General features: G+C 47.8%; 54 protein-coding genes (1 of these 54 only partly in view). 21 read left to right on the top strand and 33 right to left on the bottom strand.

All coding sequences use genetic code 11. From position 1 onward, the window contains the following. Positions 1-508: 508 nt before the first annotated feature. The 6 genes from L4C36_RS07910 to L4C36_RS07885 all read right to left on the bottom strand — a co-directional run bounded on the left by L4C36_RS07910 (position 509) and on the right by L4C36_RS07885 (position 6063). Entirely contained in the window at positions 509-1960 is a 1452-nt protein-coding gene (locus tag L4C36_RS07910) for a bifunctional 2-methylcitrate dehydratase/aconitate hydratase (protein WP_428477254.1), read from the bottom strand. Further along, positions 1957-2895 carry a methylisocitrate lyase gene (gene prpB / locus L4C36_RS07905; protein WP_428477253.1) on the bottom strand — a complete coding sequence of 313 codons (939 nt, stop codon included), beginning with the start codon at positions 2893-2895 and terminating at the stop codon, positions 1957-1959. The genes L4C36_RS07910 and prpB overlap by 4 nt, the downstream gene beginning before the upstream one ends. Before the next feature lie 177 nt (positions 2896-3072). Next, entirely contained in the window at positions 3073-4026 is a 954-nt protein-coding gene (locus L4C36_RS07900; protein WP_428477252.1) for a DMT family transporter, read from the bottom strand. A gap of 308 nt (positions 4027-4334) precedes the next feature. Next, the gene (locus L4C36_RS07895; RefSeq protein WP_428477251.1) at positions 4335-4781 is read right to left on the bottom strand and encodes a hypothetical protein; all 447 of its coding nucleotides are present in this window, start codon (positions 4779-4781) and stop codon (positions 4335-4337) included. A gap of 295 nt (positions 4782-5076) precedes the next feature. Next, positions 5077-5616: a 3'-5' exonuclease gene (locus tag L4C36_RS07890; protein ID WP_428477250.1), complete on the bottom strand. Its 540-nt coding sequence runs from the start codon at positions 5614-5616 to the stop codon at positions 5077-5079. Positions 5617-5760: 144 nt separating this feature from the next. Beyond that, the gene (locus L4C36_RS07885) at positions 5761-6063 is read right to left on the bottom strand and encodes a DUF1330 domain-containing protein (RefSeq protein WP_428477249.1); all 303 of its coding nucleotides are present in this window, start codon (positions 6061-6063) and stop codon (positions 5761-5763) included. Between the two features lie 132 nt (positions 6064-6195). On the opposite strand from L4C36_RS07885, the gene L4C36_RS07880 reads away from it, so the two are divergent. Continuing rightward, complete coding sequence (locus tag L4C36_RS07880; RefSeq protein WP_428477248.1) at positions 6196-6861, top strand: CatA-like O-acetyltransferase; 666 nt, start codon at positions 6196-6198, stop codon at positions 6859-6861. 32 nt (positions 6862-6893) lie between these two features. Here L4C36_RS07880 and L4C36_RS07875 read toward each other — a convergent pair whose 3' ends face one another. Further along, positions 6894-7757: a mechanosensitive ion channel family protein gene (locus L4C36_RS07875; RefSeq protein ID WP_428477259.1), complete on the bottom strand. Its 864-nt coding sequence runs from the start codon at positions 7755-7757 to the stop codon at positions 6894-6896. A 292-nt stretch (positions 7758-8049) separates the two neighbouring features. Between L4C36_RS07875 and L4C36_RS07870 the strand changes: the two genes are divergently transcribed. Continuing rightward, positions 8050-8862 (top strand): AraC family transcriptional regulator, encoded by an 813-nt coding sequence (locus tag L4C36_RS07870; protein ID WP_428477258.1) that lies wholly within the window; start codon positions 8050-8052, stop codon positions 8860-8862. Positions 8863-8895: 33 nt separating this feature from the next. Here the strand turns inward: L4C36_RS07870 and L4C36_RS07865 are convergent, their stop codons facing one another. After that, complete coding sequence (locus L4C36_RS07865; protein WP_428477247.1) at positions 8896-9486, bottom strand: sugar O-acetyltransferase; 591 nt, start codon at positions 9484-9486, stop codon at positions 8896-8898. A 542-nt stretch (positions 9487-10028) separates the two neighbouring features. On the opposite strand from L4C36_RS07865, the gene L4C36_RS07860 reads away from it, so the two are divergent. The 3 genes from L4C36_RS07860 (at position 10029) to L4C36_RS07850 (ending at position 15829) form a co-directional block, all read left to right on the top strand. Beyond that, positions 10029-11348, top strand: coding sequence for an SLC5/6 family protein (locus L4C36_RS07860; RefSeq protein WP_428477257.1), 1320 nt, complete (start codon positions 10029-10031; stop codon positions 11346-11348). A 769-nt stretch (positions 11349-12117) separates the two neighbouring features. Beyond that, positions 12118-13899 (top strand): chitinase, encoded by a 1782-nt coding sequence (locus L4C36_RS07855; RefSeq protein ID WP_428477246.1) that lies wholly within the window; start codon positions 12118-12120, stop codon positions 13897-13899. 280 nt (positions 13900-14179) lie between these two features. Next, positions 14180-15829, top strand: coding sequence for a glycosyl hydrolase family 18 protein (locus L4C36_RS07850; RefSeq protein WP_428477245.1), 1650 nt, complete (start codon positions 14180-14182; stop codon positions 15827-15829). Between the two features lie 119 nt (positions 15830-15948). Here L4C36_RS07850 and L4C36_RS07845 read toward each other — a convergent pair whose 3' ends face one another. Next, the gene (locus L4C36_RS07845; protein WP_428477244.1) at positions 15949-21255 is read right to left on the bottom strand and encodes an SslE/AcfD family lipoprotein zinc metalloprotease; all 5307 of its coding nucleotides are present in this window, start codon (positions 21253-21255) and stop codon (positions 15949-15951) included. A 544-nt stretch (positions 21256-21799) separates the two neighbouring features. On the opposite strand from L4C36_RS07845, the gene L4C36_RS07840 reads away from it, so the two are divergent. From L4C36_RS07840 to L4C36_RS07830, 3 genes are all read left to right on the top strand, one after another. Next, the gene (locus L4C36_RS07840) at positions 21800-22033 is read left to right on the top strand and encodes a glutaredoxin family protein (protein WP_428477243.1); all 234 of its coding nucleotides are present in this window, start codon (positions 21800-21802) and stop codon (positions 22031-22033) included. A gap of 66 nt (positions 22034-22099) precedes the next feature. Next, entirely contained in the window at positions 22100-22666 is a 567-nt protein-coding gene (locus tag L4C36_RS07835) for a sugar O-acetyltransferase (RefSeq protein WP_428477242.1), read from the top strand. A 150-nt stretch (positions 22667-22816) separates the two neighbouring features. Continuing rightward, positions 22817-24127 (top strand): DASH family cryptochrome, encoded by a 1311-nt coding sequence (locus tag L4C36_RS07830; protein WP_428477241.1) that lies wholly within the window; start codon positions 22817-22819, stop codon positions 24125-24127. 613 nt (positions 24128-24740) lie between these two features. Here the strand turns inward: L4C36_RS07830 and L4C36_RS07825 are convergent. Then, on the bottom strand, positions 24741-25772 hold the full coding sequence (locus tag L4C36_RS07825; RefSeq protein ID WP_428477240.1) for a GlxA family transcriptional regulator: 1032 nt from the start codon (positions 25770-25772) through the stop codon (positions 24741-24743). Positions 25773-25905: 133 nt separating this feature from the next. Here L4C36_RS07825 and L4C36_RS07820 point away from each other — a divergent pair, with 133 nt between their 5' ends. From L4C36_RS07820 to L4C36_RS07785, 8 genes are all read left to right on the top strand, one after another. Further along, the gene (locus L4C36_RS07820; protein ID WP_428477239.1) at positions 25906-26517 is read left to right on the top strand and encodes a LysE family translocator; all 612 of its coding nucleotides are present in this window, start codon (positions 25906-25908) and stop codon (positions 26515-26517) included. A gap of 364 nt (positions 26518-26881) precedes the next feature. Beyond that, positions 26882-27739, top strand: a complete 858-nt coding sequence (locus L4C36_RS07815; protein WP_428477238.1) for a hypothetical protein — start codon at positions 26882-26884, stop codon at positions 27737-27739. A gap of 540 nt (positions 27740-28279) precedes the next feature. Continuing rightward, positions 28280-30712 (top strand): DMSO/selenate family reductase complex A subunit, encoded by a 2433-nt coding sequence (locus L4C36_RS07810; protein ID WP_428477237.1) that lies wholly within the window; start codon positions 28280-28282, stop codon positions 30710-30712. 12 nt (positions 30713-30724) lie between these two features. After that, complete coding sequence (locus L4C36_RS07805; protein WP_428477236.1) at positions 30725-31351, top strand: DMSO/selenate family reductase complex B subunit; 627 nt, start codon at positions 30725-30727, stop codon at positions 31349-31351. Further along, complete coding sequence (locus L4C36_RS07800; RefSeq protein WP_428477235.1) at positions 31348-32193, top strand: dimethyl sulfoxide reductase anchor subunit family protein; 846 nt, start codon at positions 31348-31350, stop codon at positions 32191-32193. Before L4C36_RS07805 ends, L4C36_RS07800 begins: the two co-directional genes overlap by 4 nt. A 99-nt stretch (positions 32194-32292) precedes the next feature. Then, positions 32293-32946, top strand: coding sequence for a TorD/DmsD family molecular chaperone (locus L4C36_RS07795; RefSeq protein ID WP_428477234.1), 654 nt, complete (start codon positions 32293-32295; stop codon positions 32944-32946). Positions 32947-32949: 3 nt separating this feature from the next. Further along, complete coding sequence (locus L4C36_RS07790) at positions 32950-33540, top strand: 4Fe-4S binding protein (RefSeq protein WP_428477233.1); 591 nt, start codon at positions 32950-32952, stop codon at positions 33538-33540. Positions 33541-33797: 257 nt separating this feature from the next. Then, a complete protein-coding gene (locus tag L4C36_RS07785) occupies positions 33798-34346 on the top strand; it encodes an outer membrane beta-barrel protein (protein ID WP_428477232.1) in 549 nt (182 codons plus the stop codon). A gap of 65 nt (positions 34347-34411) precedes the next feature. On the opposite strand, the gene L4C36_RS07780 is transcribed toward L4C36_RS07785, so the two are convergent. The 5 genes from L4C36_RS07780 to L4C36_RS07760 all read right to left on the bottom strand — a co-directional run bounded on the left by L4C36_RS07780 (position 34412) and on the right by L4C36_RS07760 (position 36458). After that, a complete protein-coding gene (locus tag L4C36_RS07780) occupies positions 34412-34816 on the bottom strand; it encodes a hypothetical protein (protein ID WP_428477231.1) in 405 nt (134 codons plus the stop codon). Continuing rightward, the gene (gene yidD / locus L4C36_RS07775; RefSeq protein WP_428477230.1) at positions 34816-35040 is read right to left on the bottom strand and encodes a membrane protein insertion efficiency factor YidD; all 225 of its coding nucleotides are present in this window, start codon (positions 35038-35040) and stop codon (positions 34816-34818) included. Before yidD ends, L4C36_RS07780 begins: the two co-directional genes overlap by 1 nt. A 2-nt stretch (positions 35041-35042) precedes the next feature. Next, a complete protein-coding gene (locus L4C36_RS07770; RefSeq protein ID WP_428477229.1) occupies positions 35043-35258 on the bottom strand; it encodes a DUF4177 domain-containing protein in 216 nt (71 codons plus the stop codon). A gap of 125 nt (positions 35259-35383) precedes the next feature. Then, positions 35384-35668, bottom strand: coding sequence for a hypothetical protein (locus tag L4C36_RS07765; protein ID WP_428477228.1), 285 nt, complete (start codon positions 35666-35668; stop codon positions 35384-35386). A gap of 253 nt (positions 35669-35921) precedes the next feature. Then, complete coding sequence (locus L4C36_RS07760; RefSeq protein WP_428477227.1) at positions 35922-36458, bottom strand: YqgE/AlgH family protein; 537 nt, start codon at positions 36456-36458, stop codon at positions 35922-35924. A 310-nt stretch (positions 36459-36768) separates the two neighbouring features. On the opposite strand from L4C36_RS07760, the gene L4C36_RS07755 reads away from it, so the two are divergent. Then, positions 36769-37200: an EamA family transporter gene (locus L4C36_RS07755; RefSeq protein WP_428477226.1), complete on the top strand. Its 432-nt coding sequence runs from the start codon at positions 36769-36771 to the stop codon at positions 37198-37200. A gap of 97 nt (positions 37201-37297) precedes the next feature. Here the strand turns inward: L4C36_RS07755 and L4C36_RS07750 are convergent, their stop codons facing one another. The 7 genes from L4C36_RS07750 to L4C36_RS07720 all read right to left on the bottom strand — a co-directional run bounded on the left by L4C36_RS07750 (position 37298) and on the right by L4C36_RS07720 (position 42213). After that, positions 37298-37594: a hypothetical protein gene (locus L4C36_RS07750; RefSeq protein ID WP_428477225.1), complete on the bottom strand. Its 297-nt coding sequence runs from the start codon at positions 37592-37594 to the stop codon at positions 37298-37300. Between the two features lie 249 nt (positions 37595-37843). Further along, positions 37844-38296, bottom strand: a complete 453-nt coding sequence (locus tag L4C36_RS07745; RefSeq protein ID WP_428477224.1) for a hypothetical protein — start codon at positions 38294-38296, stop codon at positions 37844-37846. Positions 38297-38350: 54 nt separating this feature from the next. Beyond that, the gene (gene rhlP / locus L4C36_RS07740) at positions 38351-39166 is read right to left on the bottom strand and encodes a rhombotarget lipoprotein (protein WP_428477223.1); all 816 of its coding nucleotides are present in this window, start codon (positions 39164-39166) and stop codon (positions 38351-38353) included. 197 nt (positions 39167-39363) lie between these two features. Further along, complete coding sequence (locus L4C36_RS07735; RefSeq protein ID WP_428477222.1) at positions 39364-39810, bottom strand: GNAT family N-acetyltransferase; 447 nt, start codon at positions 39808-39810, stop codon at positions 39364-39366. Between the two features lie 107 nt (positions 39811-39917). Further along, positions 39918-40409 (bottom strand): 2TM domain-containing protein, encoded by a 492-nt coding sequence (locus L4C36_RS07730; RefSeq protein ID WP_428477221.1) that lies wholly within the window; start codon positions 40407-40409, stop codon positions 39918-39920. 455 nt (positions 40410-40864) lie between these two features. Further along, positions 40865-41008, bottom strand: a complete 144-nt coding sequence (locus L4C36_RS07725; protein ID WP_428477220.1) for a hypothetical protein — start codon at positions 41006-41008, stop codon at positions 40865-40867. Next, positions 41005-42213, bottom strand: coding sequence for an FMN-binding protein (locus L4C36_RS07720; RefSeq protein ID WP_428477219.1), 1209 nt, complete (start codon positions 42211-42213; stop codon positions 41005-41007). The genes L4C36_RS07725 and L4C36_RS07720 overlap by 4 nt, the downstream gene beginning before the upstream one ends. A gap of 238 nt (positions 42214-42451) precedes the next feature. On the opposite strand from L4C36_RS07720, the gene L4C36_RS07715 reads away from it, so the two are divergent. From L4C36_RS07715 to L4C36_RS07705, 3 genes are all read left to right on the top strand, one after another. Continuing rightward, on the top strand, positions 42452-43357 hold the full coding sequence (locus L4C36_RS07715) for a LysR family transcriptional regulator (protein WP_428477218.1): 906 nt from the start codon (positions 42452-42454) through the stop codon (positions 43355-43357). Positions 43358-43439: 82 nt separating this feature from the next. After that, positions 43440-44864: a reductive dehalogenase gene (locus L4C36_RS07710; RefSeq protein WP_428477217.1), complete on the top strand. Its 1425-nt coding sequence runs from the start codon at positions 43440-43442 to the stop codon at positions 44862-44864. 1 nt (position 44865) lies between these two features. Further along, the gene (locus L4C36_RS07705; RefSeq protein WP_428477216.1) at positions 44866-45153 is read left to right on the top strand and encodes a tetrachloroethene dehalogenase; all 288 of its coding nucleotides are present in this window, start codon (positions 44866-44868) and stop codon (positions 45151-45153) included. A gap of 99 nt (positions 45154-45252) precedes the next feature. Here L4C36_RS07705 and L4C36_RS07700 read toward each other — a convergent pair whose 3' ends face one another. The 4 genes from L4C36_RS07700 to L4C36_RS07685 all read right to left on the bottom strand — a co-directional run bounded on the left by L4C36_RS07700 (position 45253) and on the right by L4C36_RS07685 (position 48103). Next, a complete protein-coding gene (locus tag L4C36_RS07700) occupies positions 45253-45753 on the bottom strand; it encodes an opioid growth factor receptor-related protein (protein ID WP_428477215.1) in 501 nt (166 codons plus the stop codon). A 208-nt stretch (positions 45754-45961) separates the two neighbouring features. Beyond that, positions 45962-46345 (bottom strand): ribosomal maturation YjgA family protein, encoded by a 384-nt coding sequence (locus L4C36_RS07695; protein ID WP_428477214.1) that lies wholly within the window; start codon positions 46343-46345, stop codon positions 45962-45964. 140 nt (positions 46346-46485) lie between these two features. Next, entirely contained in the window at positions 46486-47289 is an 804-nt protein-coding gene (locus L4C36_RS07690; protein ID WP_428477213.1) for a sulfite exporter TauE/SafE family protein, read from the bottom strand. Positions 47290-47452: 163 nt separating this feature from the next. Next, positions 47453-48103, bottom strand: coding sequence for a LysE family translocator (locus L4C36_RS07685; protein ID WP_428477212.1), 651 nt, complete (start codon positions 48101-48103; stop codon positions 47453-47455). 316 nt (positions 48104-48419) lie between these two features. On the opposite strand from L4C36_RS07685, the gene L4C36_RS07680 reads away from it, so the two are divergent. After that, a complete protein-coding gene (locus tag L4C36_RS07680) occupies positions 48420-48668 on the top strand; it encodes a DUF3297 family protein (RefSeq protein WP_428477211.1) in 249 nt (82 codons plus the stop codon). A 114-nt stretch (positions 48669-48782) separates the two neighbouring features. On the opposite strand, the gene L4C36_RS07675 is transcribed toward L4C36_RS07680, so the two are convergent. The 7 genes from L4C36_RS07675 to L4C36_RS07645 all read right to left on the bottom strand — a co-directional run. Continuing rightward, positions 48783-49514 carry a hypothetical protein gene (locus tag L4C36_RS07675; RefSeq protein ID WP_428477210.1) on the bottom strand — a complete coding sequence of 244 codons (732 nt, stop codon included), beginning with the start codon at positions 49512-49514 and terminating at the stop codon, positions 48783-48785. A gap of 495 nt (positions 49515-50009) precedes the next feature. Beyond that, complete coding sequence (locus tag L4C36_RS07670; RefSeq protein WP_428477209.1) at positions 50010-50459, bottom strand: hypothetical protein; 450 nt, start codon at positions 50457-50459, stop codon at positions 50010-50012. A 219-nt stretch (positions 50460-50678) separates the two neighbouring features. After that, positions 50679-51104 (bottom strand): hypothetical protein, encoded by a 426-nt coding sequence (locus L4C36_RS07665; RefSeq protein ID WP_428477208.1) that lies wholly within the window; start codon positions 51102-51104, stop codon positions 50679-50681. Positions 51105-52149: 1045 nt separating this feature from the next. After that, positions 52150-52440: a YkgJ family cysteine cluster protein gene (locus L4C36_RS07660; RefSeq protein ID WP_428477207.1), complete on the bottom strand. Its 291-nt coding sequence runs from the start codon at positions 52438-52440 to the stop codon at positions 52150-52152. A gap of 159 nt (positions 52441-52599) precedes the next feature. Next, complete coding sequence (locus tag L4C36_RS07655; protein ID WP_428477206.1) at positions 52600-53166, bottom strand: condensin complex protein MksE; 567 nt, start codon at positions 53164-53166, stop codon at positions 52600-52602. Continuing rightward, positions 53166-54572 carry a hypothetical protein gene (locus tag L4C36_RS07650; protein ID WP_428477205.1) on the bottom strand — a complete coding sequence of 469 codons (1407 nt, stop codon included), beginning with the start codon at positions 54570-54572 and terminating at the stop codon, positions 53166-53168. The genes L4C36_RS07655 and L4C36_RS07650 overlap by 1 nt, the downstream gene beginning before the upstream one ends. Then, positions 54565-56138 carry the 3' portion of a coiled-coil domain-containing protein gene (locus L4C36_RS07645; RefSeq protein WP_428477204.1) on the bottom strand. The gene runs 1366 nt beyond the window's last position, so only the last 1574 of its 2940 coding nucleotides appear in the window; its start codon lies off the right edge, out of view; it ends in the stop codon at positions 54565-54567. Before L4C36_RS07645 ends, L4C36_RS07650 begins: the two co-directional genes overlap by 8 nt.

Below are 56138 nucleotides of genomic sequence, written 5' to 3'. Positions count from 1 at the left end.
CTACAAAATTATGCAAGATTTATATATCACCGCCATCAAAATAATAAACAGAATGCATAATATTTGTGTCAAAATTGATAAAAACACACCCAATAGAATGACAGCGATCACATAAGCGAGCTTTTTCGCTCCTATGCATCACACTAGCCATTTTATATTTTGACACGATTCGTTATATTTCACGCCAAGCTTCGGTGCAAGCTTATATAAAAGGCAATATATGCCCACAAAATTATACTCTAAGGGTATATTCTAGGTTGAGTTAGGGACAGGACAATGAGTCAGGACGCGAAGCTAGTCAGAAAACGACTAAAAACACAGACGCAATCTGTATTAAGTAAAGCGAAAGATTCATTTTTGCAAAACTACAAGAAAGCCGCTTAGCGGCTTTTTTAGTTTCAGCGTGGATAGATTACGCCTGTTTATTACCATGGCCAACCCTACAGCAACTCCTCCCCTTGCATACATGCGTAAAACACCTAACTACCAAACACCAGATACCAAACACCTAGCTCATGACCCACAGTGCCATAAAAGCATCCACAGGCATCGTTTCGAGTCTCTCTTGATCACTGCAAACATTCAAAATAGCCTGACACCGTGCAACAGGAAACCGCGTTTGCACATTTTGCTCAAACTTATGAACAAGTAACGGCATGCCCTCATCACGGCGACGACGATGACCGATTGGATACAAGACCTCAACGTTATCGCTGGCACTCCCATCGGTAAAAAACACCTGCACCGCATTGGCTATTGCCCGTTTATTAGGATCCAAATAGTCTGCACTGTACTGCGCCGCTTCTTTAATCACCATTTTATCCCGTAACTGATCAATTCTGGCATCAGTCTGATGGCAACAATCTTCATAATGGTCGGCCGTGAGATCGCCGTACAATAGACCAATCGCAATCATGTACTGCAAGCAATGATCCCGATCGGCGGGGTTCGCTAATGCCCCAACCTTCGAGATGATCCGAATCGCTGACTCATGGGTCGTCACCTCTATTCGCGCAATATCCTCCAGCCGATCAATAATGGTCGAATGTAAGGCGACGGCACATTCCACCGCGGTTTGGGCATGAAACTCGGCGGGATAGGCAATTTTAAACAACACATTCTCCATCACGTAACTGCCTAGCGACTGCGGTAACGTCAGTTTGTCTCCCTGAAAAAGCACATCTTGAAAGCCCCATGTCGGTGCCGTTAACACCGACGGTAATCCCATTTCCCCTTTCATGGTTATCATCGCCAATCGCACGGCACGTGACGTTGCATCCCCTGCTGCCCACGATTTTCGCGAACCCGTATTGGGCGCATGCCGATATGTCCGTAATGCGCCACCATCTGCCCACGCTTGTGATAGCGCCGCTACGATTTGATCACGATCCCCCCCCAGCATGTGAGTGGTCACCGCCGTTGAAGCGACGCGCACCAGCAAGACATGATCCAACCCCACCCGATTAAAGCTGTTGCTCAGTGCCAGCACGCCTTGAATTTCATGGGCCTTAATCATGGCAGTGAACACATCACGCATGCACAAGGGGGGCTTTCCTTGTGCCACTGCAACGCGGCTCAAGTAATCTGCCGTTGCCAAAATCGCTCCCAGATTATCTGAAGGATGGCCCCATTCTGCGGCGAGCCAGGTATCGTTGAAATCTAACCAGCGGATCATGCAACCTATATTGAATGCGGCGGCGATAGGATCCAACTCATACGCGGTACCGGGCACGCGTGCACCATTCATCACCGTTGTGCCGGGCACCACCGGCCCAAGATGTTTACAGCATTCGGGAAAACGCAATGCCAACATCCCGCAGCCCAAGGTATCCATCAGGCAATAGCGGGCAGTTTCAAAGGCAAGAGGGGAATCAATATCGGTGTTAACAACATAATCTGCGATAGCCACCAATAGGGTATCGGGATCGGGGCGATCATTCCTGTCCACATTCTGGTTCATTCTGACCTTCCTTTTCGCGGTGATGGTGCATCCGTGTCCATGGCATTAGCGTTAATCTCATTGGATGCGGTTATTGTTCCCGTATCAACTCCCTGCTCATACGCGTGATACCCCAAATACTGATATAACGCCTCGCGGGTTTGCATGGTATCCACCACTTGGCGCTGATGACCATCTTGTAATACGTGGGTATACACATTAAGGGCGGCTTGGTTCATGGCACGAAACGCTGACAACGGATACAGCACCATGTCGACACCGTGATCAGCGAGCTCGGCGGTGGAAAATAACGGGGTTTGACCAAACTCGGTAATGTTGGCCAGCACGGGGACATTGACCGCACGGGCGAACTGTTGGTATTGCGTCAACGTATAGATCGCTTCAGGAAAAATCATGTCAGCGCCAGCTTCGACATAAGCACATGCCCGCGCAATGGCAGCCTCCATACCTTCGACAGCCAGAGCATCCGTCCGCGCCATAATGACAAAATCGGGGTCGGTACGGGCGTTAACCGCAGCTTTGATGCGACCGACCATTTCTGAGAGGGAAACAATGGCTTTATTCGGGCGGTGGCCACAGCGTTTTTGATCAATTTGATCTTCAATGTGCACCGCTGCAACGCCGCAGCGTTCCATTTCCTTGATAGTGCGTGCAATATTCAATGCCCCGCCAAACCCGGTATCAATATCGACCAATACCGGCAAGGTTGACGCCGATGTAATACGCCGCACATCGACCAACACATCCGATAGTGCCGTCATACCAAGATCCGGCAAACCATACGACGCATTTGCGACCCCTGCGCCCGATACATATAAAGCCTGATGACCGATTTGCTCAGCCATCATGGCGCAGTAGGCATTAACGGCTCCCACAATCTGTAACGGATGATGGGTGGCGAGCGCGTGTTTAAATCGTTGTCCGGGACTGTTCATAACCCCTCCCTGTTCGTGGTGTAAAATTAACCACATACACAGAAAAATAGTCACCTTCACGCATATTGACAACTTTATAACAACACCATCGCATTATGCCGGACAAACAAAAACGGCAACCTTTCGGCTGCCGTTATGCTTTTTATTCTTGAGTACCGTAAACGGGTTAGCCCACCATCACGATGACGCTTTCATTTCATTCACCGCAGGCGATACACTGTCGACTACTGTTTCGCCTTGCGTCTCCGCAGACACTGAGACGGGTGCTGGTACTTTTGGTTTTCGCTGCGCCAATACGACCCCTGTCAGTACCATCATGCCACCGACATAATGGTACTGGGCAAGTTGTTCGCCCAGCGCAACACTCGCGATGATCGCCGTTAATACGGGCATTAAGTTCATGAACATCGCCGTACGATCGGCGCCCAGTACTTCAATGCCTTTCATCCAGCACCAAGGTGCAATCACCGATGCTGGGATCGCGGCATACATGATCAATGGGAGCGATTCACCGGTAATCGCCATGCGCTCACTGCTCAGCAGCATCGGTGTCAGCATAGTCACAGCCAGCACCCCCTGCACGTACACCGATTGCCAGTTTGTTAGCGGCATTTTCCAACGCTTAAGCAGCACACAATACAAGGCATAAACAAACGCCGCCAGCAGCACCAAACCATCACCTTGTGAAATGCCCTGCTGCGCCAAATTCATGATATTGCCTTTGCTGAGCATCAGCACCAAACCAGCCAATGACAGCACCGCGCCCACAACACCGACAATGCGCATGCGTTGTCCCAACAACGGCACACTCATGAACATGCTGATCAACGGCACCAACGACACAATCAACGCCATGTTGGTCGCCGTGGTGGTGGCCGCCGCAAAGTAGCCTAACGATTGGTTAAGCACCATGCCGAGTAGCGCTAAAAACGCCAATTTGGTCAGATACGGTTTAATGATGTCACGGTTACGCCAGACCGACGGCAAGACAAACGGCGTTAATACCACCATGGCGAAAAACCAGCGGTAAAAGGAAATGGCGCCAGGATCAATCACGCTGACGGACAACTTATTGACGATGGCATTCCCTGACCAGATGATCACGGTCAGTAAAGGAAATAGATAAAACATGGTGTGCCTTTTATAAAATACTCGTGATGAAGGACTCATCGAGCACATATTGTTACACGTCAGATTAGAAATAAATATCTCTAAAAAGACATCATAACGCTATGGTCAGACACAGGCTGTTGATAGGTCGGCTCGCGCAGCGCTTAGCCGCTTTTAAGTACGTCAACCAACCAACTTAAACAATTGATAAATAATGCAAAAATAAATCACAACGATGTTCTCTCACCACTCTTTCTTATTGGGAAAGAGTGATGCACCTCACAGGAAAACGATTGTTTTATACTCGTAACACCACGCAGAGGATAATGCTACACCGTCGCTTCAACACCAAGTGACTCGGCAGCAGGTAACCAATAGAACAGATTTTCAAACACCTCACTTGGGCTCGGTTTTTTGCTGCTACCGATCATACTCGCATAGTGATCAATCAGATGATCCACTTTCGCTAACGGATAATAAGGTTCATCAATCCGACGCCATACTGGCGAATGATCAATATAAAAGTGCACCGCATTCACCGCTTCATCGAACCCGTCATGGGTCGAAATTTGCCTTGGGCCATCCCAAGAAAAACTGTCGAGCACATACACCCCAATGACACCCGATTCTTCGTAACACAGTTCATCAATAAACGGGACGTTCCACCAGCGTTTCAGCTCTGCTTTATTGCGATACTCATTTAATTTTTCCTCACAAGGAAAGGCTTCCTTGTTATCCCGAGTGCGTACCGGAATACGACATGTTGTGAAATACATAGCCAACCAAATGCATAATAATATTTTTATCGCGCCATACTAGTGAGCCTTATGCGTATGTCAATGCGTGAGACACAGAACTGTGTACATGCCTTCCATAATTAAGTAACAATTTGAAACACTTTTATTGCATGCAAGGGGCGTGTTTTGAGTAGGCAGAGTAAAAGCAGGTAAATGGGACGAAAAAAAGGCGTTCTAAATAACGAAGGAAATATAACGGAGCTAAGGCATGAAGGCCGCTTGCCTTTTATAGAGGAAACAAAGGCAAGCAAGAAAATGGATTTTGGTAGGTACGTTATTCTGGGATGAACATAGTTTTGGCAAGGCGTGCGAGGTTATACGCATCGTCATAGCCCGAATGCTGACGCCCTTTCCATTCAACACCCGCAATTTCCATTGCGGCACGTTGTCCACAACGGCGGTTTGGCACATGACGCTGCAAACGGAACAAAGTCGCCATGTTTAAGTATTCATTGAAAGGAACATTTAGCCCTTTCGCTTTGCATTCTTTGCGTAAGATCAGATCATCACGGCCCCACGCGGCATAAATCTTATGACGGCCGCCAAACTTCTGCTCAATCGATTTAAGGATCACTTCCAACGGCTTGCCATTTTTCTCGATCACTTCTGGTTTAATGCCTGTCAGCTCCGTACAAAATGGGGAGACCTCGTCATGCTCAGGTTTCACAAAATGCTGTGCACGTCGGACAATTTCACCGTTTGTCAGATCAAGTTCTGCCACACCAATCTCAATGATCTCTCCGGTTCTTGACTCTCGGCCATCATTCCAACAGCACATTTCGAGGTCAAAACAGACAATACGATTAAAATTCATTTCACTTCCAGACATCACACTAAAACTGGCACGAAGGATAGCACTAAGGGGGTGTTATCGGCAAAAATTGATCCCGATAAAATGGCGCAACGCCTTGTTTAACCCTGTCTGGCGATATTCCCCTTCGTTCATCGAATATCAACGTTACGCATTATCGTCTTTCCCTTCCACTAAAAAATGATGGCTGTCGGAACCTTCTGTGCGTGCTTGCAGGTACGGGGAATAATCGGGATCGGCCATGAAGTCTAACGCCGCCGCTTTCGATGGCCATTCAATGATCACCTGTAACACTGCATTCTCTCCTTCCCCTTCTAAGCGATCAAAACTACGGGTACGGGCCAAATATTTACCGCCGTATTTCGCCACGGCTTTATTGGCATTTTCCACATAATCGGTCATCCAATCATGGGAGGTCGGTGTCACACTAATAATGGAGTAATATGCCATACCTATACCTTTCGTCGGTCATTGAACAAACGTTCTTTCAATAATATGCCGGATAGCAAAAATGTGTGAACCACAGTACAGCATTGTTTTTCTAACCACGTATTATCAGCCGTGATTTTTCTTTGAAAGGGTATGACAATAACCATGCAACAGCCTGTTTTTATTCCAATTGATTACGATACATGGTCACGAAAAGAGACCTTTGAACTGTTTTCCACCGCGCGTAAATGCACCTTTGATATTGCCGCTAACATCACGGTCACAGCACTCAAGGCCTACAGCCATCAGCAACAGGTGCCATTCTCTACATTAATGACATTTTGCATCAGTCAGGTTATTAACAGTCACCCCAATTTTCGTACCGAAGTGAATGCCGAAGGCACATTAGGCTACTGGGATACCCTGCATCCGCTGTATACCATCCCAACGCAAGATGAAGAACGCTTTACGCATGTCATGACACCGTTTACATCCGATTTCGCCGCTTTCTCCTCTCACATGCAGCAAGATACCGCGCACTATGTCACGACCACGACGCTCTACCCGCAAGCGCCATTGYCTGCCAATATTTTTGCGATCACCACCCTGCCATGGGTCGCGTTTACCAGCATCAGCTATAACGTGTACGGTGACGGTAACTACATGATCCCGTTTGTAACGGTAGGGAAATATCAAGATATGAATGGGCAGCTTCAACTGCCCGTGAGTGTGCAATTCCATCACGCGACTTGCGATGGTTTTCATGCGGGATTGTTCTTTGAACGGCTACAGGCGGCTATCGACCAATTTGCGGCTTAACCGCCATTAAAGAACATCTGTTGATGGTACCCTTACCTGTAAGGCACGGCCGGCATGCTGGTGTCGAGTTTATTATCGGTGAATGTTTCATGGTAAATCTGCATGAAATCTTCACGAATACGCTGTTCTAAATGGGTGGCCATTTCCGTTGGACAGAACAACATCACATGCACTAGCTGCTCTCCGGTCGGGGTCGTCGAAATGTGCACATGGGGCTCAGAACCGGGTAAATCCACACCTGCATGTTTTTCAATCACGCTGTTATAACGACGGGCGACATCAATAAACTCTTCACAATGTCCTTCGATTTGCTCAATCATTTCTGGCACGATCAAGAACAGGTTCACAAAATCCCTGACGGTGATCGAGAAGCTGTGGTAGACATACCGCTTCATGAAATTGAGGTTTTTAACCGGATAGGTGAAGAACATGCTGTTGGGCAACGTCACGGTTTTACCGGTGAAATGGTATTGGCCGTGGTAAAGGTCGATTTCCTGAATCACCGTGGCCATCATGTTGTGCTCGATCACTTCACCGCACACTTTGCCCACTTCGATCCAGTCACCGATACGAAACGAGCGTGCACTGGCGCGCTGTATCGACCCGGTAAAGCAGAGGATGATTTCTTTCGACGCCACCACAATCGCCACCGCAATGGCCGTTAATGACAGCGCAAATTCACTGATCTCCGATTGCCAGAGAATAAACAGGGTGATCACGATAAGGCCAAACGTGCCATTTTTGGTACGTGACATCCATTTACGCTGATGTTCAGAGATAAACGCCACATCACCGCGTATCTGTGACAAGGCCACACGCCGCAGCAGTAGCACGAACGCCATAAACAATAGGCTTAATATCACTTTATGTGCCATCAGAAAGTTGATGACAATCATTACCTCTTTCACACTTTATCCCTTCTTTACCGCTTAACGGCACCGACTGTCGATGTCGGCACCGTTAATACATCTCTCAGTATTGAAGCATAACGTTCCCATACATCTGGCGAGAGATCCACCCAGCACCCCGAATTAATACTCTTTTTCACCTAATGGAATGAAAAATAGACATAATAACCTCGCAGGTTCCGCATTATTGCTTGCCAATACCTACCCTGCCCATTACCGTATTTACATACCTGCCAAAGTGCTAAACGATGCCATGAAAAGCTGTGATAAAAATTCTGCGATGAACACGCGCTACCAACCGCTGTTTGATAATGATAATCCGCCGAGTGAGATCTTTTTTGGTCACGAGGTCTTTTTACCCAATACCACCACGCCTAATCACAGTCATCCGTGGGGGCAATTACAGGTCATCAATGGCGGGATATTAGAACTAAAAGCAGAAAAGAAGCGTTTTTTATCACCGTCGCAATACGCAGTCTGGGTGCCCGCGGGGGTGCGGCACGAAAGCTACATTCGCCGTAGCCTCAATTATTGCTCCATGAACATTATCGATGCGCTGGCCAAGCCTTTACCGGACTACACCTGCTTGCTCGAAGTCAGCCCGATCATGGAAGCCATCATCAACGACTTCAAGGCCCGTTGCATTGCCGTGCCGGAAACAGAACAAGATAAGCGATTAGCTAACGTGCTGTTAGATCAGGTCTACCAAGCCAAAGAACACGAACAGTTTTTGCCATCCAGTAATGACAAGTTGCTCAAGCCGATTTTGCAGGCCATGGATAATCATCCCACCAGTGACAAATCACTGAAGGCGTGGGCCGAGGAGTTGCACACGACAGAGCGCACCTTGGCGCGCCACTGTCAGGATAAATTGGGGATGAGCTTTACCGAATGGCGACAGCGACGTAAATTTTTGTATTCGCTGCATTTGCTGCGTAAAGGCTCGTCAGTGAAAGAAATCGCGCTAACCTTGGGGTATCACCAAGCCTCACCGTTTATTGCCTTATTCAAACGCCATGCCGCCTGTACCCCAGAGCAGTATCGCCAGCGTTTCTATCCCCGTAGTGATCCTCACGCTGGCGAGCCAAGATAAGCGAACTCTATCGATTGGTCCTGTCATGGCCAATTATAAACAGGACGACAGTGCTTCTTTGTCTTCATCTACCGCAATGGTGCGAATCGGCACAGCAGGCGAACCCACGCACACGGTATTGGCAGGCAGATCTTTCACCACCACGCTGCCCGCACCCACCACCACATTGTCGCCAATCGTCACGCCCGGACACACGGTCACATTGGCACCCAACCAAACGTTATGGCCAATAGTAATGGCATGAGCAAACTCCATCCCCGTTGTACGCGCAATCGGATCCAACGGGTGCCCCGGTGTCGCAATCACCACACTCGGTGCCAACAGGCAGTTATCACCAATCGTTACCGGGGCACAATCAAGAATGGTGCAACCGTGGTTGGCATAAAACCCCTTACCCACTTTCAGGTTATAACCAAAATCGCAATTAAATGGTGACTCAATCCACGCATCGGTGTCTTGTTGCAGTAACTGATTAATAATAGCCTGACGTGCCGGTTTATCTGTCGGGCAGGTCTGGTTTAACGCAAAGCACAATTTCTTCGCTTGTTGGCGATCCTGCGTCAACGTTGCATCCCATGTTTCATACATCTCGCCCGCCAACATTTTTTCTTTTTCTGTTTTCACTGTGTCTGTCCTAACAACGTGCTAATGCCACGTACACTGATTAATTCGCCCATTATCAGGATCAATGCCTTGAAAAGAGATCGCTTTTTCGCGTCTCTCGCCGCTAAAACAGCAAAAGGTTAACGGGATCACATTCGGTGAGCTTCCAAACTACAGAGAAGATAGCAAGGCAAAATAGTGCTTATGCTGTTTTCTTCTCTCTGTCTGTTTCTCAGCGCACAAAGCGGATGTTTTTACTATTGTGTGATCATTGTCATTACGCCAAGTAACTGATTTTTTATTCTAAGTTTGAGCTAGATCTTAGGATTATCATTTCAAAAATGACAAAAATCAAAGTGGAGAATTTCATTTCTGCATTCCCCCAAATTAAGCAAAAAGTTCCTCATTATTCCCTGTTTTACAGGAAACTTAGAAAGCTTTTCCCTTCTTGATCGCACTAATATGCCTGCGAAGAAAATAATGATAAAACGTCTCCAATTCCTTTGTCGCACTACAAAAAAGGCCAATTGGGGAATATAACCCTACACGGAGCAGCTATGAGCATGCATACAGACGCCATTAATGGTTCACCAAAAAATGTACCCCCTCACGTCAAAGCCGGCATGTCTGAGACGGAATGGAAAAAAGCAATTAAGTTCGACAATGTGGATGTGGGCTGGATCGTGATGAGTATCGGTATGGCCATTGGTGCCGGTATCGTATTCCTTCCTGTTCAAGTGGGTATCATGGGCCTGTGGGTGTTCTTGCTCTCTTCCGTGATTGGCTATCCGGCAATGTACTTATTCCAAAAGCTGTTTATTAACACTTTGGCGGAATCAAAAGAATGTAAAGACTACCCGGCGATCATTTCGGGTTACTTAGGTAAAAACTGGGGTGTCGCACTGGGCGTGCTGTACTTCATCATGCTGGTTATTTGGGTACTGGTGTACTCACTGGCGGTCACCAACGACAGTTCTTCATACTTGCATTCGTTCGGTGTGACGGAAGGCCACTTGAATGAAAACATGTTCTACGGCCTGGCCTTGATCTGTGTGTTGTCTTTCATTGGCAGCAAAGGCGAGAAACTGCTGTTTAAACTGTCTGGCTTTATGGCGGTAACGGTGCTGTCGCTGGTTGCGGTCATGGGCTTGCTGCTTGTCGGCCGTTGGGACATGGCGAACATCCCTGAAGTGGGCAGCTTCCTGCCAATGCTGAAAGATGCCATTATCACGCTACCCTTTACGCTGACGTCTATTCTGTTTATTCAATCTCTCAGCCCAATGGTCATTTCTTACCGCTCACACGAGACATCGATTGAAGTTGCACGCTACAAAGCCAACCGTGCAATGAAAGTGGCGTTCTCTATCCTGTTTGTGGTGGTGTTCTTCTTCGCGGTTTCCTTTACGTTCGCGATTAGCCAAGAGCAAGCGGTAGACGCAATGAACCGTAACGTGTCTGCACTGGCCATCATTGCACACTACTACGCGGGCAGCTGGGCGACGGTAACGGGTATCGTGATCAACATCTTCGCGGTTGTGACGTCGTTCTTCGGGGTATTCCTAGCCTTCCGTGAAGCGTGTAAAGGCTTGGCAATGAACCTACTTCAGCGTAAATACAAAGCAGAAGAGATCAATGAAGACTTGGTAAGCAAAGGCGTGGTGGCCTTCATCATCCTACTGGCTTGGTCTGCGATTGCACTGAATGCCCCTATTCTGTCATTCACGTCTATCTGTAGCCCAGTGTTCGGTATGGTGGGTTGTTTGATTCCGGCTTACCTAGTACACAAAGTACCTGAACTGCACCAGTACAAAGGTATGGCGACGAATTTGATCATCGCTACCGGTATCTTGCTGTGTATCTCACCACTGCTTGCTTTCATCTAAGCATGATCTGAATAAGCGTCATGAACAAGGCTCACCCTGTGTGGGCCTTGTTGTTTCTGCGCCGACTTATCCCTCACAATCATAACCCGTCTCTTTTGAACCATCAGTTAGCGGTTTTCTCCCCTCTTCTTTTTATGCGCTGACATGCCAATCGCGTAGACCATTTTTACTATAACGCCCGTCCCTGTCTGGAAATTATTGCGTCACTTCACAGTTCGCTTCCGCCGTGAATGTGACCCCGTTAACACTGTTATTTTCACCGTTTTTACGCCCGTCTCTTCATCTCAATATCGGCTCGTGAGTCTCTTTTCAAATTTTCATGTTCGTTGCTTTCATCTATCAACAACAAAAAGACGTCGCTCGCACTTATACATTTTGACGTAAAAAAGCCGCACACAAAACACACCACTCACAACGATTGTTTTTCAGTTAAAGTCACCACAGTGAAGCAAGATCACACAAACAGACAAAACTAAACACCTAATTTACCTTAAAATCCAGACGTTAAAACCAAGACAATCAAGTGCATGGCGAATTAAGCCTTGTTATATATTGAGAGAGTTACGTACTACCTGTGCTATGAAAAAACGGACTCGGACCTTTGTATGCATGTTGGTTCACTTCCGCCCCATTCATCCAAGGCGTTATGTTTGGCGTTACGCATGATTGGGCAGAAGGCATATAGACCCGCAAGCGATCATACAGGTTGATAACTCGGCCCAAGGGAATAGCACAAAAACGACATGCACTTTTTTAAAGGAATATTTACATGTTGAAAATGAAACATTTAGCTGTACTCGTGGGCTGTACGCTTGCGACAAGCAGCTTTGCGATGAACATTCAACCTGACCCGGAAAATCCAGGCGGTTTCGTGATTCCTCGCGCAGACATTGAAGCGGCAGAAAAAGCCAAAACCAATGACCCAATGTACGCCGTTTGGGCGAAGGCATTGGAAACCCTAGACAATGCTAAGGTAGAAGCGATCCTGCCTGGTCTTGCTTCTAACCCAGTGAACGTTATTCGTGCTGAAAAAGTTTTCCCTGAAACAGAGTGGGATTTCTTAACCGGCATGGCCGCGCCAGAATACACCTACACCCGTTTCCTACGTGCGATTGGTAAATTCCCTGCGTTCTGTGGCGATTACACTGACGGCCGTGATTCGGATGCGATTTGTAAAAAATCCATCATCACGGCGTTTGCGCACTTTGCGCAAGAAACCGGTGGCCACATTGCTATCGACAATACATGGGACAACCCTGAAGGCCTAGAAGAGTGGCAGCAGGCGTTGGTTCACGTACGTGAAATGGGTTGGGCAGAAGGCCAACCAGGTTACACCACAGGTTGTGGTGGTAACGATTGGCAAAACCGTAAATGGCCATGTGCCGACGGGCAGGGTTACTTCGGTCGTGGTGCAAAACAGCTTTCTTACCACTTTAACTACGGCGCGTTCTCTGAAGCTATGTACGCCGGTGATGCCACCGTCCTACTGAATAATCCTGCCCTTGTTGCGGACTCTTGGTTGAACCTTGCTTCTGCTATTTGGTTCTTCCTCACCCCGCAGGCACCAAAACCGGCGATGCTGCACGTTATCGACCGTACTTGGACACCGTCTCAGCGTGAGAAAGATGCGGGCATTGGTTACGGCTTCGGTACCACGATCAACGTGATCAACGGCGGTATTGAGTGTGGTGAGCAGAATAAAGACAAAGGTCAACCTGTTAACCGTATCCGTTACTGGGAAGGTTTACAGAATCACTACCAAATTCCTGTGGAAGCCGACGAAGTCAATACCTGTTGGCAGCAGCTGCCATACGGGAGCTTGAACCTAAACGGCGCAACCGATGTGCTGTACACCAACTGGGAAGCAGACTACAAATACCACTCTGATCGTCCTGGCGGCGTGTCGTTTGAGTGTAAGCTAGTCGGTTACCAAACCGCTTACTCTGCCCTTGCTAAAGGCGATTACGAAAAGTGTGTCACTGACGTATACGACGCACAAATCAGCTGGCCTGACGTGCGCGTGATCGACGGCCCAATCGATCCAGGTCCGGGCCCTGGCCCTGGTCCAAACCCTGATCCTGACCCTGAACCAGGCGACTTCCCTGCATGGGAAGCCACTAAAGTGTACACCGGTGGCGATAAAGTGAGCCACAAAGGCGCGAACTACGAAGCCAAGTGGTGGACACAAGGTGACGACCCAACAAAAGCGGGCCCATGGAAACAAATCGGTGGCACAACCCCACCAATCGATCCACCGGTCGATCCTGAGCCACCAATCGATCCACCGGTCGATCCTGAGCCACCGATCGATCCACCAGTAGACCCTGAGCCGCCAATCGATCCACCGGTTGATCCAGAGCCACCAGTTGATCCACCGGTAGACCCTGAGCCACCTGTAGGTGTGACTGAGTGGGTTGCTGGCCAAACTAAAGTCAGCAACGGTGACATGGTCACTAACGGTGGCAAGTGCTTCGTTGCGAAGAACAACCCTGGTGTTTGGGAGTCTCCAACCGCGAGCAACTGGTTCTGGGATGAAGTGCCTTGTAGCTAATAAATACTGATTCACGTATTTATTTTTAACTAAGGGATGCTGTTGCATCCCTTTTTTATATAAAACAGACAGCAAACCATTTTATTTATAGATTATCACGATACAGTCGACTTCTATTCCCCACCGATGTCGATCACTGTTTCAGGTAATATCAATAGCATTGTCATGGTTATTATAAAGGTGGCTCGCACAATTCCCTCCCTCTGCCATAACACGTCTTGAGAATCATTTTTCACCCTTTTATACCTTGATGGTTACTTTTAAATCAAAGGAGCTGAAAGTGAACAACCCTCTACCCTCATTAAAAAAAACCACCCTTGCCGCGGCGCTACCCTTACTGCTCACTGTCGGTATTGGCGCAAGCACCGCCAACGCCATGCCACCGTTATTGCATGACTACTTCACTGGTCAGCACGGCAATTATGAGCAAACCAGTGGCAAAGTCGTCGCGACTTATATTGCAAACTGGGGCAATCCAGACAATATTGATAACGTCAATGGCGATAACCTTACTCACATTCTATACGCCTTCTTAGATATTTGTGGCCCCAATGAGCGCCCTAGCATGGCACAGATCTGTGCCGACAAACCGGATTACACACTGGCTGAGAACGCGACCTCTATCGATAAAACCTTTGCGGCTAAATTTGCCGAACTCAAGGTCAAATATCCACACGTGAAAGTCTTACCGTCCGTCGGTGGCTGGGGCGGTGAAGGGCCGTTTGCGCCGATGGCCATGAATCCAGAAAACCGCCAATTCTTCGTGAACGCCGTCGTGGAGTACGTGAAACACAACCCGAGCTTCGATGGGATCGATATTGACTGGGAGTGGCCGCGTGACACCGCAGAAGGTGATGCCTACGCCGACTTAATGATCGACCTACGTGCGGGGTTAGATGCGCTGTCAAAAGAAACCGGCCGTGACTATTTAGTCACCTCAGCCATTGCGACGGCAGAGAGCTATGTAAATAAAGTCGATTACAAACGGGCTGAACCCGCCATGGATCTCATCTTCCTGATGACCTATGACTTCTACGGCGGTTGGTCAATGGACAACGTAGGTCACCACACCTCGCTGCAGCCCCATGAAGCGAACCTCGCTAATGGCTACGGTTATGGCGGTGCAGTTGCCGTACAAAACATGCTAAACATTGGCATGCCTGCTGACAAACTGGTGTTAGGGATGGCGAAATATGCACGAGGATGGGATGGTGTCACACCAAGCAACCTCGGCACGCCATTAGGTGGCACGGCAACCGGTAAGTTCCCGAAACCGGTACAGCCGTGGGATGAAGCGGGTGTCGCCACTTACTCGCGTTTAGTCGCAGACATCATCGGACCAGATGGCGTCGGGATTGATGGCTTTGACGTGCGCTACGACCCAAGCTGTGACTGTCACTATGCATGGCGGGAAAGCGACGGGGCACTTGTGGGGTTTGACCACCCGAAGGATGTGGAGAACAAAGCCCGTTTTGCCGTTAGCAATAAGCTGGCCGGGGTCTTCTCATGGGAATACGGCCAAGACAACGGCGATTTGCTTAACGCAATGAACTACGGCATCGGTAATCTTGATAATGATCTCCCGACTGGGCCTGATGCGTGGCTCGCTAGCAAAGTATATGTAAAAGGCGATGTCGTCTCATTCAACGGCGAGATCTACGTAGCGAAGTGGTGGACCAAAGATGAAGAACCGGGTAACCCTTATGGCGCATGGGAAAAAGAACTCCCTTGGTTTGATAACGAATGGTCACCAACCCAAGTCTATCAAGCTGGAGATTCCGTTTTGTACTATGGCATGATTTACCAAGCGAAATGGTGGACACTGAACAATGAGCCTGGGGATAAATTTGGCCCATGGGAAGAACTGGCTCCGCCTCCACCGTGCGGTGTGGTAGCCCCAGCCGAACGCTGCGCCCCACCAGCAATGTAAGGCACTGGCGACGAGTAATTAACGATCGTAAATGGCATGCTTAGGTATGCCGTTTTTTGGTTTTTATAAAAAAACGGGTTTCCAAAGAAACCCGTTTAATATCTAATTGATCTTAAGCCTTATTTTGACTGCCAATATAGGCTATCAACAGTCTCAGGACCAGAGTCAGGTTTTGGTAGTCTCATGCTATTAAGCATATCGAATCCATGCCCACTATTTACAACTCCTCCCATGTATGTCTTTACGCCTTCAGCACTGGTAGAGCTAGACTCTCCGACGTTCCATTGTGCAAAAAAGTCTCGTAAATCATAACCCGATACATGCGAAGCACACACCATCAACAAATCACCATCAGATAGACCTGTTTCTGAAGAAGAGCAGTAGTTGATGCCCGTATCACCTTGCTTATCACCACGCGCTTTACGGTGCATCAGTTTGAACATGTTCCAACCTTCATCAGCACTGTACATGGTGGGCTTCTTATCGACAGCTTTATACCAGTCATCAATCTTGAAGTGGGTTTCTGCCCACACTTTCAACTGACCAAACATCACCAAACGTAGACCCGCATCACCGTGTGCCCACGCATGGCCATTATTGCTGCTTAGCCAAAACGGTGCTTTCTGGATATCAATTTTGATACGATCCATTTCCGGTACAGTCTCTGCATCACCATAACGACCAGCCAATTCCTGCATATACAGGGCAAGGATATTGTTCGTTACTTCGGTTGAACCAGCGACACTGAATGGTGCTGCCGCCAAGTTATGACCCACTTCATGCCATAGCAACCAATCATTCAACGCATTGGTTGGAATCGTAGTGCCATTTGCATTAAACGAACTGTTCATCACCGGATAACCAGAGTGCGCAGCACCGATAGATATCTGTACATCGTTCACGAAACGGTGACGGAACGCTTTCAATTCCTCGTAAGTAAAGCGACGGTGTGAACCACTTGCTGTGACTTCATCACGCCCATAAAAATCACTCGCCGCATCCGCAAAGCGATTCATTTCTTGGCTGAACTTAGCCAAATCAGCCGTTCTCACGTTGTTGATCGCAGTGGTATAAATAAACGTACCCGTATCTACCTCAGCAATCGGCGCTGTCGCTTCTGTCGGTGAATGGATCCACGCCCCATCTTTCCACCATGCTGCACGCTCAACACCAGTGAAGTTGAACGTCACTTGCGAGTTATCACCTTCTGCCACTGCATGTGGCTTCACTGTGATCAAGCCGCCATATGGCACTTTGAACGAAGTAGAACGACCATCATGAGCAAAGCTCATCTGCATACGCGGCGGGCGGTTCAAACGGGTTTCATGCTGCGGCTTACCGGTCAGGTCATCAGCCATCATGACTGTGATCGTCGCTCTCACACCACCTGTGACGGTCACTTCTTGTAGTTGTGGCGCCCAAAGGCCGGTTGACTGGTTATTGCCAGCAGAGAACGTAACTGCATTGCCAGCTGTTTCAATGGCAGCCGAACCAGATGTACCTACACCAGCACTTTGACCCGGATACTTTGTGGTATCCACCACAATTTCATGATCCCAGAACGAACGGCCCAACATGATACGTGTCAGCGGTTTTTCCATGTAGTTCAACGGGTAGCTTGGGTTCATTTGCCCCACCAGCTCTCCTTCACCATGGATCATACCATTCGCGACTAACGTATTTCGCAAATCAACCGGACACTCTGTTCCACCTTTATGCTCGTTATTGGTGTAACAGTTGAGCATATTCACAACCGTTTCAAATCCCAGCTCATCTTGTGGCTGTGCTGAGTTGTAATAGTACTCGTTGTCGTTCCATAGCCAAACAGACAGGTTGTCATACGTCTGGTTCAGTTCAACGGTTGATAGTCGCGTACCTTGCTTACCTTTGGTGCGGTAATAAATCTCATGCTCCAGCAATGCTGTGACGTTTGTACCAAGGTTAGCGGCTTTCACCATGCTGGTGACCACATCTGGGCTCATTTCATAACGGTCAAAATCAGCACGCCAGTAGTTACCACGAACAACGACACCGTCACCTTTACGAACTTCGATACAGTTAAATTCGTACTCATAACTGTGCGTACACACCGGTGTTCCAGGGAATGCAGCTTGAAGCTCTTTGATTTTTGCTAGCTTATCCGTTTCACTTTTTACAAAGTGATGCGCATATTTACTATCAATAATCTGCTGACCATTATTATCGAGAACCGGATTACGTTCTGCATCCACACGCGGCCATTCATATTTTGGAATTTCCAGATCAGGCATGTCCACAGGGGGGGCCCACTGAACAATCCCTTTTCCATCTTCGCCAGCAACCACTGTAAATGGTGGTTTACCGTTCACATCTGGGAAGCGCTCCAACACCACCAAATCGTACTGACTGTTCACATGCAGGTTCGGGTACATGGTCTGGCAATAGTAAGAAGACCCACAGAACGCCTGATTTGTTGGCGTGACATTACTGCCACCCAATGAGACACCCACCGCATCCGCTAAACGACCAATTGGCTCAGGATTCGTTGCCCCATCGATCGCATCCATGAACAAGACGTTACCGCCTTCATTGATGTACTGAATCAATGCCGTAATATCGTCTTGTGTCAGGGCTGGATTGTCCAAATCAGCGATATAACGCACGGACATACCATCACCCAGTGTTTTCGGGGTGTATGCCTGCAAGATCAAGATTGGCGTGTCTGTCGGTGAAATACCGGTAAAACCCCCTTTACTTAACGTTCTGACCTGATGGAATTCGTATTCAGGACTGATAAAGAAATCATACTGGCGACCGTGAGAGATATTGCTATGAGAGGCAGCCGCCTTCTCAATATTTGTCGCAACAGCAAACGTTCCGTCAGCCATTTGAGGCGCAAACCACGCAAACATATTATCAAAGAAGCGCTTCATGCTTCCTTTATCGTTACGTGCATCACCTGACAAATCAGATGTCGTCGTACATTCCGTGACATCGCTATTAATGCGCAAATGTTCATTTGCCCAATAGTTTTCAGGGCACGACAAGATGCTTGGGTACATACTGTTGCCCATGAAGACAACCTTACCTTTGCCCAAAAGACCCGCTGTTACAAATGGGAAACCATACGTTGCATTGTCTTTGGAAACCGTCGGGATCTCCGTCATCTCGATGCCAGGGAACATTGCTAAATATGGCTTGCCTTCACGTGTCCATGCTTGCTTTTCGCCAAATGGCAATTCACGGTTGATATCCGCTCGCGGCATCATGAGAGGAAACGCATCGTTAGACATGTTTAATGCACGCATACCACGTGTATAACCCGTTGCGCCGTAGAAACTACTGTTATCATTAAAGACATGGAAACTGGTCACGCCCTTAAAAATTGCATTCAAAGACTGTGTCACGTAGCCCGTATCATTCATGCTGAATACACTCTGTGCAGCACGTAGGCGGGTAGCTAGCGGGGCCAGTTCGGCATCAATGATAGCCGTTAATCCCTGATCAAATTGAGCCTCAAACTCATCCGGTAATAAGAACTCTGTCCCTTCCAACTTACCGCCGTTTGGTAAATTCAGGTTGATCAATTCATTGATGACGTTAGGGTACAGTGAAAAAGTATTCTTCACTTTGTCACTGATCGCCAATGCACTGCCTGTCTGTGTACCGTAACGCTGCAATAAGGCTTGAATGTTTGCCTTCGTGACAGGGTTATCGGTAACGTCTGTCAGTTTATAGTCAATCTTATTGCCCGTAACGCTACCGAAATCAAATGTATCGATACCGAAGGCAATTTTATCGCCCCATAGGTATTCAAATTCACCGTCAGCATTCGTCACACCCACCGCATTCGATGAGAAGTAACTGATCCCACTTAACGGAGTACCGTTGGCATCTGTCAGCACGCTGACCGTTAACACTTTTGACTCTGCACTTGGCTTATACGCTAGGCTCTCTTCCGCCGCAGAAGATACAAAACCACTGTTCAGATCATTACTGCCACCAGAAACCGCAGGCACAATGCTGCTATCAACATGTGAACTTGGTGCTTTACCGACTTCATCTGTTGCTTCTTCTTCTTTCGCCTTCAGGAATTGCTCAACCGCAGAGTTATCATCTAGCTGCATGTAGATATCGGTAACATCTAGCTCATTAAACGTATCCAAACAAATGGCTTTTTCATCGTCACAACTGCTAATGCTTGACAGTACTTTAGCTGCGTTATCGCCTTTCTGACCTTTAAGATCAAACGAAGCCGGTCTAATTTCGTCTTTAAACTCTTCGTCATAATTTGGGAACGGCGCGGTAAAGTCACCCAACACAATCCCACCAAAATCACAGGTAAATGGCTGGCCTTGCTTAACTTGGAACTTGCCGTTATTTAGTGCTTCACCATTACAGCTGACATCACCGCTAATCGCCTTACCGGAGGCCAAGAATGATCCTTCGTAAGTTTGAATAGGGAATACAGGCAGCATTGGCGGTAATACCGTCACACTCACTGGTGCCGTTATCTCGAATGACCCATCAGATACAACAACCATAAAGGTAAAATCGCCAACATGGTCTTCCGTTGGTTTCAGGCTTAGTTTTCCACTCGCATCAATCGTTGCCCAATCAGGCTGATTACGCAGTGAATAGGTTAATTTATCACCGTCTTTATCCGTCGCTGTAACCTGCTGTTCTGTCGTCGTACCACCGGTTAACGTCACTTCCGGAATCGCGGTGATCACTGGGGCATTGTTTACCGCATCCGGGTCGACTGGGATCATCGCTTGTTCGACTGTCACTTTAACGGCCGCTGTTCTCACAAATGAGCCGTCAGACACAGAGACATCAAACGTTACAGTTCCTGTATCCAATGTTGTTGGCGCTAGAGTCAATTCACCTTGCGCATCAATGCTTGCCCATTGAGGAGGATTATTCAATGAATACGCTAATACATCGCCATCTTTGTCTGTCGCAGTAACTTGTACCTGTACCGTTGTTCCACCAAGAATAGAAACATCAGCAATAGCCGCGATCACAGGCGCATGGTTCACTAAATCAGGATTCACGGGAATCATAGATGTAGAAACCTTCACGACCACATTCGCTTTTGACGTGGTTTTACCGTCAGAGACAGTCACGGTAAATGTGTGGTTACCGCCATCTTTATCTTTGTCTTTTGGCGAAATGACTAGCAAACCGCTTTGGTCAATGGAAACCCAACCAGGATTACCCACCAATGCATAACGTAGCGCATCTCCGTCTTTATCAGAGGCACGTACTTGCACTTCTTTTGTTTTACCGACAAGAAGTTGAATTTCGGCAACCGATGAAATGGATGGTGCTGTATTCGCCTCAGGCACAACCGGCACGTCAGGCCCCATAGGGTGATTGTGTTCGTCCTTACAGCCTGTAAGAGCTAACGCGACTAGCGTCGTCAGTAATAATTTTTTATGCATATTGAGCGTTTCGTTATATTTATGTAGAAATAGACTCAAAGTGATGGGAAACACATCTCATGCGTTTTATGCGCACGTCACTTCAAGCCCTAAAAACGGGTTATATAGCGGCAGTATACATGCGAATAAACAGTATAAAAATCAGGCGACAAACAGCCAAAACACCCCATAAAAGCATCCAACATACTCAAAAATCACCCGTCAACGGTTTTACTATTCCCTGTCAGAAACTCGACGCTCACCTTCAACAAATAACACGTAAAATCATACTCTTATTTTGTAGGAATTTTCCCACTTTGACTTATGACAAGATTCCGACAGTTATTGATAAAAAAACACAATCGTTACCATGAAAAATGATCATAATGGTGTGCGAATGTCGCAATAAAATGATCTCTAACACACGCGCTATGTGTCCCTGCAATGACACAAAATGCAGAGTACCGATTGCATTTCTGATCAAAGCCGCTCACAGTGAGGTTCTGTTAGCCACTGGCTAACCCGTTATGCTCAATAAATACGCCTAACATAAAGATGTTTACCCATGAAACGTATCACCCTATTCACCCAGAAAAACTGCCCGCATTGCAAAGATGCCGAACGCTACATGACAGCCAAAGGCTATCCGTTCCGTCGCGTGGATGTCGCTTCCCCTAATGGCCGCAAGGAGTTAAATCAGACCGGTGCGCGCTCAGTCCCAGTACTGAAAGTGGGGGATCGTGTGTTGATTGGCTGGAACATGAAGCAGTTTGAGACGCAGCTTCACGCCAAAGACTGAAAAACTAACGATAAACCTCACGACATGATTAATGTTCATCACGTGAATGCAGTATGAGATCGTGCTATGACTGAATTTGAAAAAATGATGAATGGGCTAAATTTCGAGGGCGAAGATGCCGAAATTCAAGCCATTCGCGCGAAAGCTTACCCGTTAAAAGTCGCCATTAACCAACACCCTGGCGATGCGCCACGCGAATTAGTCGAACAACTTCTTGGCTCTTTCGGTGAAGATAGCCACATTTTACCGCCGTTCTTGTGTGAGTTCGGCAAAACGATCCACATTGGCTCACACACGTTTATCAACATGGGGGCGACCCTACTGGATAACGCGGAGATCCGCATTGGCAACCACGTATTGGTAGGGCCAAATGTACAGTTTTATACCCCAACGCACTCGCTGGACTATCGCAGCCGTGAACGCTGGGAAACCTTTTGTAAGCCGATTGTGGTTGAAGACAATGTATGGATTGGTGGCCATGTGGTGATCTGCCAAGGGGTGACCATTGGCGCACGTTCGGTGGTGGCAGCTAACAGCACCGTCACACACGATGTTCCCCCCGACACCTTGGTCGGCGGGTCACCGGCGAAAATCATCCGGCACTTAACGCCTGAGGGTGATGTGACGCCCTAGCACCTGACGGCGAATCCTCATCGTAGCCATACAATCCTTATCCCCTTTCACAAAACGCGCAGTCTCTGCGCGTTTTTAACGCTAAGTCACGCTTTCATTGTCAATCTTTCCTATAGTTAAGCTACGGCATTCATAGATGAAGGACGCACAATGGCCACAGGTTTGTTTCTTTTCCAACATGATCTTCGCCTTCACGACAACACTGCACTCATGCTAGCTGCCTCCGAAATGGATCACCTGATTTGTGTCTATTGTTTACCGTGTGAACGGGCTAACAGTCTCCCTTATTGCATCAATACACTCGGCCAACCCCGTATGCAGTTTCTTCTGCAGTCATTGCAAGATCTGTCTGAGCAACTGGCGCAGCGCAAACAATACCTGCATATTTTGCTTGAGCACCCGCTCAATATTCTCCCTGCGTTGATCACCCAACATAATATTGCGGCTATCTATAGCAGTGAAAGTGCCGGAATCTATGAACAACGGGTGTGGCAAACGCTGAAAGGGCGCTATCCCTATTTGCCATTCAAACAAGTAGCAACCCATACGCTGTTTGACCGCACTGAATTGCCTTTTTCACTGCATGATTTACCGGTCACGTTTTCTCAGTTTCGTAAGCAGGTGGAAGATTTACCGATAGAACCCTCAAGCGAGCCGCTGTCTTCTCTGCCACCGCGGCCTCATCATAGCCATCAATTTGATGTGTTGTCGCCGATCTTAAAATCGACGACTGCCAACGACTTTACCGGCGGTGAAACCGCCGCCCAACAACAAGTGACGGCCTATTTTGCCTCTTCGCACCCTCGTCGCTACAAAGAAACCCGTAACGCGCTGGATGGATGGGATAACTCAACCAAGTTTTCCCCCTGGTTGGCATTAGGTTGCCTTTCACCTCGCTATATCCTTGATCATCTTGCCACCTTCGAGCAGGACGTGGGAGCGAATGATTCAACGGGCTGGATAAAATTTGAATTACTCTGGCGTGAATATTTTCAGTGGTATGCCCATTGCCACGGTACGAAGCTGTTCGCATTTAAAGGACTGAAAAATCACGGTCCTCACACTGCCTTTTATCCGGAACGGTTTCGTCGCTGGTGTGAGGGAAACACCCCTTACCCCTTGGTGAATGCACTAATGAATCAACTAAAACAAACGGGCTATATGTCTAACCGTGGACGACAAATCGTCGCCAGCTGCCTCGTGAATGAACTCAGTGTCGATTGGCGTTATGGCGCGGGCTACTTTGAACAACACTTGCTGGATTACGATACCGCATCAAACTGGGGCAATTGGCAATACCTTGCTGGCGTCGGTGCGGATCCTGTTCCTCAGCGTCACTTCAATCTGCAAAAGCAGACAGAGCAGTTCGACCCTAAAGGGGATTTTATTCGGAAATGGGGCGGGAATAACCATGATGGTAATTTAGATTCCGTGGACGCGGCTGACTGGCCTATTTGGTAACCTATCGTAACCACAGCAATGGCTTCATGCTCGAAATAATGAAGTCATTGCCAAACACAGATAATATCCGCAGTATTAACAGGGGCAAATGAACCGATCCCTAACTAATGATCGCGCTCGATTGGCTCTCGACAAAAAATGAGCTGATAGTATTAACCTTCATTCCGTGTAAATAATAGAAACATCAGTTTTACGGCATTTTCTCCTTCTATCACATTGTTCTATTCTTCCCCCTAATATTCACCGTTTATATTTGCCTATATTGCCCCCCATGACTATACATACACAATGCCTGATTGCCCGTCGGTCTATATGTGTATGATTTTGTAAACCTCCCCTACAAGCACATCGCGCATCCAAGCACCACTGACGACATCAGCAGCCCTTTGCATGAAAAATGCTCATTAAGGAATCCACCATGAAGTGCTGCAAACACATTGAAGCGTACAGAGTGAAACGAAATTTCATTCAAAAACTGTTTTACTCCTCTATTTATCGCTGTCGAATCTGCAAAACAAAAACGCGCATTAACCGCAGTAAATAAATCATAAAATTAAAAACACAATGAAAAAATAGCGATAAATACTTTGATATCATCACTCAGCCTTATATATTATTTGGAATAATCAGCGATATATTGCCGAGGCGTAAAACCGACTTGTTGCTTAAAGACTTTGCAGAAATAATTGACATCCGAAAAGCCGACCTCTTCTGCAATATCATTCAGCCTATGCGAAGAATGACGTAAGCGCCAACGCGCGTGATCCATGCGCATTGCCAGCCAATACTGACTGACCGTGATAGAAAATTCCGTCATAAACAGCCGATCTAACTGACGTCGACAGACCCCTAATTCTGCAGCAAGCTGAGCGGCCGTTTGTTTCTGATGTAAATAATGGTGCATCAACACAATCGCTCGCTGCACATGTCGGCTGCTGTCTGAACGCGCCGCCATCACATCATCAAACGATTGAATCGCGTGTTGTGAAGGGCGAACAGTATCCACCAGCATATCTGCCAAGCCTTTCACCGCCTTATTATAGCCACAATGACGAGACACTAACGCTACCGCCAGTTCAATCGTGGCTGCACCACCGACACAGCTTATCCGCTTACCATCAATGCAAAAGAGCTGTTCCGGTTGTACGGTGACATCAGGGAAAGCCTGTTCAAATTCTGGAACATGCCGCCAATGCACTGCCACCTTACGTTGCTGCAACAAGCCAAGAGCAGCAAACAAAAACGTCGCATTATCCACACTGACCAACGTCAAGCCCTTTGCGGCGGCGCGACGCAAAAACGCTTTATAGGTGGGCGCTTGTGCGATACACGCTTGCGCACTGCGGCCACCAAATACCACCACGTAGTCATAGTGTTCCAATGTGACCTCATCCAGCCCTGCCGGCACATCAATTGTCACACCACTACTGGAAAGTAACGCCCCGGCTTTTTCACCCGCGATAGTCCAACTGCAATATTTTTGCTGGCTGTGATCTTCTTCATCAGCAGAGAAACGTAATTTATCGAGAAACCCACCCAACGGCAGCAAATTGAACTGCGGCATCGGTAGCAACAGAAAACGCACATCTGGCTGAACGCTTGACGTTAACGCTGAGGCCGCGGTAGAGGTTAAGGAAACAGTCATGACAGAAGACTCGACACTAGCAGGAAATGTCCAGATTTTACCAAACTTGGTCCAAATTAGATCTCAGAATTATCCCCTGTGCGCCCTATACTTCCTGCCAATTCAACTTCCTCTTTTTATTAAGGCTTCTTCAATGTCTCTTGAAGCTTGGTTTCTTTACCTTTTTGCGGTGACTGGCTTGGCATGTGCACCGGGACCCAATGGCATGCTGGCACTCAGTCATGGGGCGATGTATGGACGTAAGAAAGTACTCGCCACCATCTGTGGCGGTGTCTCTGGGTTTATCTTGGTGATTGCCCTGTCCATGTTTGGCATCGGCTCACTCATGATGGCCTCATCCCATATGCTGACAGTATTCAAATGGCTCGGGGGTGCATACCTGATTTACTTAGGCATTCAGCTTTGGCGCTCACCAGGAATTCAGCTTAATCAGGATGCCCATGTCGACGATAAAGGCAACACTGCACGGTATCGTCAAGGTATGCTAGCCGCCATTTCCAATCCCAAAGTGTTACTGTTCTTTGGTGCATTCTTGCCGCAGTTCATGAACACAGAACAACCGCTATGGCTACAGTTCGTGATTCTAGCGGGGACATTTGCGGCCGTGGAATTTTGTGTGGAGTTCATGGTGGCGTGCATTGCACACCAACTGCGCCCTTGGCTAGAAAAAAGTGGCCAACGCTTTAACCGTGGTTGTGGCGCTGTCTTTGCGCTACTGGGTGCCAGTCTGCCATTAAGTCAGTAGTCAGCTAATAGTCATCAAGACTGACGCCATATCACGTTTACCTTCTTTGTGCGGGTCCGCAATACGGAACTTACGGAAATGGAACCTGCGGGTCCGCACATCACTCTCCTCTATTTGTTCCAATATGATGAAGCGTGATTAAAATATCACCGCCAAAGCGCGATCTCTCCCCCAATCTGATGATCTCACACGTGCCGTGTCTCATCAGGCATACCTGCAGACTAGACGAAACCCGATATACTTATACCCATCTTGATTTTTGAACCCCATCCCCGTCTCAAATACGCATTAAGGAAGATATCACTAGCAACGGCAGCTAGTCGTAGATTGAGTACTATGCAAAGACGTGATAACTAGGTGTAATATGTCTCAGTCTCTCATTGTCAAATACACGCTCTCAGCCCTTTTTACCCCCCTGCTCTTTGGCTGTAGCAGCACCCCCGATGAACCTCGGCGTGCTGGGGATTACAGCATGCTCGACTCCACCCAAAGCTTTATCGACCTCAATGACACTCGCCGTAATGGGGCGATTGTCGATAAAGGCACGTTTTACCCCAAAGATACTTACGCCTTTGCTTACCGGTATTGCTCAACGGGGGAAGACAATGCTCAGCGTGACATCGCGGAATACCACACCTTGGCCAAACGGGTGTGTGATGCCAACAACGGTAGCTTGATCCACCAAAAAACCGCCACATGGTGTGTCGCCAATCCCAACACCGTCAATGAAATGCCCTTGTTCTCGGCACGTATATCCAGCACGGATTTGTGGGCAGACTTGTGTTTAGACGGCCCCTTTGTCACGCTGCGATTGAATGAAAACGCCTATACGCTTGATAGCGAATGGCGAGAAGCGGCACAAATTCTGGGTTATCAACCGTATACCGCCCATAGACAATTGGTGCCAAACACTACCGTCGATACGCCGTTGCATAACACCCCACAGCCCGCGGCTGCGCCTAAACCGTGGAGCAATGAGAGCCAATATATTTACTCCAATATTGGCACCACGGTGTGCTATTACGATCAAAGCAAAACCAACGCACTTGGCTATACCTACCGCGGACAGGTTTTCAGCGTAAAAGAGGGTTTGGTGAAAGTGCTGACCCGCGAAAAGATCAAAGGGGACATTCGTACCGCCCCTGTTTGGGAACAAATAAACTGGCATGACAAAGCCTTTATTACCGCCCCAGCCAGCGCATGGTTTGTCTGCGAAAGTTAGTCTGCGGTATCAAAGAAATATAGCATTTCTGTTAAAACACTCAGTAGAAGACATAAAAAAGCTAGCGCCACAGGCGCTAGCTTTTTTGATCACCCGCCGCCCTTTTCATCAGTCAACAAAATGTAAGAAAACACAGCTTCAAAATGAAAAGATATGAACAGACCGACGTAGGCGCTGCGTCCCCCTTCCTCTCAATCATGCAGCATTTATTCATTTCTTGTATTGAGATATCTTTTAAACCACCAACCCTGTCACATTTAGACAAAAAGTGACATTGCTCACAATAGAACCACCCTGAAACACGAAGACACAGCTGTGATTGAATGTTTCACATCATGAAGATTAATGAACAACTTGTTTTTGATTGCGTCACAAAACGATCGCCAAAAATGCTTTTAATCATTTAATTTCGTTTCCTCGCCCATTACATTCCCTCTTAGAATAGGTTTGTTGAAAACTGTCATTTTATGACTTTTTTTACACCCTCTTTGTGAGCATAAAAAATCAAAAATATAAATATTCATTCATTATGGGAATCCTATGAAAAGCTGGATTAACGAAGCAATCTTGTCGCCAATGAAGCGCCGAACCTTCATGAAATGGGGTGCGGCTGTCGGCGGCACAACGGCCGCAGTTGGCATGGGACTACCTTTAAAAGCCGCTGCAGCAGAGACCGTTGCCACCCAAGACGGTGAGACGAAAACCGTTTGGTCTGCCTGTATGGTGAACTGTGGTAGCCGTTGTGCGCTACGCGTTCACACCAAAGACGGTGTGATCACACAAATTGAAACCGACAACCGTGGTGATGACAGTGAGTTTGGTTCACACCAAGCACGTGCCTGTCTGCGTGGCCGCTCCATTAAGCACCGCGTTTACAACCCTGACCGTCTGAAGTACCCAATGAAGCGTGTGGGCGAACGTGGCGAAGGCCGCTTCGAGCGCATCAGCTGGGATGAAGCAATGGATTTGATGGCGGACAAGCTAAAGTACACCATCAAAGAATACGGTAATGAGTCGATCTTCATTACTTACGGTTCGGGGACACAAGGTTACCGTACTGACGGCAAAGACTGCTTCAAGCGCCTGTTCAATATGATGGGTGGCTTCCTCGATTACTACGGTAACTACAGCTGGGGTCAGATCCAATTTGCCCTGCCGTTTACCTACGGCAATAAAAAAGCCGCAGCTAATGGCTCTTACACCTCTGAAATTGAAAATGCGAAATTGTTGGTGATGTTCGGGTACAACCCGGCAGAAACCCGCATGAGCGGCGGCGGTGAAATCCACGAGCACGTTAACGCGCAGCGTAAGAATAACGTACGTACCATTATTATCGACCCGCGTTACACCGACACCATGTTGGGTAAAGAAGATGAATGGCTGCCGATCCGTCCGGGCACCGATGCGGCTCTGGTTGAAGGTATTGCGCACGTACTGATCACGGAAAACCTGGTTGACCAAGCCTTCCTGGACAAATACTGCCAAGGCTATGATGAAAAAACCCTTCCGGCTAGCGCACCGAAAAACGGTCACTACAAGGCACACATTCTCGGTCAAGGCCCTGACGGTATTGAGAAAACCCCTGAGTGGGCGGCCGATATCACCGGTATTCCAGCGAAGAAAATCATGCAGCTTGCACGTGAAATTGGTACAGCGAAACCGTGCTTTATCACGCAAGGTACCGGTATTCAACGTCAAGCAAACGGCGAGCAGGCTTCGCGTGCCATCGTGATGCTACCAATCCTGACCGGTAACATTGGTCTGCCGGGCACGAACACCGGTGATATGCCAGCCAACTTCGGCTACCCTGCGCCAGTGATCCCATCAGGCACGAATCCTGTAAAAATCAAAGTCCCGTTCTTTAAGTGGAGCGATGCGATTTGGCGCCATAAAGAAATGACGGACAAAACGGATGGTATTCAAGGTGATGAGCGTATGCGTACGCCAATTAAATTCATCTTGGCTTACTCCGGCAACGTGTTGATGAATCAGCATTCAGATCTGAACCGTCAAGCAGAAATCATCAAAGATGAGTCACTGGCTGAATTCATCGTGGTCTGTGACAACCACATGACCGCGTCAGCCCGTTACGCTGACCTGCTACTGCCAGATGTCACCACCATTGAGAACAACGAAGTGAGCTCTGACGGTTACGCATCAGGCTCAATGGCTGGCTTGTGGCCGCTGGTACGTGCTATCGAACCGCTGTACGAAACCCGCAGCGCATACCAAATGTGTGCGGAACTGTCTAAGCGCTTTGACCTATACGATGCGTACACAGAAGGCCGTAGCCGTGATCAGTGGCTGGAGTACTTGTACACCGAGCGCATGAAGAAAGATCCAAACATTCCTTCGCTGGACGATCTGCGTAAAAACGGCCCTTACACCATTGTGGCACCGAAAGAAGGCCGCATCGCGCTGGAAGATTTCCGTAAAGACCCAGAAGCCAACCCAGTCGGCACGCCTTCTGGCCGTATCGAGATTTATTCGACCAAGCTGGAAACCATCGCCAAAGAGTGGGATATCAAAGACGGTGACGTGATCACGCCGCTGCCACAGTACGTGACGACATGGGAAAGCCATTTGGACCCGAAAACAGAGCAGTTCCCGCTGCAACTGTTCGGTTACCACACCAAAGGCCGTACGCACTCAACGTATCACAACATTCCATGGCTACGTGAAGTGGTGTTCGACGGTATTTGGATGAACCCGATGGATGCGGCGAAACGCAACCTGAAGAGCGGTGATTTCGTGAAGGTCTTCAACGACCGTGGTGAAATCCGCGTGGCAATTAAAGTCACTCCGCGCATCATGCCGGGCGTAACAGCACTGGGCCAAGGTGCTTGGTATAGCCCTGATAAGAAAGGCGTAGACCAAGGCGGTTGTATCAACTCGCTAACGTCACAACGTGCAACGCCGTTATCGAAAGGTAACGCACAGCACACCATTCTTGTTGAAGTTGCTAAAGCGTAAGGAAAATAACAAATGACTCAATACGGTTTCCACGTTGATACCAGTAAATGTACGGGTTGCAAAACGTGTCAGGTGTCTTGTAAAGACAAAAGCGATCTCCCTGTTGGCGTAAACTGGCGTCGTGTCTACGAATACGCTGGCGGTGACTGGATGCAACATGAAGACGGTACGTTCTCTAACGACGTATTCGCGTACTACATGTCAATCAGCTGTAACCATTGTAGCAATCCAGCGTGTACCAAAGCGTGCCCAACCGGTGCGATGCACAAGCGCGAAGAAGACGGCCTTGTGGTCGTGAACGAAGACGTGTGTGTGGGTTGTCGCTACTGTGAAATGGCGTGTCCTTACGGCGCACCACAGTACAACCCAGAAAAGAAGCACATGACCAAGTGTGATGGCTGTTACGAGCGTATCGGCACCGGTCAGGATCCTGTGTGTGTGGAATCATGTCCTCTTCGTGCGATTGATTTCGGTCCAATCGAAGAACTACGTGCAAAATTTGGTGACCGTGCGGATATCGCGCCATTGCCGGATCCACGTTTAACCAGCCCTAACCTTATTATCAGCACTTGCTCTAACAGCAAGCTGACTGGCGATAAGAAAGGATCGATCCAGAACCCAACGGAGGTGGGTGCATGAGCCAGTTATCATTAGTCTTCTTTACCGTACTAGCACAAAGTGCTGTCGGTATGTTCATCGCACTTGGCCTGATTGAGCTGTTCTTCAAACCCAACAACAAAGCGATGACGCGCAGCTTCATGGCGGTATTTGTACTGCTTGGTGTCGGTGCTATCGCATCGGTAACACACCTTGGTCAGCCGTTCCGTATGTTCAACGTAATGTTTGGTCTGGCACACGGCAGTGCGCTAAGCCTTGAAATCGTTGGCCTGAGCCTGTTCGGCGGCGCTGCTGTTGCGTACGCCGGTATGCGTTTGCTGGACATCATGCCAGCCATTCGTAAAGTCCTGCTACCTGTGACCATGGCGCTGGGTATTGTCTTCATCATGGCGATTGCGAACGTGTACACGCTAGTGACCGTCCCAACGTGGAATACCCCGTTCACCGCATTCCAGTTCCTGATGACCGCCGGTGTGGTTGGCCCTATCGCAGCTGCTATCATGCTGCGTGCACAATCCACCAGCATGGGCGAGGTAGCCGCAAACGCTGATCGCGCGCTGGCAATGGGTGCGGCGATCTTCGGTACCGCAACCCTAATGGGTTACGCAGCATACTTGGTATGGCTGGGCCAGTTGAACATTCAACTTAACCCGTTTGAGGTGGTGGATTACTCTTTCCGCCTCGCGATGATGCGTGTAGGTCTGTTGATGTTGGGTCTACTGGTATGGCTTGTGGCGGCAATGAAAGGTTGTAACAAAGCCATCCACGTAGCAATTGCGAGCTTTGTGCTGGTACTGGTTTCAGAGTTCATGGGCCGCGCGTTCTTCTACGATGTGTACATCAGCGCAAGCGCAGGCATGTAATCATCACTCGTACGGATAAGTACGCGGTTATTTATCCGTACCTGCAGGAAGGCTGAGCGATTAGCCTTCCTTTTTCGCATTACGAATTTCGAGTTTTTTATGACAGAGCAACAATTTCACACTCTAGCCGGTTTATCGCTAGTGAGCCGTTTCTTCTATCAGGCGTTTCACCAAGCCCCTAGCGCGGATTTCATCGACCCGATTTACCAAGAATCGTTGATTGCGCAGTGGCCGTTGGATGTGGATAACGATTCTCTGGCACAAGGCTTAGCTCTACTTGGCACCCAGCCCAACATGGCAGCGATCCAGCAGGATTTTGCCGATCTGTTCATCGGTCCTAACGCATTAAAAGCGGCACCGTGGGCATCCGTGTACCTGACAGAAGAACAAACCTTGTTTGGTGCACCGACAGCCGCCATTAAACAATTCTATCTACAATTTGGTGTAGAAATAGATACAGGCGAGCACGAGCCTGATGATCACATCGGCCTGATTTTCTGCTTTATTGCACATCTATGTGAAATGGCGCTGCAACAAGACATTGCTGACGATCAACCGTCACCGATTTTGTGCGCGTTAGAGAAGTTTTTGACCGAGCACGTATTACCGTGGGCACCGCGTATGCTGCACATCATGCGTGATGAAGCGACCACTGACTTTTACAAAGGCATGAGTTTGGCAGCAGAAGGTACCCTGCGCCAGTTAGCGCAACTGACCAAAGCCGATTACCGTATCGTACGTTTGTACCGCTAAACCATGACGGAAAAAAACGAAAAATACTATCAAGCTGTCATGGAGCATAAGCAGATCAGCCGTCGAGGATTATTCCGCGGCTTACTGTCTGGTGCCAAGAAAACCCACCAGCAGGCCGTGGTAGAACCGTTCACTCGTCTGGTCGCTCGCCCACCGACAGCGGTGGATGAAACCTTATTGATCACACTGTGTGACGGCTGCGGGGCATGTGAAAAAGCGTGTCCGCAACATGTGATCAGCATGATCAATGGCAAACCAGAACTGCATCTGGACTGTAATTACTGCACCGACTGCGGGGAATGCCAACGCGCTTGCCCAACCTTGGCATTGAGCAACACCTGTCACTCAACAGGGATGATCCCGGTATTCAGCGGATCATGCCGTCGCATGCTCTACGGCTACTGCGACATGTGCGCCGCGGACTGCCCGCAACAGGCGATAGATCTGAATGAAAAACGCCCAGAAGTGATCAAAGACAAATGCAACGGCTGCGGCCAATGCCGAACCGCCTGCCCAATGGGCGCGATCAGCTTTGCACTGTCGCCTGTGACGCCGAAAGTTCAGCAAGCGCCCGTGAAAGACACCTCGGAATAATGACTATGACAGGCATACTTCACAAATACTGCCTGTCAGTCACCCAACGCCCCCCCCTTACCCCACTCTAAAGAATTTTAAACTTATCAAATAAAATCAACATTTTGACGAGAATTACAAACAATATAATTGCTATGTAAATAGTGAAAAAGCTCAACTTTTACTATGTTCCTCCGCCGCTGGCGCTCAATAGGTAATATTGCCAAGTCAGCAGCATGTTCCAACAACATCAATAAAACGATTATTTTGAGCTTTTTATGAAAAAACACATTATTGCTTTAGCTACGATTTGCGCAATGTCTGCTTCTACTCATCTTTATGCAGCAGAAAATACATCTGGGTTTGGTATCAGTGGTGGTATCTCTATGCTTGGTGGCGACAGTGCTGATGTGTTGGATGCAATGTATGACCAAGAAACAACAGGCGTTGTGCTAGGTGCGACATACACTTGGGGCAATGGCATGTTCATTTTCGCCGACTACATTCCCACCGTTGGTGAAGGCAGTGGCTCTAACCCATACTTAGGTCTAAATGCTGAAATTTCAGCTTCAATGCTAGCATTTGGCCTTGGCTATGAAACTGAAAAAAATTTCCGTTTTGCTGCGGGTTTAAACAATACAAAGACTGAAGCGCGCGTTTGGAACCGTTATGTCAGCGTTAGCGATTCAGTAACAGAAATGGGACTATCGGTGAAAGGTGGTTACGTATTCGCTAGCAACTTTACCATCGATGCCGGCCTGCACTTCATTGACAATGCCGGTACAGACGGTGTGGTTATGGCTTTGCAAGCTGGTTATAAGTTCTAACCGAATCCAATCAAGAGAGCCTACATCACTGTAGGCTTTTCTCTCTCAAAAGTAGATACTTTGTCTTATCGTCCTATCGTGGCCTCGGCCTTCACATCCTGATAAATCTGCATCGACAGATTGTAGTTATACTGGCGGGCAATCCTCTGGGAAAAGAACAGCTGCGGCAGTTCATACAGCGAGATAGCAATCAAAATCACCACGGCGTAGATAACCCCCATCACCAAGGCAATAATGGCGATAATCAGCAGCGTAAACTCTACGGCAAAAATCGAATATTTACGCAGGTAAAGGTGATGAAAGCCGCCAAGAAACAACCAATTGAGCGCCGCGTAAGTGTCAGGATCTTTCAGCTGTTTAGACTGCTCAGCGAAGTATTGTTTGCGCTGTTTATCCGGCAAAGCCGCCACCAAAAAACGCAGTTGCTCTTCCTTTTCCTCTAACGCTTCCATTGACTCAGATCGTGACATTACGGCACCTCATCTCGAATTTTTTCCACCAAATCGGGCTGATTACAGCGACGTATGCGAGCAAGCCCCAACTGCCAACCTTTGATTGCCCCGTATTTGATAATGCACTGCTTGGTGTACTCTGAACATGATGGTTCAAAATTACACTCAATATTAAAAAGGACTTTTGATCCGCCCTTACCTTGGTAATAGCGGATCAATGTCAGCGATGTGGCCTTAAACAAGATTAACGACCCAGCGTGATGATCACCGCTTCACGCTGCCAAAACAACATGTAACGCTTACTTTCTACCGCTTGAAACGCCAACTGCCAACCATCTTGTGCATACTTGTTCAGTTCTGCTTCCATCTTCTGGATTGGTAAACCGCTTGCACCAAACAATAGGGTGCCACAACCGCCTTCCACAATGTGAACCACTTTATATTCTGTAAAATTAGCCATCTTGACGATCTCTTATAAAAAACCAAATAAAACCCATAAAAAACAGCGCCTTCGCTGTTAAACGGCATCATACCGGATCTATGAGGCGAAACACCATCGCGATTGTTACGGTTTGTTGACACGGACTATGCCACCAACCATTTTCCGCGCAAAAACCACGCTGCGATCATCGCCAAACCGATGAGAACAGGGATATTCAATAACATCATCACTTCAGGTGTGCCCTCAACAAATGATTTCCCTACGGTACCCGCAAGCCAAGTAAAGAAGCCGATATTGAGTAGCCTTCCCGCATTCGGGTCTTCTTTCAATAACACTTTACAGGCCGGACACCGTGCTTTGTCCTCACCATCAGCGTCTTCTCGTGCCTTATTTTCATCAATCTTGCTTTTGCAACCTGGGCATTTCATTGCTTAATGTCCTTATTAATCAGAGTGGTAACTCCCTTTTCTACCACGCTTTTCCTTACACGCAATTGATAGGAGCCGATTTATACCATACCCCCACCTCTTACACGGTGGCCCCCTTATTCAGCTTTCGATGAACCTCAAGGTAATAAACCATCACTTACAATTGATAAACACATAAAAATCAGCCTCTGCACGCAGAGGCTGATTCAATAGATAACCCATCCATAAACATGATAGGTTGGACACAAAGGCATTAGCCTTTCATTTGAAGCAGAATATCAACCGCACCTTTGTAAGATCCCTCTAGCGGGATCGCACTCAAAAATTCCTGCTCTGCGGGGAAATAGTGCCAAAGTTGTGCCCCCAGCTCTTTTTCCAGTTGCCCAGCCCCCCAGCCAAACGTGCCAATGCCGCAAGAAGAAAGGTGCTCTGGTAGGTTCTCAGCAAAGGCTTGCAGTGAGAAGTTCAGCGCTAGGTGATCATTGCCCAGTGTTTCGCTGTATTTCGTCTTGTTTTTCCCTAAAATCCACGCACGATCCGTAAATAACGGGCCACCGCCAAACAGTTTGTCATTAAGAAGCGCTGCGGGATCAACGGCTTTTAATACCGGCAACACGTCCGCAATCTCATTAAACGGTTTAATGTAGTTGTTATTGAGCGACACGCCCACCGCACCGTCTTTGTTGTGCTCAACGATATAAACCAGTCGGTTTGCGATAGGCTTAAATTTAGGGACATCCCCAATGGCGGGATTAGCAACGATGATACAGTCAGTTAGAAAGCTTGCCATGATGTTCTCATTCAATAAAATCAAAGGAATAGCATCAATGTGCCAGACTGATAGCGACCTTGCTTGCTCACGTTACATAAGTGCGAGGCGCTTCAAAGGCCGCTTTTCCCGCTTTCAAACAACCGCGCGCATTCATCGATACCCCTAACGTAACCCTCTCTCCTTTTCTGCCGGATTTACACAGCTTTACTCTGATAGCAACGACGTCAATAGTCGCGCTAGGTATACTGCGCCGCTGTTTTTGCATCATTACGGATGCGTCTCATTAATATGCTTATCATCACGGGCTATCTTTTTTTCGGAGCGAAACATGCTGAACACATCTTGGTTGTTCTGGGCTTTACTTTCTGCGGTATTTGCGGCGATGACCGCTGTATTAACCAAGTTGGGCGTCAATAATATCAATTCTGATTTCGCGACCTTTATTCGCACCTGCGTCATCCTTGTGCTTGTTGGTGGCATTGCTTATTTCACGAAACAGTTCCAACCTCTCAGCGCCCTTTCTGGTCGCGGTTTAACCTTTTTGGTGCTGTCTGGCTTGGCGACTGGCGCGTCATGGCTTTGTTACTTTCGCGCCATGCACCTTGGACAAGCGGCACAAGTCGCCCCTGTTGATAAACTCAGCGTGGTGTTGGTGGCTATTTTCAGCGTAGCGATATTAGGGGAACAACTGAGCAACATTAACTGGTTGGGTATTATGTTGATCACGGCGGGTGTGATTTTGGTCGCTTGGCAGGGATAAGTCGCGCAGCAATCCGCTAAACGGCAAAAAGGGCGAATACATCGCCCTTTTCCTGAGACTGGTACTGGTACTGTGCGCTATTCTGGCACACGACCCGCTATTGATTCAGCACAGTCCACCCGGCATCAATAAGAGAAGCAATCACCGCTTTTCTGGCTTTATTCTGCTCATGAATCACCGGTTCAATGAGTGCCCCCAACTCCACGGTAAAGTCGCCCGCACGTGCCATTTGTAAGATATGTTTTTCATTTTTAATTTGTTTAGGCTGCGCATTTCGGTAATTCTTTTCCCAATCCGCAGCGACATCAGAGACTGACATGTCTAAATATTTTTTATTGGTCGCTACATAAGCCAATTTTTGCGACGCACTTTTCATGATGACAATTCTGTTCATACATCCTCATTAATCCCTTCCAATGGTTGCTCAATGGCGCCGATTCTTTTATGCCATTAACTCAGTTAACCGCATTAGGCCTATGCCTTTCACGCCAATCACAACCCGCAAAATGCAAGCTGGTCGCAGCTTATTATGAAGAATTGGCCTATGTAAAATATCAATACCAGCCGAAAGGGAATAATGAAGAAAAACACACCGTAGATACAGACTATATCAGCAGGTTATATGCCTAAGCCGTTCAAGCCATCACATACCAGACATTGACGACCGCTCACGTTTTTTCTCAGCGTAAGCCTGAATCTCTGGCGAACAAAATTCGACCAATAGCGACGCTTCGAGCCACACTTCATACAACGGGCCGCCAAACCGTGGCCGGAAACGGTGCACCAACCCGTAGGTGTCGGCTAAACCGGCCAACTCATCGATACTTTTGTTCGCCTCCAACATCACATGAGCAGCATTAAAGGCGACCGGATACGCTTGGCGCTCATACACCGCCCCGTGTTCGCCATAGCATAACGCGTAGTCATGAGGGATAAACTCAATCAGTGCATTGTTGGCCTCATCCCACACACACAGCCAAGCGTTTTCCATGGTCGGAGACGGGAACGGCTTAGCCTCACCCCCCGTGAGCGCGGCTAATATCGTCGCACAACGCTGAGGCTGCTTGGCACTGAGTGATAAATGTTTAATTTTCATTCACGGTGTCTCCCTACTTGCCTCATTGATTGCTTTCCTTTGTTGCCAATGCGTTTATCGTTTTCTTCGGATAAAAGCGAGCCATAGCATTCCCAACAAGGCTCCGCCACCCACACTGCCACCGCCCAAGCTGAAACCCTCTCGTGTTTCAACGTGCGCGATCTTCTCTTCTTTTACCCGTATTTTGAACGTATCTAATTCCGTATTCAGGTTAGTCACCATGTCGTTCACCGCTAAATCAAAGCCTTCAGTAGTGTCTTCATGCAGGGACTCATCCACCCCCACGGCCGTCGACAAGCTACCGACTTTGCTGATCCCTGGGGCACGAAAGAGCATTTTACGGCTGTCGATATCAAACAACGCCGTATCAATAAAGGTTTGTGTGGTATTGCTATTACCGGGGATCAAATACATACCGGCAATAGTCCAATACAGCAGTGAGGCATTGTTCTCATTACTGCGTGAGACTTGGTCGTAAGAAACCAGCGCAATTAAATCAATGTTATACAACCGAGAGAGCTGGTCTAACGTCTCAAAACTCCCTCCCGGAGTCAGGTAGTTATCCGAAATGATTTCAATCCGGTGGACATAATTCAATTGAATAAACTCGTCCTTCACCCGCTTTAAAATGTCATGTTTCTCTTTCGCTGACAGATGCATTGAACCGCTGGAATAGCTGGCAGGCACAAACGCAATCCCCATGTTGACAGGCAACGTCAGCGTTGGCATTTCCGGTTCATGCTCCACATAATCCCCCCTTTTTGGGTAAAGGAAATCCACCAAACTGCTTGATGCCGTCACATTTGTCGTTCTATCTGCACACCCCATCAGCACCAGTGCCAACAGTATTACACTCAACCCTTTTTTCATCGTCATATCCTTATTCTGCCTTTGGCTAATAGCTACCCGTTCATCTCTTGATTATCAATATAAGATGCTCAACATAAGCGACGATTCCATCGTACGCAAAGTGAGCATCCCATTTTTTTGGGGTTGCTCGCAATAAAAAACACCGTTCAAAATAAAAGCATAGCCGATGAAATCAAAAGTAAGCCGATAAGACGACTTTAATCGTTAAGATCTTGCCGCACCGTTTGATACACATTGGGCTGCCAAATTTGCATAAAACGCTCAGGCTCAGCAATAGCAGAAAAACCAAACTGAGCATACAAACCATGCGCATCGACTGTACCCAACAGCATGCGTCGTAACCCTTGCAGTTCAGGGTGATCAATAATCGTCGCCACCAGCCATTTGCTGAGCCCTTTACCACGGTGCGCATCCACAATAAAGACATCGGCTAGATAGCCAAAAGTAGCTTTATCCGTCACGACCCGGGCAAAACCGATTTGCTGCCCATTCGCGTCATACACACCAAAACAAAGCGAATTAGCTATCGCTTTCGCCATTGTGTGCCGAGGGATCCCTCTCGCCCAATAGCTGGTTGAAATGAAGCTATAGATTAACTCAACGTCCAAATAATCTTGATCAGTACTGATGGTATAGCCTTGCAAAACGCACTCCTTGCTTGATAGTTATCAGGGGGATGAAAACCACAAAAGACGCCTACCACTGGCAATTACCCGTAGTAGGCCGCCATCTTCACTGTGCTGATTCGGCGCTATAGCTTTCGTCCTAAGCGTTTTTCAATTTGGCGTTTTTCCCATTCAGGGCCGAAGAAATTGAGCACCTCAAACGCACTTAAACCATGGCTTACGATACCAATTCCCCATCCTAACGCTGGCCACCACGCCCAGATATACGTGGGGTCGGTGACATAATTTAAAATAAATAAACCGACAATGACGATGACATACGTGATCAAATGCGAGTAAAAGCCTTTTATTTCTTTTACCTGTTCAATCACAGATTGCTCCTCTTCCGTCAGGTTGACAGAGGGAATGACGCGCTCGTTACTATCCTTTTGCATATCGGGCTCCTGCTGAAGTTCAGCGACAGTCGTTTCAAATACGGCAGCCAAGGATTTTAATGACTCTAAACCGGGTTTCTGACCGCGTTCAATACGCTGCACGGTGCGAATGCTCAAGCCGCTCATTTCAGCTAACTGGTCTTGAGACCAACCGCGTTGTAATCGTAATTTCCGAATAATCATCATTAAGTCCTTTCTGCGTTGTCGACACCCAATGTACGGTTAAAATCAGTTATAGCGTAACGACATTTACCTGACAAACGTATGACACACATTGACAATCAAAGACTTACAAATGCGACCAAGCACACACCACGACGTATGCGTTGCAGCCTATTGGCACCTGACAGCCACCTTCACATTGCACATCCCACCGTAAAACTCACCAAATTCACTATGCGACGACAAAGGCATGACGAGAAATGGAGATAACAAAAACGACAGGAAAAATGAGGAATGAGGAATGAGGAATGGAAAATGGGGAAAGAGTGAAGAACCAATAGAGAAATGTGAGGAAAAAACACATGGCGACAGCGCACGTTATACCACTGCCACCATGAAAAAGAGGTTTGGATTTTATTATGAGCTTTCTTATTGTTAACGTTCTTATTGTGAATTGTCTTGTTGCGATCTTCTCATTACGAGAACTGACTGATCACGCCGTTGATCATGAACAACACGATCACCGCGACAGTTAACCCGTAACCCACCCCCGCAAGAATACTCACTTTTTCTGTCGCCTTGGCGGGATGCCGCGTTTTGCTTGCTGCTGGCATTGTCATGAAACGTCCCTCTGTTGTACTGAACCGCGTTTTTTCTGCCAAATGCGCCATGTTTTTCGCACCGTTTGACGCTGCTCTACCGCCACGTTCAGTGCTCGCCCTAACGGACACAGCAAGCGACACCAGTAATCTTTGATAAAGAAGCTGCCGGTTAACGCCAGCGGCAAGATATACCACTGCACGCCCACCCCATCGAGTGAGAACAGCATAGAAAACGGCTCATAAGAAGCAATCGCCGGATTGCGTGAGACAAACATCAGCATCAGGGCCGCCCACAGCAACACGTTGACAATATTGACCGCATGACGCGTTAACCAACGCGGTAACGGCACATTGTTTTTACCCAGTTTATGTAACCAGCGTTGAATATGGTGGAACGGACACAACTGGCTGCAGTAAACGTTTTTCCCTAGCCATACCATGCCCACCACAATGGCCAATAACAAAATATACAGTGACGGGTTCTGCCGTGGATCGGGCCAGTAACCCAGCAATAAGCTCGACAGTGACGCCAACGACAAGGCCATGTTGGCCCAAAAACCAATCACCACCACCGACAACACGCCCACCAGCATAATGTGATATTTACGCACAGCGGCAGGCAATTTGCGTTCAAACAACACCATCAATACCAGTATCGTCAGCAATGCATCCGTTAACTGGAAGCGTATCGGTACATTCACGGTGTCAGGCGTCAAGCCACGAGCTATCGCTTCTTCATGGGCGGCCTTGCGTACCGCCTCTGTCATACCGGCCACCGTTAATGTCGCACCACTGACACCATCGATGTCATTGCCAATCATCATTGCACTGGTAATTGGCTTACCGTTAATGCGATCCAGCATGCGTTGGTTTAACACATTCACCACATACCCGGCAGTATCAACATGATCGACCAAGGTGGCGTGACGAATTCGGTGCTGCGCATCCACCTCAAACGCCATCACTAAGGGGCCCCCATAGCCATTGGCGCTCGCGGCATAATACGGCGTACGGCTGTTTTGCGCGGCATCGTGAAAACGGTGATCGTGACCGGCCTCTTGGGTCAGTGTACTGAGTGAGAAATGAGTCCTGAGAATATGGCTAATCCCCACTTGCTGCTGGTACCCCACCCACCAGGCCACCAATAAAGAAAGCAACGCCAGTGGGGCAATGGCTCGCTGCCACTTAACGGACGGTGTTGTCGCTGAAGTTTTTCTGTTCATCACCAAGTTACTGAGCGAAAAAGACATTGCTCGATTGTGGCATGCTTTATTCCCGCTATTTATCCCTGAAACTGCATGCCCGCATAGCAATTTTGCTATACCCATGACGATCTGATGAAGAGTTAAGCGATCAACGGGGAGAGAGTGCGCCACGTCAATATTTGAAGCGCTCAAGATGGCTTTTACCCACGCGGTGACGATAATCGGCGCGCACCAGCACGTACAATAGGGAATGTGTATGAAAATTGATGATTTGGCGTTATTTGTTGAAGTGGCCGATCAACTGAGTTTYACCGAAGCGGCAAATACACTTGATCTGCCCCAGTCCACGGTAAGCCGTAAAATCAAACAATTAGAAGATCAATTGCAAGCGCGGTTATTTGAGCGTACCAGCCGTCAGATTTTCTTAACGCAGCAAGGGCGTCAGTTTTATCACCACAGTAAAGCCATTGTGGAAGAGTTTCATCTTGCGCAGGATAACCTGAGCGATTTTCAATCCGCCCCCAGTGGCGATATTCACCTGTGTATGCCGACGTTTTTCAGTGAAGTGCTGTCTAAAGAGTTCTTTGATATTTTCATGCGCACCTTTCCGGACATTCGCATTCATATCAAAACCCTTTCTCCGACCCAAATTGAACAAACCAGCGATGCAGATTTATTCTTTTATGTCGAAATGCCCAAGAATAGCGGTATGGTGGCACGCCGATTATTTACCTTCAGTCGCCGCTTCTATGCTGCACCGAGTTATCTGGAAAAACACGGTACGCCTACGCACCCCAGCGAGTTGGTTCACTACAACTGCTTACGCTTTGATACCCGCTTGGCCGATCCGTCCTGCTGGCTGTACGTGGAAGGTAATGACGTGCATTGCGTCGACGTGGATGGCACGTTTATGTCTGAATCTATCCGCTCGACCATGCAACTGGCCGTTCAGGGCCATGGGATCTGCTATACCCCGCAGTTCCTCACCAATGCCATGGTGCGAGAAGGCAAGTTGGTATGTTTGTTTGACGGTAAGTATTCGTTCGAGCAGCCGTATTATGTGATGTACCACTCACGCCATCATATGCCGAAAAAAATTCGCGTGTTTCTCGACATGCTGACCCAATACGCCGAGCAGAAATACGATCTATTTGAATTTTGAATAGGGCCATAGCAACGCTGATCTGCATCCCGCCATCGAGGTTCCCTATTATCGTTCCCAGTGTTATTGACTTGGAACGATCATGGAAAAGCAACCGACGCCAACGCCTGAAAAGGACACCTCATCGTTGGAAAACCCCCACCGCCGTAACCTGTTCAAATGGGGTGCCGCCGCTACGGCATTGGCGGCCACCGGTGGCGCAAGCGCCTTCATTACCTACCGCGTCAACGGCGTACCACACGACAGTTTCCCCGTGGAAATTGACGACAGCGTACTTATCCCGTTTGATCAGCGTAACTCGGTGTTCAGCTATGCCATTTCGCAAGCGTTGCAAGCCCAGTTCCCCGAACGCAACACCGCGTTTGCGGCAGAGTTAGGCATTCCCGGCTTTACCTTCACCAGCATCATGCAGTCGCTCAAGCTTCACGCGCAACCTAACCCCGCCGCATGGGACAATGACACCCCGGGCTATCGCCAGATTGACTGGGCACTGTGTCACGCGGCCGTCGGCCCGCTGGATCGCTACTTGGCCCCGACCAGTAAATTTGGTGCCCCGCGTACCGGTGAACACACGTGGGAGCAGCTCAACCTTGCCACTGAACAATGGCAGTTTGACTCGCCAGAAGAAGCCAGCCAGCACATTAAGCGCGCGGCCTGCATGTTCGGCGCTGATCGCGTCGGGATCACCCACAATGATCCGCGCTGGAACTATTCACCGATTTTTGATCCCGTCACCAGCACCACCTACACATGGGAAGACGATTTCCCGTTCAAGCCTAAAACCGTGATTGTGCTGGCCTTTGAAATGGACTACGAAGCGATCCGTACTGCGCCATCTGCCGTTTCCGCCGCCTCGGTCAACAACGAATACACCGAAATGTCGCTGGTCGCCGGTCAGTTAGCCGACTTCATTCGTCGCTTGGGTTACCAAGCCGTGGCCTCCGGTAATGACTTGGGCAACAACGTGGCCTACAGCATTGCCGCTGGTCTCGGCGAAGGCGCACGCAACGGGACGTTAATTGTGCCGAACTTCGGCAGTCGTGTGCGCACCGCCAAGATCTACACCGATTTTGACTTTGTTGAATACGACAAGCCACGATCTTTCGGCATCATGGAGTTTTGTGAAAACTGCAAACGCTGTGCAGAGCAGTGCCCGTCGAATGCCATCAGCATGGACGATAAGCCCTCAATGGCGCCAACCTATCCAGGCAGTGAGAGCATTGACATTGCCTGGCATGGGCAAAAAGGCGTGCGTAAGTTCTATAACGATGCCAAAAAGTGCTTCAAATACTGGGGTGACAATGGCATTGGCTGCGTGATCTGCATTAAAGCCTGTCCGTGGAACAAACCGGATTTCTGGCACCACCGTCTAATTGATGCTTCTAACACCGTCACCACGGGATTTGTCCATAAAATGATGACGGAAGCAGACATTCTATTTGGCTACGGCAACATGGAAATCGACAAAGCGGTTGATAAATTCTGGCTGTCGGACAAGGAGAAATAACATGATTGGATTGATGTGGTATTTGATGGGCATGATGACCACCGCCGCAGCATGGGGCTATGTCCACCTAAGCAAGCGCTACCAGATGACTTGGATCACCAACCTTGCGCTGGCATCGGCGTTTGGCATCCTGTGGATTTGTATCGGCTGGTCATGGGCCTCGTTTGCGGAAGGGGAAGCCCAGTCAGGCGCAATGGGACTGGTGTGCTTCGGCCTACCGGGGATCATTTTGCTTAACCTGACGTGGAAGCGCTTGATCGTACCGAAGAAAATCGCGGCGTTGTCATAAAGCATCCCCCCAGAATCAATAAGGCCACACGGGCATCGGTGATATAGCGTCACCTGCCGTGTGGCCTTTTTATTGTTCAGAGTATCCGTAACAGCACGGTCATATTACCAAGGCTTGCTGCCAATGGTAACGGGTTTTCTCTGACACCGACCCCACTTGTGCGGCGGCCTCCAATACACACTCACTCAAGCTCGCCGCTATCACTGGATTGCCCAGCAACGCCAAGCTGCGGATCACTCGCGTTAAACGTAGCTGATTATGATCATGTACCTTCAGCCACACATGCGTCGCAGGGGCCAGCGGTAACACGGCTGAGATTGTCTCCCTATCACGCGTCATCCCCCAGAAATCCAACATCAAATCCAACGCTTGCAGGTGCACCGCCCGTAATGCGGCATCATTGGCAAACATTTCACGATCAGCCTGCGTGACTAACGGCGCATGGCGATTAAACTTCGTGCCTTCGTCAATCGGGAACAACACCTGAATATACTTATGATCATGCTCCAACCAGAACGGTTCTAACGCCAAAAGATGCTCAATAGAACGCCCCCATTTATCAGGGCATTCACCTAACATAAACGCAGCAATCTCACTCATTCACACACTCACTGTCTCGGCACGCGATGAAAACAAAGGCACTTCAGGACTGAAGCAAGACAAACACGGCACACACCAGCACCACACCCATAACCCCCTTCATGGTTGAACCCGCAGGCTGTTGACACCAGTGGCTAAATGCAGATAGATATTTCACGAATAAACCTCTTTTCATACAAGATGATATGTTTGAAAAAGCAGTATAACCTCATCTGCCCTTATGAAATTTTTCGTAAGCGACATTGCCCCCTATCACCGCGAAGGCGCCAAGGGTATATGCCAGTAAATCGAGCGGATCAAACGTCGCACCAAAAATGATACGCACCGCTTTAATGTGCTCTAGACCCAGCCATGCAATCACATTGAGGTACTGGGCGATCTCCACCGCATACGCGATAAACAACACCCCCAACGCCAACCGGTTTACCGACACATTCAGCACCGATTTCAAGGTGTAATAGAGCCATATCACCACCAACACATCACCCAAAAACGGGCGCACAAACTGATCGCGCACATACAGGGCGATGTATGTCAGCACTAACAGTAACAGCACACTGATGAGCAGGGATTTCCAGCATAGACGTAGCATGTTCATTTTCATTCTCGGCTAATTGGCACGCGATACAATACGCCGCCACCACCAAACACTACACAGTTAACAGAAGGACGAACAATGGAGAAGAATGAAACGCGAGGCATTTCAAATCACCAATACACGCTGACAACGCACTACAGCAACATCGAGATACCGGCCAACAATAAGTAACCATAAAACACACGCTGCATGATGGTATTGCCGACTTTCTTGGCCAGTTTTAAGCCCAGCGGCGGGAACAGGCCAATGGTAAGCGCAATAGCCAAAAAAGCAGGCAAATAGATATAACCTAACAAAAAAGGCGTTTCGCCCACGGCGGGCGTCAAGTGCCAACCTGTCATGATATACCCTGCCGTACCGACCATTGAATACGGCACCGCTAATAGCAAATTGGTGCCTAAGGTGATTTGATGCGAGGCATAGCGGGATAAGAATGGGATCATCAAAATCCCCAACGCCACCCCAGCCAACCCGCTAAGAATGGCACAGACGATGCTGACTAATACCAAGAGTACTGGCTGAACGGATTTCACGGTATCCGGCTGATGACGGGCACTTTGGAGCAGTTTATACACGGCGATCCCTGACAGCAGCAGGCCAATATACAAACGGAGCCAGGAAGGGGAAATCAAGGCCGATAATTGTGGCGCAATCAGCGCGCCAATAAGGATACCCGGTAAACACAGGGTCACTAATTGCTTATCATACAGGCCAGATTTGGCGTAGCTGACCGCCCCAGAAAAGCTCCCGACCACTAACGTCGCCATGCACGTCGCAACCGCAATATTCAGTGACAAACTCTCGGGGAAGATATGGGCAAAGGTGAGCGTTAACAACGGCAGTATCACAAGGCTACTGCCACTGCCTAACGCCCCTATGATTGTGCCGCCAAAGGCACCCGTCAGCAAATACACCGCATTGATTAACATCGATTCCATTCACTCCAATCAGTCATCATTGCAGTGTAATGACAGTCCCCTTATTAATCCAAGGGTTTATAAGGCTGACGTCCCTCGCGTCCTAAAGCGTGCGTGCCTAAAACATGCGTGCCTAAAACATGCGTGCCTAAAACATGCGTGTCTGAAGCATACCGAGGGGGGATTACTGCTGTATCACCGCCGATTTCACAATAGTGGCTCCAATCAGCCCTAACATTGCCCCCGTCACCTTATCGATGTAATACGCGATACGGGTAAACTGACCCCGCACTTTTTCCGTTGATAGTAAGGCAATGATGGCGGCGTCCCAAATCAGTACCACCAAGGTCATCCAGACACCCAGCGCCAATTTAAAGTAGAACCCCACCTCGCTGCTGAGCACAACGGTGAATAAGCTTAAATAAAACAGCAGGTTTTTAGGGTTTAAGATCCCAGACATGAAGCCGATGAAAAATTCTCGGAAAAACGAGGTGTGATGCGGCGTACTGTCTGCCTCAATCTCAATATTCTTATAGGCACTCTTTTTGGCCCGTATCGCTTGTACTGCAAGGTAAATCAAAAACAGACCACCGATGAGCTTGAGCGCGATCATCACGGGCACCGACGCCGCTAAGATTGACCCGACCCCCACCAGACATAACGTGATATACACGGCATTCGCTGCCGCGATCCCAAATGCCACACCCAAGGCATTTTTGCCTTTGTTTCTCACCGCACTTTTGACCACAATGACAAAGTCCGGCCCTGGGCTTAACAACGCCAAAAAATGTGCAATAGCAACGGTGATAAACACCCCGAGCAATCCCATCTCCATTCGCAATAATCTCCCTATTATTTGCATGACATATGCTACCTATCAGTATCCTCTGCCATTGTTCAACTGGCAATCGCCAACGCCCTAAAGCCGATGCGAGAATCCAAAAAGGACAGAAAATAGCGCTCGATTTCAGAAAAACAGATTTATCTCATTGATAGAACGATGAGTGGTGCGATGAATGGCCAATTTAATTACTTTTAAATCAGTTAATTAATTGACCATGCATGCAAAGTGGATTTATTCCGGCATCTATTGAGCGTGAGGTCTATATTGACTACAATATCGCACTTTTTATTTTCTAGAAGCCAAGAACATGAACGATACTACTTCACAACCTGCTCTACCTGATCACCTATCATGCAACCCACGTAGCCCACACCACGTAGCAGCATGTTTTGAGCACAACATCGGTATCCGTCTGAACGGCAAAGAGCGTTTCGACGTTGAAGAATACTGCATCAGCGAAGGTTGGGTTAAAGTGCCATCACCAAAAGCACTAGACCGTCGCGGCCAGCCGCTTCTGATCACGCTAAAAGGCACTGTTGAAGCGTTTTACAACTAATTCGCTTCATTGCCATTGCGCATCAGAATGAAAAGGGCCTAGCCTGATTAGGCCCTATGTTCATCGTTTGTTCCCACTCTTCCTGTTCCCGCTATTTCATCACGCCCGATAGATTTACTTCAGCATAAAATCCGGCCACGTCACCGAATGATTGCCATCTTTTGAAAACATAAAGCTGTATGAGTACGCTCTGGAAAACTCAAAGTTAACCTGGTGATATAACCCCGGCTCTGATGAATAGTTTTGCGCCAATTTATATAACTTCGATCGTGAAAATGGCCATGCCTTCGCTGGCGTCAGGTCTTTAATCTTCCCGCACCCGATTTCGAGCTGAGCGGACAAATGGCGAGTATAGGCACGGTTCAGGCTGTACTTCTTGATATGACGATCTGCTCTTTTCATTTTTCCATCAAGGGTTTTCATGATTTCAACCAAGTACTTTTTGTCTTTCTTGAGTACCTTACCATTAATGTCAAAATCAGTTTTCGTCAGCTTAACGCGTTGTATCAGATACTCTCTATCACACCCCGGCGCCTCTGCCATATTATAAAACAGCATAAAGAACTTTTTCTTCTTCGCATCATAATCACTCACTGCCGAATCAAGAAAATATTGCGGCAGGTAAACCCCTGCCTCTTCAGCGAGATTATTGTCATTCATGAAGTGCTTACTAGAATATATCTTATTTTTGTTTTCAAGTGGCCACGTTAATGATATTTGGCTTTCAATACCATAACGAATAGGCATGGATGTCAATATAACCTCTGATGCAACACTCATGAGTGGCATTGATAAAAAGAGCCCCGCGGCGATCAATAATCTACCTTTATGCCTTGCTGATGTCATCGACTTCATCCTTAATATTACCTTCAATCACTGTATGACACAGTATTCACAAGCAAAATAACAATGACAATACATGCGTAAAAAAAGCAAAATATCACTCGACATTCTGACTGTAATATTTACTTATTTCAGCATAACTCCGACATAAAGCATCGATTAACGATTGATACACTTTTTTATCACGGTCACTAGGCTAATCAACAAAAATGAAAATATACTGATGAATAGCGGCCTATGCACATCAAAATGCTCTGCTGTTAGAAACAAATATTGATATATAGCAGTGCCTACACCAATACTGACAGAAAGATAAAAGCCATTTTTAAGCTCTCGCTTCATACTCCTCACTCCCTTTGTCTCTATCCATGACTTGGATAGAGAGAGACATTCACGCATCACTGCATTTGTCGCGTCTCTCAATGTTCAACGTGACACTCATACTGAACAAAACTTAAATTCAAATAATAAGTGCAACACACCTTACCCCATCTCAAATTATTCCTCGCCCAATTTGGCGAAATCTGCCGGATTGAGATACTGTTCAAAACTGCTCATCGACTTCGCCACATCAGGGTTATTAACGAGTTCTTGCATGGCGGTACGACCTACCATCTCAAAAGCCGCTTGTATGGCAAGTGAGCCTTCGGTTTTGATCGCCACTTTGGTTTCATTCACACAATCTTGGGTCAACAAACGCGTAATTAACTTGGCGACATATTGATTGGATTTCTTGATCTCTACTTTGGCCACATTCGCATACGGCGACATTTCTGGGTGCACAGACATCCCAAAGAACACCCATTTCGCCAGTGCCTTGCGCTCTTTTCCGGTCATATTGTCATTCACACAAGATCCCAGATGCAGTGATGCCGGACCCGCTGCTGTCACAGGTAGCGCCCCCATCAGACCGCAGGCTAACAACAATACCAATACAGACTTTTTCATGCTCATTCCCTTATGTTGCGTCAACGGCTTCAACAACCATACTTCCTTCATTTTCATTCAGTATCCATAGCGGCATACTTGGCTGCAATGGTGTCTCTTCAATTCAACGTATCTGATAATAAAACTCAGGGGGTGATCGAAGAATGCTGCAACGTTTATGGATACGAGTAAAGCGAACACACTCATCACATCCATACAGGTTTGCGCTTTGAGCATTCGTTATATTTGTCTATTCTCAACAGAAATAGAAAGTAAGTACGCCTGTACAATTGAAATGCCTATCAATATAAGAGGGACTACAACTGAAAATAGCGATATGACGATATAAAGACCTGACATCAGTAACTTATCAATGAAACCATCGCTATGGCTCCAATCGGCAAGATGTCCGTCTGCAAATAGGCCAAAAGCACCATAATAGTAAATAATGTAAATGAAGGCTGATATTTTCCAGGATCCTCGCTGAATAGCGTTCACTGAAAAGTTCGACACAAAAAAAGCTAAAACGACGCCCAGCACCATATAGATAAAATCAACGGGATAGTGAGATGCTGTCGCGAGGAAATCCCCTCGAGAAACCAACCATGCTATCGCCCACCCGACCAGTACTGTCACCACCGTATTTGTAACGACTAACATTTTCATACTGCCATCCTTGCCCATCGTGAATGACATGCCCCTTCGCTAGATCGGGTGCACTTGAAGCCAGCAACGCAGGTGGTCCCCCCCTCTTTTTGTCGATAATTACACAGCAGAATCGACACTCTGAAAGTGAAAGATGAACCAAACCAATACAATTGGAATCAATGGGACGAAACACCAAAGTAACGCATAATAACTCACGCTGAGTTGCCTATATAGAAAGTAAATCGATACCCCCCCTATTATTGGATAGATATAAAACAGTCCTCTAATAATACGCATTGAAATAGCATAACTCACTTCTGATCCAGGTAAAGAAGCAAACATCATGGCAAACCAGCCAAAAAAACTCACCAGACTCGTCAGCATAACAACGACAGCAACAAACATATCTCTCATATAACTCATTTCTCTCTGGGCTAGAATTTATGATAAAGCTTAAATTCGCGTAACACTTGATTGCCATTTAATGCTTACCGCCGTTGCACGGACTATTTCGCGTCAACTGCCCGTGATTGATATGCACTCTTCAACAGTATTTCCAGTATATCTACCACAAAAATGTATTCTTATTTCACAACCTTCACATACCCTCCGGCTACATTCATCGAAAGCTTTACTTTACCCACTTCGATTATTTGACCGCTAATATGACGGCCACTCTCTTATGGAGAGTAGCTGTTTATTATTATTGCGTTTCAGTATCCATGGCGAAGATGCGACAAGCAATGCATAGCCCCGCAAAACCGTCTTTACAGCGTAAAAGTCAGGGGGCGATCTAAGGTTCTTGTAACGTTTGCAAACCTACCACCCGCTATCACTAAGATAGAAGCTTGTGGTAGCCCCTGCTTTCAGCATGACATGACCAGCGTGAACGTCAGCCGACCGAGAGAGATGAAAAGCAAACCGTGAAAGAATAATAGGTTGGCAGAAAAATGGCACAGGGGGGGGCAACACTTAGGATTGAGTGTTAGCCATAACAAACAACGTCATCATTATTTTTTATGGCTAACAACCCGCGAACCGTCTAAAAACTTAACGTATTGCTTTATAGAAACTTATCGCGTTCATCAACGCATTCATGAGAGCCCATCTCGAACTCGCGACATATCCAAGGGCGATTTTCATAAATGGTGCACATTAAATTGTCTCTATCTAAAGCCGCGCACCAACCATCATCGAGTCGCATCATGGTCTCTCCCCCATACTGGTCACGTTCAATAAATTCTTCGGGTACACCCGTATCGGAAATAATCATAACTTCAAGACGGCAGCAGCATGCTTGACAGTTTGAGCACGATACATTTAAGGCGAGAGGATCTTTAGTGGGTATGTTCATGGATAACTACAATTTGGTCAATTGTGCATAATACCGTAAATTTAGGACAAACGACCTTTATTTCCGAGATTGTTTATCTGGTGAGCCATTGCGAATGGCAACATTGTGCATCCACATGGATGCACAACAAGGTGTAGTGGCCAACGTCATCAACACGGATTATTGTTCTTCTGAATACTTCGTTACATGACGATTCAAAAAGTACATCCCTGCAGAACTCAACACATAATGCTTATCACCACAAAGATAAAGAAAGTTACGATCAGCCAGATAATTCATGGCTTTATCCCAGGTTTCAATGCCCAGCGCCTGACGAATATCATTGTAAATCGCTTGTTCTTCAATCTCCTCAAGTGCCGATCTCCCTAAACCAATAACAGGCGTCGCCAAGTCATCCAGATCAAACCCTTTATCGACCCAATAACGTGCAATAATCAATAGCATCGCTTGGATCTTGGTCGCATTGGTATCTGCATCCTCTTCCGCTTCGCTGCGGCTAATATAGAAAAACTCACCGTCAGCGTTGAAATTGAGGTTATAGCCGATATGCAGGTAAAGCTGAGTAAAGTGATCCAAGTGGTTAAACAATTCGGTATAAAGGGGGCTATCAATAAACGTGTGCTGGTAAATATCGTATACCTGCTTGGTGATCACCTTACCATTGACGAAGGTAGCGTATATCTGCTGGCTTTTCGCGATATTGATGTGTGAAAAAGCTGTTGTCATTACTCCACGCTCTCCGTTCTGATCTTACGATATAAATAAATGGTGTCATCTTGTGCTAGGCGATTGCGAAAATTGGTGACTTTCACCGCATAGCCGCCCAGCATTTCGTCATTACGCTGCGCAAAATTGAGCCCTTCCAGCAAATCCACAAAATGGTATCCCGGAAGGTGTATTTTCAACCGGCGATGCAGGGCTAACGTCAGATCCTGATATTCCGCCATTTTCATTTGTTTGACCAATTCATAAATTTGCTCGGCACGCGCTAATCTTCGCGCCATCGAGTCATCTTTGGAACTCGTCAGATCCACATAGCAATGTTGTTTCAGCAAGCTCTGGTCCGCCACTCTCGCCTCTATGTCACTCACCACATTATTGAGATAAGCTTCTGAACTGCTGATACGCAGTACCTTTGGCCTTGCCTGCTGCATCAACCCCATGAATGCGCCGTTATTGCGCGCAAATTCGCCGTCAATCCAGCTACGTTTAAGATTGTGTCGAGTGGCATCTAACGCTTCCGTCAACTCGCCAAATGCCGCTTCAATCGCATTAAATTGCTGCAAACGCTTTTTTGAGCGAGCCAGAAACTGATCGACCGAATGCGACACTTTACTGATTTGGGTATGAAAACTGTTAAAACTGATCTCATACCTCAGCATGGCCATTTCCCGCGGATGATCCTGATGCAATTCAAACTGACGACGCAACTTTTGCAGACACTCGAACAAATTAAGCCTGTCTTTCAAACGGCTCTTTTCATCAAGAAACTGTCGTGTAGGCAAAATGTGTCGTGACAGCAAGTGAGAAATTTTGCCGATAGACTCCCGCTGCAACAAAGAAAACACCTGAGGATTTCCCGCCTTCGCCGCCATTTCGCTGGCTTCACTCAGTTCCTGGTTAATCGTCTGCATTTTGATCAGATTCAGTCGAATACTGTTAAGTAACTCACTCAGACGGTGGAATAACTCATCCATCAGCTCTTTGTAATCCAGATCTGTATCACTAAACAACAACGCGTCCGATTCGAGTTGTTCAAGCAACAGACGTATGCTGCCGAGCTGTGTTTTCAACGCAACATCCGTCAAATCCTGAAATAGGCTGCGATCAAACAGCCTAAACACGCCAATCACCGAACGGTCAAAGATAAGTCGGCTTTCTCCACCGAATTCATCTTTATCCACCAAAATATGTGCAGCCAGTAAGTTATCGGTTGAGAACGCCGTGCGTAGTTGTTTTTGCTTATCCCGACTCAAGCTCTGCATATAACGGTGTAGTTGAGCAATAAATTTGGCTTCATGCACATAAGGCTCACCCACCTCATCCATATCGCGGATCACATCCCGCATAATGGTGTGATGCTCCAGCATGATAGTAAACGTCGGGATTGTCAGTAGGCGTTGATCACTCATCGGCCTCTCCAAACATATCCAGTTGCTCTCTGTCCAGTACGCTGCCCATGGTGACAAAGCTGTCTGGCATACCGGTAAAGGCAATCGTCCGAGCTGGGTGATACGGCGTGGCAGTACGCATCGCATCCAGGCGGAAATGCTGACCAAATTTAAAAATAATTTCGCTTGATGCCGAATTCGTGGATGCACTCAACACCCTGAAACCCGCCTGCTTTAAATTCGGCAGTAACCAGTCAAACTGAGAGCTATCGACAGACGCCCCCTCATCGATAATCAACGGAAAGTGCGTCGTACATGCTTTGTTTCTCAGACGACTAAGCAAAATTTCCACCAGCTTGAGGTTAATCAACATGATGGTTGAGGTAGATTGCGATTTACTCTCCCACCCCGTCTGGCCCTGCTTTTTCACCCGATAGGCGATACCTGCTACGATTTGCTCCATGGTTAGCATGGCCGTTTTCCCATCAGGGAAGAATTTTTGGCTAAAGGCTTTCAGGCGCTCAATAAACTGCTCTGAGGCTTTTTGATCAGAATGGGTATCCAAATGTTCGATCTCTCCGACCAAATCACTGAACCGCGCTTCCACTTTAATCGTCGCTTCTACCTGCGTTAGATCATTGATTGCCACACCGGCGAATGCACGGTTAATACTCAGCTCAAACTGGCGCACCATCTCGCGGTTATTTTTCAGTTCATTAATGATGCTGTGAATGGAGTGCTTATGCTCAACGAAGTGTTTGCGCAGAATATCAAACTCTTCCTCCAACCCCTGATAGCGAGACTGGAGCTGCTCAAACGCGTGTGCCAGCAGTTCATCGTCAACAAACGGGCGCATCAACTGGTCATCATTTTCCAGCACCTGCTGGCGCACAAAGCCCTGAATACGATCGACTATCTCAGCTCGCGCTCCCCGCTTGCTTTGCAGATTATCGATCCGCGCCTGCAAATTGTCTTCCGTCAGCGCCAGTAATTGGTCTGGCATCACGGGAAAATTATGGGTCGGCAAATTATGGGCTTCAAGCTGCGCTTTGACGGATGTTTGGTACTTTCTCAGCTTCTCAAGGGCAGACTTAAGCTGTTTCACTTTCACCGCTTGCGTACTGTGCGCTTGCTGTTCTTGCCCCAACACCACCTGTTGACTGTCAAGCTGTCGCACTAATACCTGCTGCTGGTTTTTTACCCCTTCCAGCTCTTCGTTCAGGGTTTGCAGCTGCTGTGTATTGCTGTTGCAAGCCAGCAGTAACTCAATTTCTGCTTGTGTACGGGTAATTTCGGTTTTCAGTGTCGTGAGGGTTTTCACCTGTTCAAAACGGCTTTCTTTGTCCATCGCACTGATTTCGGCCGCACGTTGACGCTTGCTTTCTAGCTCGTCACGCGCGTTATTCAGCTTGATTTGATCTGACTCACGCTTATCTGCCGATACCGCATCCAGTTTTGCGCCCAGCAAGTCATAACCCTGCGCATCAGGCAGCATCAGATCGGCAAACGCTTTAATCGCCTGCGATTCCGTGGATGTCAGCGCGCGTCCTGGGTTGGCCTCCCCCACTTCTGCATTTAACGCCGCCA

This window comes from Photobacterium japonica (genome assembly GCF_050337005.1).
Lineage (GTDB): Bacteria > Pseudomonadota > Gammaproteobacteria > Enterobacterales > Vibrionaceae > Photobacterium > Photobacterium japonica.
Note: the sequence above shows the minus strand (reverse complement) of the source record. Positions and strands in the feature narration are given on the sequence as shown.

What these genes read in the sequence shown, in the direction of transcription:
- L4C36_RS07780 (WP_428477231.1), bottom strand. Translation starts at nt 34,816, where the DNA reads ATGTCACGATCTGAGTCAATGGAAGCGTTAGAGGAAAAGGAAGAGCAA.
- L4C36_RS07760 (WP_428477227.1), bottom strand. Translation starts at nt 36,458, where the DNA reads ATGGCAAGCTTTCTAACTGACTGTATCATCGTTGCTAATCCCGCCATT.
- L4C36_RS07845 (WP_428477244.1), bottom strand. Translation starts at nt 21,255, where the DNA reads ATGCATAAAAAATTATTACTGACGACGCTAGTCGCGTTAGCTCTTACA.
- L4C36_RS07770 (WP_428477229.1), bottom strand. Translation starts at nt 35,258, where the DNA reads ATGGCTAATTTTACAGAATATAAAGTGGTTCACATTGTGGAAGGCGGT.
- L4C36_RS07825 (WP_428477240.1), bottom strand. Translation starts at nt 25,772, where the DNA reads ATGACTGTTTCCTTAACCTCTACCGCGGCCTCAGCGTTAACGTCAAGC.
- L4C36_RS07685 (WP_428477212.1), bottom strand. Translation starts at nt 48,103, where the DNA reads ATGGAGATGGGATTGCTCGGGGTGTTTATCACCGTTGCTATTGCACAT.
- L4C36_RS07860 (WP_428477257.1), top strand. Translation starts at nt 10,029, where the DNA reads ATGCATACAGACGCCATTAATGGTTCACCAAAAAATGTACCCCCTCAC.
- L4C36_RS07665 (WP_428477208.1), bottom strand. Translation starts at nt 51,104, where the DNA reads ATGAAAATGTTAGTCGTTACAAATACGGTGGTGACAGTACTGGTCGGG.
- L4C36_RS07835 (WP_428477242.1), top strand. Translation starts at nt 22,100, where the DNA reads ATGACTGAATTTGAAAAAATGATGAATGGGCTAAATTTCGAGGGCGAA.
- L4C36_RS07730 (WP_428477221.1), bottom strand. Translation starts at nt 40,409, where the DNA reads ATGATTATTCGGAAATTACGATTACAACGCGGTTGGTCTCAAGACCAG.
- L4C36_RS07790 (WP_428477233.1), top strand. Translation starts at nt 32,950, where the DNA reads ATGACGGAAAAAAACGAAAAATACTATCAAGCTGTCATGGAGCATAAG.
- L4C36_RS07785 (WP_428477232.1), top strand. Translation starts at nt 33,798, where the DNA reads ATGAAAAAACACATTATTGCTTTAGCTACGATTTGCGCAATGTCTGCT.
- L4C36_RS07660 (WP_428477207.1), bottom strand. Translation starts at nt 52,440, where the DNA reads ATGAACATACCCACTAAAGATCCTCTCGCCTTAAATGTATCGTGCTCA.
- L4C36_RS07795 (WP_428477234.1), top strand. Translation starts at nt 32,293, where the DNA reads ATGACAGAGCAACAATTTCACACTCTAGCCGGTTTATCGCTAGTGAGC.
- L4C36_RS07890 (WP_428477250.1), bottom strand. Translation starts at nt 5,616, where the DNA reads ATGAATTTTAATCGTATTGTCTGTTTTGACCTCGAAATGTGCTGTTGG.
- L4C36_RS07840 (WP_428477243.1), top strand. Translation starts at nt 21,800, where the DNA reads ATGAAACGTATCACCCTATTCACCCAGAAAAACTGCCCGCATTGCAAA.
- L4C36_RS07875 (WP_428477259.1), bottom strand. Translation starts at nt 7,757, where the DNA reads ATGATTGTCATCAACTTTCTGATGGCACATAAAGTGATATTAAGCCTA.
- L4C36_RS07895 (WP_428477251.1), bottom strand. Translation starts at nt 4,781, where the DNA reads ATGTATTTCACAACATGTCGTATTCCGGTACGCACTCGGGATAACAAG.
- L4C36_RS07815 (WP_428477238.1), top strand. Translation starts at nt 26,882, where the DNA reads ATGTCTCAGTCTCTCATTGTCAAATACACGCTCTCAGCCCTTTTTACC.
- L4C36_RS07810 (WP_428477237.1), top strand. Translation starts at nt 28,280, where the DNA reads ATGAAAAGCTGGATTAACGAAGCAATCTTGTCGCCAATGAAGCGCCGA.
- prpB (WP_428477253.1), bottom strand. Translation starts at nt 2,895, where the DNA reads ATGAACAGTCCCGGACAACGATTTAAACACGCGCTCGCCACCCATCAT.
- L4C36_RS07900 (WP_428477252.1), bottom strand. Translation starts at nt 4,026, where the DNA reads ATGTTTTATCTATTTCCTTTACTGACCGTGATCATCTGGTCAGGGAAT.
- L4C36_RS07720 (WP_428477219.1), bottom strand. Translation starts at nt 42,213, where the DNA reads ATGAACAGAAAAACTTCAGCGACAACACCGTCCGTTAAGTGGCAGCGA.
- L4C36_RS07695 (WP_428477214.1), bottom strand. Translation starts at nt 46,345, where the DNA reads ATGCTACGTCTATGCTGGAAATCCCTGCTCATCAGTGTGCTGTTACTG.
- L4C36_RS07705 (WP_428477216.1), top strand. Translation starts at nt 44,866, where the DNA reads ATGATTGGATTGATGTGGTATTTGATGGGCATGATGACCACCGCCGCA.
- L4C36_RS07800 (WP_428477235.1), top strand. Translation starts at nt 31,348, where the DNA reads ATGAGCCAGTTATCATTAGTCTTCTTTACCGTACTAGCACAAAGTGCT.
- L4C36_RS07670 (WP_428477209.1), bottom strand. Translation starts at nt 50,459, where the DNA reads ATGAAAAAGTCTGTATTGGTATTGTTGTTAGCCTGCGGTCTGATGGGG.
- L4C36_RS07750 (WP_428477225.1), bottom strand. Translation starts at nt 37,594, where the DNA reads ATGAACAGAATTGTCATCATGAAAAGTGCGTCGCAAAAATTGGCTTAT.
- L4C36_RS07725 (WP_428477220.1), bottom strand. Translation starts at nt 41,008, where the DNA reads ATGACAATGCCAGCAGCAAGCAAAACGCGGCATCCCGCCAAGGCGACA.
- rhlP (WP_428477223.1), bottom strand. Translation starts at nt 39,166, where the DNA reads ATGAAAAAAGGGTTGAGTGTAATACTGTTGGCACTGGTGCTGATGGGG.
- L4C36_RS07710 (WP_428477217.1), top strand. Translation starts at nt 43,440, where the DNA reads ATGGAAAAGCAACCGACGCCAACGCCTGAAAAGGACACCTCATCGTTG.
- L4C36_RS07820 (WP_428477239.1), top strand. Translation starts at nt 25,906, where the DNA reads ATGTCTCTTGAAGCTTGGTTTCTTTACCTTTTTGCGGTGACTGGCTTG.
- L4C36_RS07650 (WP_428477205.1), bottom strand. Translation starts at nt 54,572, where the DNA reads ATGAGTGATCAACGCCTACTGACAATCCCGACGTTTACTATCATGCTG.
- L4C36_RS07755 (WP_428477226.1), top strand. Translation starts at nt 36,769, where the DNA reads ATGCTGAACACATCTTGGTTGTTCTGGGCTTTACTTTCTGCGGTATTT.
- L4C36_RS07745 (WP_428477224.1), bottom strand. Translation starts at nt 38,296, where the DNA reads ATGAAAATTAAACATTTATCACTCAGTGCCAAGCAGCCTCAGCGTTGT.
- L4C36_RS07690 (WP_428477213.1), bottom strand. Translation starts at nt 47,289, where the DNA reads ATGGAATCGATGTTAATCAATGCGGTGTATTTGCTGACGGGTGCCTTT.
- L4C36_RS07680 (WP_428477211.1), top strand. Translation starts at nt 48,420, where the DNA reads ATGAACGATACTACTTCACAACCTGCTCTACCTGATCACCTATCATGC.
- L4C36_RS07655 (WP_428477206.1), bottom strand. Translation starts at nt 53,166, where the DNA reads ATGACAACAGCTTTTTCACACATCAATATCGCGAAAAGCCAGCAGATA.
- L4C36_RS07885 (WP_428477249.1), bottom strand. Translation starts at nt 6,063, where the DNA reads ATGGCATATTACTCCATTATTAGTGTGACACCGACCTCCCATGATTGG.
- L4C36_RS07830 (WP_428477241.1), top strand. Translation starts at nt 22,817, where the DNA reads ATGGCCACAGGTTTGTTTCTTTTCCAACATGATCTTCGCCTTCACGAC.
- L4C36_RS07855 (WP_428477246.1), top strand. Translation starts at nt 12,118, where the DNA reads ATGTTGAAAATGAAACATTTAGCTGTACTCGTGGGCTGTACGCTTGCG.
- L4C36_RS07910 (WP_428477254.1), bottom strand. Translation starts at nt 1,960, where the DNA reads ATGAACCAGAATGTGGACAGGAATGATCGCCCCGATCCCGATACCCTA.
- L4C36_RS07805 (WP_428477236.1), top strand. Translation starts at nt 30,725, where the DNA reads ATGACTCAATACGGTTTCCACGTTGATACCAGTAAATGTACGGGTTGC.
- L4C36_RS07870 (WP_428477258.1), top strand. Translation starts at nt 8,050, where the DNA reads ATGAACACGCGCTACCAACCGCTGTTTGATAATGATAATCCGCCGAGT.
- L4C36_RS07765 (WP_428477228.1), bottom strand. Translation starts at nt 35,668, where the DNA reads ATGAAATGCCCAGGTTGCAAAAGCAAGATTGATGAAAATAAGGCACGA.
- L4C36_RS07700 (WP_428477215.1), bottom strand. Translation starts at nt 45,753, where the DNA reads ATGAGTGAGATTGCTGCGTTTATGTTAGGTGAATGCCCTGATAAATGG.
- L4C36_RS07675 (WP_428477210.1), bottom strand. Translation starts at nt 49,514, where the DNA reads ATGACATCAGCAAGGCATAAAGGTAGATTATTGATCGCCGCGGGGCTC.